Source organism: Herbiconiux ginsengi (assembly GCF_900107435.1).
GTDB lineage: Bacteria > Actinomycetota > Actinomycetes > Actinomycetales > Microbacteriaceae > Herbiconiux > Herbiconiux ginsengi.
This window is the reverse complement of record NZ_FNPZ01000001.1, coordinates 1,273,842-1,329,543: the sequence shown is the minus strand read 5'-3', so window position 1 is coordinate 1,329,543 and position 55,702 is coordinate 1,273,842. Positions and strand designations below refer to the sequence as shown.

General features: G+C 70.1%; 55 protein-coding genes (2 of these 55 only partly in view). 24 read left to right on the top strand and 31 right to left on the bottom strand.

Annotated elements, in window-relative coordinates; translation table 11 throughout:
* The 8 genes from BLW00_RS06390 to BLW00_RS06355 all read right to left on the bottom strand — a co-directional run.
* On the bottom strand, positions 1-67 hold the 5' end (the start) of the coding sequence (locus tag BLW00_RS06390; protein ID WP_092550711.1) for a hypothetical protein. 299 nt of this gene lie to the left of the window's left edge; only the first 67 of its 366 coding nucleotides appear in the window; the start codon lies at positions 65-67; its stop codon lies off the left edge, out of view.
* A gap of 180 nt (positions 68-247) precedes the next feature.
* Complete coding sequence (locus tag BLW00_RS06385) at positions 248-1,390, bottom strand: cysteine desulfurase family protein (RefSeq protein WP_092550708.1); 1,143 nt, start codon at positions 1,388-1,390, stop codon at positions 248-250.
* Between the two features lie 172 nt (positions 1,391-1,562).
* Positions 1,563-2,420 carry a carboxylating nicotinate-nucleotide diphosphorylase gene (nadC, locus tag BLW00_RS06380; protein WP_092550705.1) on the bottom strand — a complete coding sequence of 286 codons (858 nt, stop codon included), beginning with the start codon at positions 2,418-2,420 and terminating at the stop codon, positions 1,563-1,565.
* Positions 2,420-4,225 (bottom strand): L-aspartate oxidase, encoded by a 1,806-nt coding sequence (gene nadB, locus BLW00_RS06375; RefSeq protein ID WP_092552096.1) that lies wholly within the window; start codon positions 4,223-4,225, stop codon positions 2,420-2,422. Before nadB ends, nadC begins: the two co-directional genes overlap by 1 nt.
* Positions 4,226-4,323: 98 nt before the next feature.
* Positions 4,324-5,625 carry a quinolinate synthase NadA gene (gene nadA, locus BLW00_RS06370; RefSeq protein ID WP_407650953.1) on the bottom strand — a complete coding sequence of 434 codons (1,302 nt, stop codon included), beginning with the start codon at positions 5,623-5,625 and terminating at the stop codon, positions 4,324-4,326.
* Positions 5,622-6,389, bottom strand: a complete 768-nt coding sequence (locus BLW00_RS06365) for an NUDIX hydrolase (RefSeq protein ID WP_092550702.1) — start codon at positions 6,387-6,389, stop codon at positions 5,622-5,624. Before BLW00_RS06365 ends, nadA begins: the two co-directional genes overlap by 4 nt.
* A 138-nt stretch (positions 6,390-6,527) precedes the next feature.
* Entirely contained in the window at positions 6,528-7,373 is an 846-nt protein-coding gene (locus BLW00_RS06360; RefSeq protein ID WP_092550699.1) for a hypothetical protein, read from the bottom strand.
* 195 nt (positions 7,374-7,568) lie between these two features.
* Positions 7,569-8,357, bottom strand: coding sequence for a hypothetical protein (locus BLW00_RS06355; protein WP_139256647.1), 789 nt, complete (start codon positions 8,355-8,357; stop codon positions 7,569-7,571).
* Between the two features lie 106 nt (positions 8,358-8,463).
* Here BLW00_RS06355 and BLW00_RS06350 point away from each other — a divergent pair, with 106 nt between their 5' ends.
* Positions 8,464-9,261 (top strand): HAD-IIA family hydrolase, encoded by a 798-nt coding sequence (locus tag BLW00_RS06350; protein ID WP_092550692.1) that lies wholly within the window; start codon positions 8,464-8,466, stop codon positions 9,259-9,261.
* A gap of 100 nt (positions 9,262-9,361) precedes the next feature.
* On the opposite strand, the gene BLW00_RS06345 is transcribed toward BLW00_RS06350, so the two are convergent.
* The 8 genes from BLW00_RS06345 to BLW00_RS23370 form a co-directional block, all read right to left on the bottom strand.
* Positions 9,362-9,886 (bottom strand): GNAT family N-acetyltransferase, encoded by a 525-nt coding sequence (locus BLW00_RS06345; RefSeq protein WP_092550689.1) that lies wholly within the window; start codon positions 9,884-9,886, stop codon positions 9,362-9,364.
* A gap of 96 nt (positions 9,887-9,982) precedes the next feature.
* Complete coding sequence (locus BLW00_RS06340; RefSeq protein WP_092550686.1) at positions 9,983-12,289, bottom strand: hypothetical protein; 2,307 nt, start codon at positions 12,287-12,289, stop codon at positions 9,983-9,985.
* 96 nt (positions 12,290-12,385) lie between these two features.
* Positions 12,386-13,462 (bottom strand): glycoside hydrolase family 130 protein, encoded by a 1,077-nt coding sequence (locus BLW00_RS06335; protein WP_407650952.1) that lies wholly within the window; start codon positions 13,460-13,462, stop codon positions 12,386-12,388.
* Positions 13,462-14,319, bottom strand: a complete 858-nt coding sequence (locus BLW00_RS06330; protein WP_217634336.1) for a carbohydrate ABC transporter permease — start codon at positions 14,317-14,319, stop codon at positions 13,462-13,464. The genes BLW00_RS06335 and BLW00_RS06330 overlap by 1 nt, the downstream gene beginning before the upstream one ends.
* Before the next feature lie 29 nt (positions 14,320-14,348).
* Positions 14,349-15,368, bottom strand: a complete 1,020-nt coding sequence (locus BLW00_RS06325) for a carbohydrate ABC transporter permease (RefSeq protein ID WP_092550680.1) — start codon at positions 15,366-15,368, stop codon at positions 14,349-14,351.
* Positions 15,369-15,376: 8 nt separating this feature from the next.
* Positions 15,377-16,687, bottom strand: a complete 1,311-nt coding sequence (locus BLW00_RS06320; RefSeq protein ID WP_322788332.1) for an extracellular solute-binding protein — start codon at positions 16,685-16,687, stop codon at positions 15,377-15,379.
* A gap of 42 nt (positions 16,688-16,729) precedes the next feature.
* Positions 16,730-17,764: a LacI family DNA-binding transcriptional regulator gene (locus BLW00_RS06315; RefSeq protein WP_092550677.1), complete on the bottom strand. Its 1,035-nt coding sequence runs from the start codon at positions 17,762-17,764 to the stop codon at positions 16,730-16,732.
* A gap of 118 nt (positions 17,765-17,882) precedes the next feature.
* On the bottom strand, positions 17,883-18,029 hold the full coding sequence (locus BLW00_RS23370; RefSeq protein WP_175494158.1) for a hypothetical protein: 147 nt from the start codon (positions 18,027-18,029) through the stop codon (positions 17,883-17,885).
* A gap of 278 nt (positions 18,030-18,307) precedes the next feature.
* Between BLW00_RS23370 and BLW00_RS06310 the strand changes: the two genes are divergently transcribed.
* Positions 18,308-19,588, top strand: a complete 1,281-nt coding sequence (locus BLW00_RS06310) for an LCP family protein (RefSeq protein WP_245741327.1) — start codon at positions 18,308-18,310, stop codon at positions 19,586-19,588.
* Positions 19,589-19,802: 214 nt separating this feature from the next.
* A complete protein-coding gene (locus tag BLW00_RS06305) occupies positions 19,803-20,348 on the top strand; it encodes a DUF4190 domain-containing protein (protein WP_175494157.1) in 546 nt (181 codons plus the stop codon).
* Positions 20,349-20,429: 81 nt separating this feature from the next.
* Here the strand turns inward: BLW00_RS06305 and BLW00_RS06300 are convergent, their stop codons facing one another.
* The 3 genes from BLW00_RS06300 to pyrE are packed head-to-tail and all read right to left on the bottom strand — an operon-like array spanning position 20,430 to position 24,013.
* Positions 20,430-22,418 carry a DUF2207 domain-containing protein gene (locus tag BLW00_RS06300; protein ID WP_092550671.1) on the bottom strand — a complete coding sequence of 663 codons (1,989 nt, stop codon included), beginning with the start codon at positions 22,416-22,418 and terminating at the stop codon, positions 20,430-20,432.
* 43 nt (positions 22,419-22,461) lie between these two features.
* Complete coding sequence (locus BLW00_RS06295) at positions 22,462-23,463, bottom strand: hypothetical protein (protein WP_139256646.1); 1,002 nt, start codon at positions 23,461-23,463, stop codon at positions 22,462-22,464.
* A 1-nt stretch (position 23,464) separates the two neighbouring features.
* Entirely contained in the window at positions 23,465-24,013 is a 549-nt protein-coding gene (gene pyrE / locus BLW00_RS06290; protein ID WP_092550665.1) for an orotate phosphoribosyltransferase, read from the bottom strand.
* 45 nt (positions 24,014-24,058) lie between these two features.
* Between pyrE and BLW00_RS06285 the strand changes: the two genes are divergently transcribed.
* From BLW00_RS06285 to BLW00_RS06280, 4 genes are all read left to right on the top strand, one after another.
* Entirely contained in the window at positions 24,059-25,087 is a 1,029-nt protein-coding gene (locus BLW00_RS06285; RefSeq protein WP_139256645.1) for a LuxR family transcriptional regulator, read from the top strand.
* 262 nt (positions 25,088-25,349) lie between these two features.
* On the top strand, positions 25,350-25,574 hold the full coding sequence (locus BLW00_RS22865) for a hypothetical protein (RefSeq protein ID WP_139256644.1): 225 nt from the start codon (positions 25,350-25,352) through the stop codon (positions 25,572-25,574).
* Positions 25,564-25,860 carry a hypothetical protein gene (locus BLW00_RS22860; RefSeq protein WP_139256643.1) on the top strand — a complete coding sequence of 99 codons (297 nt, stop codon included), beginning with the start codon at positions 25,564-25,566 and terminating at the stop codon, positions 25,858-25,860. Before BLW00_RS22865 ends, BLW00_RS22860 begins: the two co-directional genes overlap by 11 nt.
* A 63-nt stretch (positions 25,861-25,923) precedes the next feature.
* Entirely contained in the window at positions 25,924-26,556 is a 633-nt protein-coding gene (locus BLW00_RS06280) for a hypothetical protein (RefSeq protein ID WP_092550659.1), read from the top strand.
* A gap of 25 nt (positions 26,557-26,581) precedes the next feature.
* Here the strand turns inward: BLW00_RS06280 and BLW00_RS06275 are convergent, their stop codons facing one another.
* Positions 26,582-27,430: a helix-turn-helix transcriptional regulator gene (locus tag BLW00_RS06275; RefSeq protein ID WP_092550656.1), complete on the bottom strand. Its 849-nt coding sequence runs from the start codon at positions 27,428-27,430 to the stop codon at positions 26,582-26,584.
* A gap of 100 nt (positions 27,431-27,530) precedes the next feature.
* On the opposite strand from BLW00_RS06275, the gene BLW00_RS06270 reads away from it, so the two are divergent.
* Positions 27,531-28,295, top strand: a complete 765-nt coding sequence (locus BLW00_RS06270) for an SDR family oxidoreductase (protein WP_092550653.1) — start codon at positions 27,531-27,533, stop codon at positions 28,293-28,295.
* A gap of 174 nt (positions 28,296-28,469) precedes the next feature.
* Here the strand turns inward: BLW00_RS06270 and BLW00_RS06265 are convergent, their stop codons facing one another.
* Entirely contained in the window at positions 28,470-29,684 is a 1,215-nt protein-coding gene (locus BLW00_RS06265) for a YihY/virulence factor BrkB family protein (RefSeq protein WP_092550650.1), read from the bottom strand.
* 64 nt (positions 29,685-29,748) lie between these two features.
* On the opposite strand from BLW00_RS06265, the gene BLW00_RS06260 reads away from it, so the two are divergent.
* A complete protein-coding gene (locus BLW00_RS06260; protein WP_092550647.1) occupies positions 29,749-30,594 on the top strand; it encodes an exodeoxyribonuclease III in 846 nt (281 codons plus the stop codon).
* 22 nt (positions 30,595-30,616) lie between these two features.
* Here the strand turns inward: BLW00_RS06260 and BLW00_RS06255 are convergent, their stop codons facing one another.
* On the bottom strand, positions 30,617-31,498 hold the full coding sequence (locus BLW00_RS06255; RefSeq protein WP_175494156.1) for a cell wall-binding repeat-containing protein: 882 nt from the start codon (positions 31,496-31,498) through the stop codon (positions 30,617-30,619).
* A 318-nt stretch (positions 31,499-31,816) separates the two neighbouring features.
* Between BLW00_RS06255 and BLW00_RS06250 the strand changes: the two genes are divergently transcribed.
* Positions 31,817-33,823 (top strand): APC family permease, encoded by a 2,007-nt coding sequence (locus tag BLW00_RS06250; protein WP_407650951.1) that lies wholly within the window; start codon positions 31,817-31,819, stop codon positions 33,821-33,823.
* Between the two features lie 77 nt (positions 33,824-33,900).
* A complete protein-coding gene (gene trxA, locus BLW00_RS06245) occupies positions 33,901-34,299 on the top strand; it encodes a thioredoxin (RefSeq protein ID WP_092550641.1) in 399 nt (132 codons plus the stop codon).
* Positions 34,300-34,382: 83 nt separating this feature from the next.
* On the opposite strand, the gene BLW00_RS06240 is transcribed toward trxA, so the two are convergent.
* Positions 34,383-34,955 (bottom strand): NAD(P)H-dependent oxidoreductase, encoded by a 573-nt coding sequence (locus BLW00_RS06240; protein WP_092550638.1) that lies wholly within the window; start codon positions 34,953-34,955, stop codon positions 34,383-34,385.
* Between the two features lie 104 nt (positions 34,956-35,059).
* Here BLW00_RS06240 and BLW00_RS06235 point away from each other — a divergent pair, with 104 nt between their 5' ends.
* The gene (locus BLW00_RS06235; RefSeq protein ID WP_092550635.1) at positions 35,060-35,767 is read left to right on the top strand and encodes a TetR/AcrR family transcriptional regulator; all 708 of its coding nucleotides are present in this window, start codon (positions 35,060-35,062) and stop codon (positions 35,765-35,767) included.
* A 119-nt stretch (positions 35,768-35,886) separates the two neighbouring features.
* Here the strand turns inward: BLW00_RS06235 and BLW00_RS06230 are convergent, their stop codons facing one another.
* Positions 35,887-36,687, bottom strand: a complete 801-nt coding sequence (locus BLW00_RS06230) for an SDR family NAD(P)-dependent oxidoreductase (RefSeq protein WP_092550632.1) — start codon at positions 36,685-36,687, stop codon at positions 35,887-35,889.
* Positions 36,688-36,749: 62 nt separating this feature from the next.
* Here BLW00_RS06230 and BLW00_RS06225 point away from each other — a divergent pair, with 62 nt between their 5' ends.
* The gene (locus tag BLW00_RS06225; protein WP_092550629.1) at positions 36,750-37,430 is read left to right on the top strand and encodes a TetR/AcrR family transcriptional regulator; all 681 of its coding nucleotides are present in this window, start codon (positions 36,750-36,752) and stop codon (positions 37,428-37,430) included.
* A gap of 7 nt (positions 37,431-37,437) precedes the next feature.
* Here the strand turns inward: BLW00_RS06225 and BLW00_RS06220 are convergent, their stop codons facing one another.
* Positions 37,438-37,995: a DUF6328 family protein gene (locus BLW00_RS06220; RefSeq protein ID WP_245741325.1), complete on the bottom strand. Its 558-nt coding sequence runs from the start codon at positions 37,993-37,995 to the stop codon at positions 37,438-37,440.
* 185 nt (positions 37,996-38,180) lie between these two features.
* Here BLW00_RS06220 and BLW00_RS06215 point away from each other — a divergent pair, with 185 nt between their 5' ends.
* Entirely contained in the window at positions 38,181-39,185 is a 1,005-nt protein-coding gene (locus BLW00_RS06215; RefSeq protein WP_092550626.1) for a hypothetical protein, read from the top strand.
* Positions 39,186-39,273: 88 nt separating this feature from the next.
* Here the strand turns inward: BLW00_RS06215 and BLW00_RS06210 are convergent, their stop codons facing one another.
* Complete coding sequence (locus tag BLW00_RS06210; RefSeq protein ID WP_092550623.1) at positions 39,274-40,197, bottom strand: AEC family transporter; 924 nt, start codon at positions 40,195-40,197, stop codon at positions 39,274-39,276.
* A 22-nt stretch (positions 40,198-40,219) separates the two neighbouring features.
* Entirely contained in the window at positions 40,220-42,352 is a 2,133-nt protein-coding gene (locus BLW00_RS06205) for an acyltransferase family protein (protein WP_175494155.1), read from the bottom strand.
* Between the two features lie 173 nt (positions 42,353-42,525).
* On the opposite strand from BLW00_RS06205, the gene BLW00_RS06200 reads away from it, so the two are divergent.
* From BLW00_RS06200 to BLW00_RS06185, 4 genes are all read left to right on the top strand, one after another.
* A complete protein-coding gene (locus tag BLW00_RS06200) occupies positions 42,526-43,962 on the top strand; it encodes a DUF6421 family protein (RefSeq protein WP_092550617.1) in 1,437 nt (478 codons plus the stop codon).
* 154 nt (positions 43,963-44,116) lie between these two features.
* Entirely contained in the window at positions 44,117-44,881 is a 765-nt protein-coding gene (locus tag BLW00_RS06195) for an SDR family NAD(P)-dependent oxidoreductase (protein WP_092550615.1), read from the top strand.
* 281 nt (positions 44,882-45,162) lie between these two features.
* Positions 45,163-46,527 (top strand): sensor histidine kinase, encoded by a 1,365-nt coding sequence (locus BLW00_RS06190; protein WP_092550612.1) that lies wholly within the window; start codon positions 45,163-45,165, stop codon positions 46,525-46,527.
* Positions 46,527-47,252, top strand: a complete 726-nt coding sequence (locus BLW00_RS06185; protein ID WP_092550609.1) for a response regulator — start codon at positions 46,527-46,529, stop codon at positions 47,250-47,252. Before BLW00_RS06190 ends, BLW00_RS06185 begins: the two co-directional genes overlap by 1 nt.
* On the opposite strand, the gene BLW00_RS23365 is transcribed toward BLW00_RS06185, so the two are convergent.
* Positions 47,239-47,376, bottom strand: coding sequence for a hypothetical protein (locus tag BLW00_RS23365; RefSeq protein WP_092550605.1), 138 nt, complete (start codon positions 47,374-47,376; stop codon positions 47,239-47,241). The genes BLW00_RS06185 and BLW00_RS23365 overlap by 14 nt on opposite strands.
* A 201-nt stretch (positions 47,377-47,577) precedes the next feature.
* On the opposite strand from BLW00_RS23365, the gene BLW00_RS06175 reads away from it, so the two are divergent.
* From BLW00_RS06175 to BLW00_RS06165, 3 genes are all read left to right on the top strand, one after another.
* Positions 47,578-48,480 carry an ABC transporter ATP-binding protein gene (locus BLW00_RS06175; RefSeq protein ID WP_092550602.1) on the top strand — a complete coding sequence of 301 codons (903 nt, stop codon included), beginning with the start codon at positions 47,578-47,580 and terminating at the stop codon, positions 48,478-48,480.
* The gene (locus BLW00_RS06170; protein ID WP_092550599.1) at positions 48,477-49,718 is read left to right on the top strand and encodes an ABC transporter permease; all 1,242 of its coding nucleotides are present in this window, start codon (positions 48,477-48,479) and stop codon (positions 49,716-49,718) included. The genes BLW00_RS06175 and BLW00_RS06170 overlap by 4 nt, the downstream gene beginning before the upstream one ends.
* Before the next feature lie 111 nt (positions 49,719-49,829).
* Positions 49,830-50,906 (top strand): threonine aldolase family protein, encoded by a 1,077-nt coding sequence (locus BLW00_RS06165; RefSeq protein ID WP_092550596.1) that lies wholly within the window; start codon positions 49,830-49,832, stop codon positions 50,904-50,906.
* 72 nt (positions 50,907-50,978) lie between these two features.
* Here the strand turns inward: BLW00_RS06165 and BLW00_RS06160 are convergent, their stop codons facing one another.
* Together BLW00_RS06160 and BLW00_RS06155 are read right to left on the bottom strand one after the other, a co-directional pair.
* The gene (locus BLW00_RS06160; protein ID WP_139256642.1) at positions 50,979-51,233 is read right to left on the bottom strand and encodes a hypothetical protein; all 255 of its coding nucleotides are present in this window, start codon (positions 51,231-51,233) and stop codon (positions 50,979-50,981) included.
* Positions 51,234-51,267: 34 nt separating this feature from the next.
* The gene (locus BLW00_RS06155; protein ID WP_245741317.1) at positions 51,268-51,894 is read right to left on the bottom strand and encodes a hypothetical protein; all 627 of its coding nucleotides are present in this window, start codon (positions 51,892-51,894) and stop codon (positions 51,268-51,270) included.
* Positions 51,895-52,039: 145 nt separating this feature from the next.
* On the opposite strand from BLW00_RS06155, the gene BLW00_RS06150 reads away from it, so the two are divergent.
* Genes BLW00_RS06150 through BLW00_RS06140 form a run of 3 tightly spaced genes read left to right on the top strand, consistent with a single transcriptional unit; the run spans position 52,040 to position 55,123 of the window.
* Positions 52,040-54,478: a heavy metal translocating P-type ATPase gene (locus BLW00_RS06150; RefSeq protein WP_092550590.1), complete on the top strand. Its 2,439-nt coding sequence runs from the start codon at positions 52,040-52,042 to the stop codon at positions 54,476-54,478.
* Positions 54,479-54,480: 2 nt separating this feature from the next.
* Positions 54,481-54,828: a metal-sensitive transcriptional regulator gene (locus tag BLW00_RS06145; RefSeq protein WP_245741413.1), complete on the top strand. Its 348-nt coding sequence runs from the start codon at positions 54,481-54,483 to the stop codon at positions 54,826-54,828.
* Between the two features lie 58 nt (positions 54,829-54,886).
* Positions 54,887-55,123 (top strand): hypothetical protein, encoded by a 237-nt coding sequence (locus BLW00_RS06140; protein ID WP_092550584.1) that lies wholly within the window; start codon positions 54,887-54,889, stop codon positions 55,121-55,123.
* A gap of 180 nt (positions 55,124-55,303) precedes the next feature.
* Here the strand turns inward: BLW00_RS06140 and BLW00_RS06135 are convergent, their stop codons facing one another.
* Positions 55,304-55,702, bottom strand: partial view of a DNA alkylation repair protein gene (locus BLW00_RS06135; RefSeq protein ID WP_092550581.1) — the 3' portion only. Its footprint extends 342 nt past the window's final position; 399 of the gene's 741 nt are visible here — the last part of the coding sequence; its start codon lies beyond the right edge, outside the window; its stop codon occupies positions 55,304-55,306.

Sequence of the window (55,702 nt, the reverse complement as noted above, 5' to 3'; positions counted from 1 at the left end):
AATGCGTCACCGCGTCGAGCGCTCGCCGGGCCGCGAGCACGTCGATCTGCGTGCTCGGGTCGGACATGGTCCGATGCTAGGCCGCGCGGCCCCATCCGTCGCCCGAGGTCACCGCCCGTTCATCCACCCTTCCCCCGGCGGCAACGATGCAGGCACGCTGATCCGCGCGTTTTGGCGCTATCGCGCGCCCGGATACCGCAAGAACGTGCGGATGAGCGTTGGGAGGCGCGAGGGCGGGCGCGTGCCGTCAGCCGAGGGCGGCGACCTCCGCGACCGAGGCGCGGAGGGCATCCACCGCCGCCCGCAGCTCCTCGGCGGTGGTGTCGGGCGTCAGCGTGAAGCGCACCGCCGTCTGGGCCACCTGCGGTGACAGGCCGATGGCCAGCAGCACGGGCGAGGGGTCGTCGCTGCCGGCGGCGCAGGCCGATCCGCTCGAGACGATCACGCCGCGCTCCTCGAGCTGCAACAGCACCGCCTCACCACTCGTGCCCGGAAAGCAGAACGACGCCACCGACGGCAGCCGCGACGACGGATGCCCCGTCAGCCGTGCACCGGGAACGGTGGCCAGCACCGCGCCGATGAACTCGTCGCGCAACGCCGTGGTGCGCGCCGCAGCCGCCGCCACCTCCAAAGGCGGGGCCAGCCGCACCGCTGCCGCGAGACCCACCGCGAACGCCACGTTCTCGGTGCCGGAGCGGTGGCCGCGTTCCTGGCCCCCGCCGTGCACCACGGGTTCGAGCGGCAGTCGCTGCCGCACCGCCAGCACGCCGATGCCCTTGGGCGCACCGAGTTTGTGCCCCGAGAGGCTGAGAGCGTCGACGCCGAGCGTGTCGAGCCGGGTGTCGAGCCAACCCGCCGCCTGCACGGCGTCGGTGTGGAACGGCACTCCGGAGGCGTGCGCCAGCTCGGCGAGCCGCGCGACCGGCTGCACGGTGCCGATTTCGTTGTTCGCGTACATCACGGTGGCCAGCGTGGTGTCGGGTCGCAGGGCCCCGGCGAACGCATCCGGGTCGACGCGTCCGTCGATGTCGACCGGCACGACGCTCACCTCGAAACCGTGCACGCGTCGCAGGTAGTCGACCGATTCGACGACCGCCGGATGCTCGATGGCACTGAGTACGACATGCCGCCCGCGGGGGTTTCCGAGGGCGATGCCCTTGACGGCGAGGTTGTCGGCTTCGGTTCCACCCGAGGTGAACACGACCTCGGCGGGGCGGCAGCCCAGCCACTCGGCAAGGACGCGGCGGGCCGCGGCGAGCGCCCGCGACGCGGATTCGCCCACGCCGTGGTGGCTCGACGGGTTGCCGAAATCGCCCGTGAGGAATGGCCACATCGCCTCGAGCACCTCGCGCTTGACGGGTGTGGTGGCCGCGGCGTCGAGGTAGATCATGGTCGCGCACCACGGATGCGCCGCGCGGCCGCCACTGATCCGCGCGCTTTCGCACCACCCGCCGCCCCCATTCCCGCCAAACCGTGCGGACGAGTGGAGGCCGCGCGGGCGCGAGCGGCCGCCACCGGCACGGGCGTGAGAGTGACGGGCGCGAGGGGCGCCAGCGCGGGGATCACGGCACGAAACCCACGTCGAGGCCGAGGTCGAGGGCGCGCACACTGTGCGTGAGGGCGCCCACCGAGATGATGTCGACGCCGGTCTCGGCGATCGCCGCCACCGTGCCGAGGTTCACCCCGCCGCTCGCCTCCACGAGCGCGCGGCCGGCGACCTGGGCGACACCCGCGCGGAGGTCGGCGAGGCCGAAGTTGTCGAGCATGATCGTGTCGACGCCTGCCGCGAGCACGGCGTCGATCTGCTCGAGCCGGTCGACCTCCACTTCGAGGTGCATGGTGTGCGACATCCGTTCGCGCACCGAGAGCAGGGCCGCCGTGACGTCGCCGCCGTGCTGGGCCGCGAGCACGGCGAGGTGGTTGTCCTTCGCCATCACGGCATCGGAGAGCGAGTAGCGGTGGTTGTGCCCGCCGCCGTCGCGCACGGCTTCGCGCTCGAGGGCGCGGAGTCCGGGCGTGGTCTTGCGGGTGTCGACGATGCGCGCCTTCGTGTGCGCGACCAGCCCCACGTACTCGGCGGTGAGGGTGGCGATGCCGCTCATCCGCTGCACCAGATTGAGGGCCACCCGCTCGCCGCGGAGCACGCCGCGAGCCGGTCCGGAGACGGTGGCGAGCACCGCCCCGGCCTCGAACGGCGACCCGTCGGCGAGGTGGAAGGTGGTGACGATGCGCGGATCGACCGCCGTCATCGTCGCTGCGAAGACGGCGGCACCACTGAACACGCCGGGCTCGCGGGCGTCGAGCGTGGCCTCGACCACGGCATCGCCGGGAATCAGCAGCTCGGAGGTGATGTCACCCCACGGCGCGTCCTCGGCGAGCGCGCGCGTGACGACGTCGTCGATGATCTGAGCGGTGAGCACTAGACGGTGACCTTCTCTGTGGGGTTCGCGGCGGGCGCGACGGATGCGCGTGCCCGAGCGGGTGCGGGAGCGACGGATGCGGGCGCCGGGGTGACGGACGCACTCGATGGAGCGGGCGCGGGCGCGGCATCGCGCCCCGCGGATGTGGCGTGGAGGGGCGCCTGCACCGTGATGTGGTGGGCGAACGGCGGCTCCGCGTCGGGGTGATCGGCACGGAAATGCGCCCCCCGCGACTCTTCGCGCGCGAGGGCGGCGGCGACGATCGCCCGCGCCAGCTGCAGCAGGTTCGCCGTCTCGCGCCGCTGGATCGAGGCATCCGCCGCGACGGGCAGATCCCAGCCGGCGAGGGTGTCGCGCGCCTCGCGGAGACCGGCGGCGTCGCGATGCACGCCGGCGTCTCGCCACATCAGCGTGTGCAGTTCCGCACGGCTCGGCTCGCGGGTCACGCGAGCGGATGCGTCGCCTGCCTCGGTCGCCACCGTGGTCACCGAATCGCCAAGAAACGCCGTAACGGTGGCCGGCATTCCGTCGGATTCTGGCGATTCGGCACCGGCCGGCACGCCGGCACGCGCGAGACGCTCGAGCGGGACCGTGTTCGGCAGGCCCGACCACAGGCGCGGGGCGCCGGACGGCGCGGCCGCATCGGAACGGATCGCCGCCGCCGCGCGGTGCGCGAACACGAGCGACTCGAGCAGCGAGTTCGACGCCAGCCGGTTCGCGCCGTGCACCCCGGTGCACGACACCTCTCCCACCGCGAAGAGCCCGGGGATCGAGGTGCGGCCGTCGAGATCGGTCGCCACGCCGCCCATCCAGTAGTGCGCGGCGGGCGCCACCGGAACCGGTTCGTGCGCCCAGTCGAAACCGTGCTCCCGGGCCGCGGCCGAGATGGTGGGAAACCGCCGCTCGAGCTCCGCAGCCCCGATGGCCGTGGCGTCGAGCACCACGGGCTTCCCGGTGCGGGCCATCTCCGAGGCGATCGCCCGGGCCACGACGTCGCGCGGCGCCAGTTCGGCCAGCGGATGCTCGCCCACCATGAACCGCTCCCCCGACGCGTTCCGCAGCACGGCGCCGTCGCCGCGCACGGCCTCCGACACGAGGAACGATCCGCTCACGGCGAGCGCGGTCGGGTGGAACTGCACGAACTCCACGTCGGCCAGCACTGCTCCGGCGCGCAGGGCCGCCGCCGCTCCGTCACCCGTCGTCACCGACGGGTTCGTCGTGTGCGGGTAGAGCTGCCCGATACCGCCGCTCGCCAGCACCACCGCGTCGGCGGTCAGCGTCTCGGCGATGCCGTCGCGCAGCACGGTGAGCCCGGTGGCGCATCCGTCGGTCACCACCAGATCGGCCACGAAGGTCTGCTCGAGCACCCGGGTGGCGGAGGCGCGCACAGCCCGCACGAGCGCCCATTCGACCTCGTAGCCCGTGGCATCGCCGCCGGCGTGCAGGATGCGGTGGAACGAATGCGCGCCCTCGAGCCCGGCATCGAAGTCGGCCGCGGGGTCGTCGTGCTGTCGGTCGAAGTCGACGCCCCAGCGGATGAGATCGCGGATGCGCGCGGGCCCCTCCGCGCAGAGCACCTGCACGGCCGCCGGGTCGCTGAGCCCGGCGCCTGCCACGAGGGTGTCGGCGACGTGCGAGTCGACGGTGTCGCCCGGCATGACCGCCGCCGCGATGCCGCCCTGGGCGTAACGGGTGTTGCTCTCGTCGATGGTCGACTTCGTCACGATCGTCACGTCGTGCCGGTCGCCGAGCGCGAGCGCGGTCACGAGCCCGGCGACCCCGCTGCCCACGATCACGACGCGCATCCGCCGCTCCGCCGCATCCGATGTCACCGAATCGCCAGATTCCGACGGAATGCCGGCCTTCGTTGCGGCGTGTTGTGGCGACTCGGCGAAACGCTCGCTCATGGCCGGGCCGCGAGCATCCGCTCGAGGGCGACGCGGGCGGGAACCGCCACGTCGTCGCCCACCGTGATCTGGTTCACGACCCGGCCCGCCACGAACTCCTCGAGCACCCAGGCCAGGTAGCCGGGGTGGATGCGGTACATCGTCGAGCAGGGGCAGATCACGTCGTCGAGGCAGAAGATGGTGTGCTGCGGGTACTCGTTGGCGAGCCGCTGCACGAGGTTGATCTCGGTGCCGATGGCGAAGGTCGAGCCGGCCGGAGCCGCCTGGATGGCCTTCACGATGAAGTCGGTGGAGCCGGCCGCGTCGGCCGCGTCGACCACGGGCATCGGGCACTCGGGGTGCACGATCACGCGCACATCGGGGTGCTCTGCCCGGGCCTTCTCGACCTGGGCCACCGTGAAACGCTTGTGCACCGAGCAGAAGCCGTGCCACAGGATGACCTGCGCGTCGAGCAGGCCGGCCTCGTCATTTCCGCCGAGCGGCTTGCGCGGGTTCCACATCGGCATCCGCTCGAGGGGAACGCCCATGGCCTTCGCCGTGTTGCGGCCGAGGTGCTGGTCGGGGAAGAAGAGCACCCGCTGCCCGCGCTCGAAAGCCCACTCGAGCACCGTGGCGGCGTTCGAGGAGGTGCACACGATGCCGCCGTTGCGGCCGCAGAAGCCCTTGAGGTCGGCCGAGGAGTTCATGTAGGTGACCGGGATGATCGGAACCCGGCCCGACGCATCCGGCTCCGTTCCGTAGATCTCGCCGAGCTGCGCCCAGGCCTCCTCGACCGAGTCGATGTCGGCCATGTCGGCCATCGAACAGCCGGCCGCGAGGTTCGGCAGGATGACCGACTGCCCCGGGCGGGCGAGGATGTCGGCCGTCTCGGCCATGAAGTGCACGCCGCAGAACACGATCGCCTCGGCCTGCGGCACCGTGAGGGCAGCGTTGGCGAGCTGGAACGAGTCGCCCACGAAGTCGGCGTACTGCACCACCTCGTCACGCTGGTAGAAGTGGCCGAGCACCACCACGCGGTCGCCGAGCGTCTGTTTGGCGGCCCGGATGCGCGCATCCAGTTCGGCCTTCGACGCCGTCTTGTACTCCTCGGGCAGCTGGCCCTGGCGCGGAGCCTCGGCGGGGATCGGGTCGGCCATCGAGGCGCCGGGCCCGTAGGACGGAGCCGGCTGCAGGTCGAAGACCCACGGCCCCTCCGCGAGCTCAGGCGTACAGGTCGACGCGGTGACAGCGGGGTCGCCGGCCACGATCAGCTGGATCTCGGTGTCGACCGACATCGTCGCGGGAGCGGGTGCGTTCATGAGTTCGGCTTTCTGGAGGGGGCGTTCCCAGGCGAGAGCGGCCCGCGGTCGAGCGGGTCGATCGCCTGGTTGTAGCGATAGAGCTTCGGGGGGCGGTAGCTCGTGCCCGTCACGCGCTTGCCGGTGGGCACGATGGTGTTCGACGACTCGAGCTGGCGCCGGAAGTTCGCCGGGTCGAGCGAGCGCCCGAGCACCGCTTCGTGCACCTCGCGCAGTTCGGCCAGGGTGAAGGTGTCGCCGAGGAACGCGTGCGCGATGCGGCTGTATTCGACCTTGTTGCGCAGCCGCCAGAGCGCGTACTCGATGATGACGTCGTGGTCGAAGGCGAGATCGGGCAGGTCGTCGACCGAGAACCAGGCCACGTTCTCGCTCGCGCTGCTGCCGGCCGACTGGGTGACCTCATCCGAGTTCACCAGCGCCCAGTAGACGATCGAGACGACCCGCTCGTTCTGGCCGCGTTCGGCGGCGAGGCGCGCCTCCCCCGGCGAGCGGTCGAGGGTGCCGAACGCATAGAGCTGTTCGAGGTAGCTCGGTGCGAGCGCCGTGGTGGCCGCGAGGGTGCGGGCGGCGGCCGACTCGAGGTCTTCGTCGGCCCGGAGCGGCCCGCCCGGGAGCGCCCACTGCCCTTCACAGGGCGGGCGGATGCGCCGCACCAGCGGCAGCCAGAGCGACGGCAACTCGGTGGGCCGGTCGGGGCGGAGGGCGAAGATGACCGTCGAGACGGCGAGCGAGATCATCGCGTCGCGGTTCGTGAGATCGGTCATGGGTGGTCTTCCTGGTCGTGCCGCCCTAAAGGTTGTTTCGACTATAACCCTTAAAGTCGCAATGACACAAACCAGGAGGCGAGATCCCGCGATTCCCGGAGCGCGGGACCTCGCTGAACGGCCGGGGTCACGTGCTCCTCAGCCCACGGGAGCGAGGGGGCCGACCGGGAGGCAGTAGTCCGGATGGCTGGCATCGGGGCAGTAGGTCTCCGACGGACCTCCGCCGTCCGGAGGCGGGAAGGTGTGCATGGCCGGCGCGTCAGCGGGGCCGCCTCCGTCAGGCCGCTGCTCGGGCTCCGCGGCCTGCTGCTCCGCGGCGAAGGCGGCCTCGGAGTCCTGCACCGCGAGCAGCTTCGCCACGAGGTCGAGCACCTGGCGCGGGGTGTCGTCGGTGGCCGAGATCTGGGCCTGCTGGTCGACGATGGCGAGGTAGAGGGCGTCTCGGAGCGCCGGGTCAGCGTTCGGCGCTTCGTCGTTGACCACGCGGATGGCGCTCTCCACCACACCTTGGCGAACGGAGTGCGTCGACGCCAGGAACCCGTCGATGTCGGCGGCGATCCGTGCCGCGTCGACATGTGCTCCGGATGCGCTCATCGCCCCGACGTCGGCCTCGAGCGTCGCGGTCGCCTGGTCGAGGGCCGCGCGAGCCTCGACGGGGGTGAGGCCCGCCGTGCCCTCGGAGAGGGTGTGCCCCGCGGTCACGAGGGCTCCGGCCAATGGGTCGACCGCGGCGGGCGCAGGGCTCGGCGCCGGCGTGGGTGTCGGCGACGGTGTCGGCGTCGGGGTCGTGTCCGAGCCGGAACTCGGCACACGGGTCGACGTGGACGCACCGGCGGCGGCCGTGGAATCCGACGCACCCGCTTCGGCGGAACCCGGGCCCACGCATCCGGCGACCGCGGTCACCATCCCGATCGCCACGGCGGCGATCAGCAGGATGCGCAGACCTCGATACCGCCCGGCTTGCGTGATGCGGGCTGCTGGCATCGGTTCTCCTCGAGTCGGAGCGTCCCCACGCACGGGTACTCTACCGCCCGGCTGTGCCGCTCCGGAAGGCAACGGCCGTCGCATGCGATCGACTCGGCGGGAACCCGCAAATCCGCAGACGAGCGAGGTTCAGCGGGTGCTGCACGGCCAAGCGGACCGTGCGGCCACCACCCCGTCGACCTCCCGCTCGTCAGTTCAGCAACCCGGCCCCGACGGCGGCGGGGTGACGTCCTGGGGCTCACCCGTGAGGGGGTCGGTGATGTGCAGCGGCGGCCAGTGGTAGCAGAAGGGAATCTCCGTGTAGGTCGGGCCCGATCCGCCGCCGGAGGCGGATTCGCCGTCCGCCGCACTCTGCTCGGCCGCTTCCCGGGCCGCAGCGCCGGCCGCCTGCGCGTCCTGCGCGGCCCGCGTCTTCGCCACGAGCTCGAGGAGCTGGCGCGGGGTGTCGTCGGTCGCCGGGCCCGCGGCCTGCTGCGCCACGACGGCGAGGTACAGGTCGTCGCGCACGGCCTGGTCGGCATCGGGCGTCTCCTCGTTCAGCACACGCGAAGCGGTGTCGACCACCCCCTGCCGCACGAGCTGCGCCGCCGCATAGAGCGCCGCGATGTCGGCGGCGATGCGCGCCTCGTCGACCGGGGGCGTCGCCTGGCTCGCGGCCGGACCGCCGGCCGCCGAGAGCTGCGCGACCTGCACATCGGCATCGAGCTGCTGCACGGCGACGTCGAGCGTCGTTCGCGCCTCGACCGGCGCGAAACCCTCCGTGCCGGCGACGAGCGCCTTCCCGGCGGCCACGAGCGGCTCGGCCAGCGGATCGAGATCGACGACCTCCTCAATCGGCATGGGCGTCGGGGCGGACGCGGCAGCCTGGGTGGTGGCGACCGTCTCCGGTGCCGCGGAACCCGGCCCGGCACATCCGGTGACCGTGGCCGCCAGCACCAGAGCAGTGCACGCGCCGAGAAGCACGCGCGCGATGGACTTCGACATCATCTCCCCCTCGGGATTCATGCAGCCCCCCGGCCACGACGTGTGAACTCTACCCGTTCAGGCGGCCCCTGTAGCCTGGGGGCACGAACGGGAGAAGGAGGTCCGGATGACCGCGCGCGACGAGATCGAATGCTGGCTCACCGACATGGACGGCGTTCTCGTGCACGAGAACGCGCCGATCCAGGGCGCCGCCGAGCTGCTGCAGCAGTGGCGCGACCAGGGCAAGCCCTACCTCGTGCTCACCAACAACTCCATCTTCACGCCGCGCGACCTCTCGGCGCGGTTGCGCGCATCCGGTCTCGAAGTGCCGGAGGAGTTCATCTGGACGTCGGCCCTCGCCACCGCCGCGTTCCTCAAAGACCAGATGCCAGGCGGCAGCGCCTTCGTGATCGGCGAGGCCGGCATCACCACCGCGCTGCACGAGGCCGGGTTCATCATGACGGAGACGGCGCCCGACTACGTGGTGATCGGCGAGACGCGCAACTACTCCTTCGAGGCCATCACGAAGGCGATCCGGCTGATCGGCAACGGGTCGCGGTTCATCGTGACGAACCCGGATGCCACGGGGCCGAGCGCAGAAGGCCCGCTGCCCGCGACGGGTGCGATCGCGGCGCTCATCACCAAGGCCACCGGCAAGGAGCCCTACGTGGTGGGCAAGCCGAACCCGATGATGTTCCGCTCGGCGATGAACCGCATCGGCGCGCACTCCGAGAACACGGGCATGATCGGCGACCGGATGGACACGGATGTCGTGGCGGGCATCGAGGCCGGGCTGCACACGATCCTCGTGATGACGGGCATCAGCGACCAGGCCGAGATCGACAAGTACCCCTTCCGCCCCGACGAGATCCTCGCCTCCGTCGCCGACCTCGTCGACCCGGAGCCCGTCGAGACCGAGCTCTGAGGCGCCATCCCGCTGGCCTGACGCGATTTCGGGAGGAGCTGGGTGATACCGAGGTCCTATTCGGCCCCGGTCGCGTTCTCCTCCTCCCGAAACGGTGACGTCAGCGGAGCTCATGGGCCAGGAGGTCCATGAGCAGGGCGTCGTGCCAGGCGCGGCCGTCGGGGTCGCGCTCGTATTGGCGCATGATGCCGACGGGGCGGAAGCCGACCGCCACGTAGGCGCGGATGGCGGCTTCGTTGTCGGCGGCGGGATCGATCGTGATGCGATGGTGGCCGCGATCCCGGATGAGATGCGTGGCCAGCGTGCGCACGGCGTCGCGACCGAGCCCTCGGCGGTGCACCGCGGGGTCGAGGAAGATGTCGATCGACGCGTGCCGGTAGGTCGGCTCCGTCTCCTCGCTGTACTGGATCATGCCCACGATCGCGCCCTCGTGCCACACCGTGAACACCATGGCGTCGGGGTCGTCCCACGGCCACGGCGGTGCGGTGTCGTCGGCGCCCCACCGCGCCGCCACCTCGGGCGTCAGCCGGATGCGCCGCAACTCTGCGACGTCGTCGGCCCGCACGGGCGCGAGCACCACCCGCTCGCCCGCCAGAACGAGCCCCTCACCATCACCCGATTCCATGCGCAGACCGTACTCCCGCGGGGCGGAGCTTGAACTTCTTGCCCCTTCCGGCCCTAAAACTCGCGAAATAGGGCCGGAAGGGGCAAGAAGTCGGGGTCAAGGCTGGGTGAGCGCCAGGGCGTAGCCGCCCGGCGGGAGCCAGACCGTGGTGGGAGCGGTGATCGTGCGCTCGGAGACGAGCGCGCCGCCCCCGTCGTAGGAGCGCAGGGTCTGCAGGCCCGAAGCGCCGAGCGTCACGCGCTGCGGCACACCCAGGTTGTTCTGTGCGAGCTGCGCCGACGCGACCGCACCCGCTCCCGATGCCGATCCCGATCCCGATCCCGAGAACGTGCCGACCGCGGGGCGCACGAGCAGCGCATCCACGTCGACCTCCCCGGCGAGCGCCCGCACCTCGACCGAGTCGCGCGACGCGGGCACCGGAACCGTCAGGCGCTGCGGCAGCAGGGCTCCGGATGCCGCGGTGATGCCCTGCTCACCCACCGACGACGACAGCGCCCCGAGTGGCAGCCAACCGGTTCTCCAGAGCGACTTCGGCGTGGCCGCCGTGCCCTTCTCGACCTGCCAGACGACGGGTTCGACGACACGCAGCATCCCGTTCTCCGCCGTGCCGAGCGAGAACGTGGCCTTCTGTCCTTTCTGGAGCGCGAGGTACGAACCGCTCCACGACGACTCCTCCGTCCACGTCGACTCCGGGGTGACGACCGTACCCGTGGTCGACGTCGCGTCCTCCGCCTCGATGACCCGCAGGCCGTCGCGCGCATCGAGGGTCGTCAGCGACTGCGCCATCGCCGAAACCGACGGATGCGCATCCAGCGCCAGCATCGACAACAGCCCGTGGATCGTGCTCTCGGCTCCCGAGTTGCGGTTGATCGACCCGTCGGGCTGGATGCCGTCGTAGGTGACGCCCGTCGCGGGGTCGTACATCAGCGTGGCTGCGGGGTTCAGCCCGAAGAACCAGGCCGCCTGCAGCCCCGCGAGGTCGGCGAGACCGGGCAGGTCGGCCGCCTCTGCCGTGGCGAGCAGGTTCTGCAGCCGGGAGTCGGCGCCGTAGGCCAGCTGCACGCGCTCGGTGGGCGAGGGATACCGGGCGTTGTCGGGCCCGCCCGCCGTGAGCAACGTGGGAGCGAAACGCGCCGACTCCGTGATCGCCGGCTGCAGCAGCGAGTCGTCGTCGAGAGCGACGGATGCGCGTGCCAGTGCCCCCGCCATCTGCGACGACCACGCGTGCCACATCGAGCGCGACTCGGCCCACGGCAGGATCGCGCCGTACGGCCACGAACCCGCGCCGGACTGCGCGCCGTTCCGGGTGCCCGCTGCGGCGAGAGCGTCTGCGGCTCCCGTATCGTGCGACGACCCGCCGGAGCCGGCATCCGCCGCACTCGCGCCGGCATCCGCATCCGCATCCGCATCCGCAGAGCCTGCTCCCGCGCCATCCGCCGCCGCATCCTTCGCAGCGGCGTCCGTGGCCGCGGCATCCGCCGGATCCGCGAGCGCCGCTCCCGCACCCGGACCGGCCGGATCGGTCGTCGCGCTGCCCAGCGCCGCGATCCCCTCGGCGAGTTTCGCGAGGGCGTCGCGGGCCGCGACATCGGAGGGGGCCGCCGCCGTGTAGGCCGAGAGGCCGAGCACGGCCTCGGCCGTCGCATCCGCTCCGTCGACGATGAGCCAGGCCGGCACCGACACCCCGTCGGCCACGGCATACTGCCCGTAGCTGTCCAGCACCTCGCGGTCGACGGCGGCGACACCGAGCTGCACCCGTTCCTGGAGGAAGGCGGCGAACGACGGATCGACGTCGCGGAACGCCGCGAACCCCTCCCCGAGCGCCCAGAGCGAGCGGGCGAGCCAGTAGCTCTCGGCCGAGTCGCTCGGGTCGGGCAGCTCCACCGGCTCGGCGCTGGGGTTCAGCGAACCGTCGGGCTGCATCCAGAGCACGACGTTGCCGGCATCCGGCCCCTCCGTGGTCTGGAAGTAGGCCAGCGCCCGCAGCACTTCGTAGGCCTTCTGCCGACTCGCGTCGTCGCCCGTCTGCTGCCAGTGCCGCAGGTAGACCACGGCCGCGCGGGCCACGTCGTCGCTGTTGAAGGCGCCCTGCCCGTAGTCTCCGGTGGCCGCGTCGAGCGGCCCCCCGCCCACGCGCTCGAACGTGCCGCCGTCGCGGGCATCCGCATAGGTCCAGGGCAGGGTGATCGCGGGTTCGGTGTCGAGCCGGTAGCTCGAGTGCCCCGGCACCTCAGGGGGTGACACCTCGTCGAGCAAGAAGTCGAGGTGCGCCGTATTGGTGAGCGCCGCGCTCCCCGCCGATGGCGCAGCCGAGGCAGGCGAACTCGCCAGCGCGAGCCCTCCGATCAGAAGAGTCACGGATGCCGCACCAGCGGTCATCCGTCGAGCGAGCGAGTTCGTCATCGAACGTGCCTTTCGTCGTGTCGTTGCGCTGATCCGCGCGTTTTCGCGCTTCCGAACCGTCGGATGACGCCAAAACGTGCGGATCAGCGAGAGGGATCAGGTGTGGAGGAGGCGCGCCACGCCGATCTTCGAATCGGCCATGCCGTAGAAGACGTAGTGCTGTCCCGCGATCTCCTCGATAGCGGTGGGGAAGACGACGTTCGGCACGATGCCGCTGCGTTCGTCTTCGGTCTCCGGCTCGAGCAACGGTGTCGGGGTGCGCGCGATGACCCGGGACGGGTCGTCGGCATCGAGCAGCATGGCTCCGGCGGCATAGTTCACCTTCTGCTGCTGCGAGAACGCGCTGTCGATGGTGCCGGTGACGCCGTGGTGGATGAGCAGCCACCCTTCCGGCACCCGTAGCGGCGCGGGGCCGCCGCCGATCTTGAGCTCCTCGAAGGGGAACTCGGGCCCGGCGAGGAAGCGGTGCCGCGTCCAGCGCGTGAGCTCCGAGAGGTCGCGGGCGACGGCGGCGACGGGGACGTAGCTGATCCAGATGCTCTGTCGCGCATCCGTCACCCCCGCCGGCAGTCGCACGCCCTCGCCGGGCTTGGTCTCGCCGAGGTCCCACATCGGCCGGTGCAGCACCGCGAACGAGAGTTCGCCGTCGGGGGCCGCGACCGGAGTCGGGAAGAACACCGTGTCCTTGTTGTGGAAGAGACCGAGATCGATGTCGAGCGCATCGTCGTAGGCGAAGGTGACCGGGCCGAGCCGCTGCCAGGTGCGCAGATCGGATGACACGGCGATGGCCGTGCGTGGCCCGAGCGGCCCGTAAGCCACATAGGTCATGACGTGCAGCCCGAGGTCGGGCACGAAGGTCACCCGCGGGTCTTCGACGCCGGCGTTGTGCGCCCCGCGTTCGAACCCGCGATCGGGCGCGAGCACCACGCCTTCGCGTGCCACCCCCACCGGCACCCCGTCGTCCGAGAGCAGCACCCGGGCGAGGCCCACGCGCGACACGTTGCCGGTGGCGACGAGCCTCGGCAGCAGGTACAGCTCGCCGTCGGGCCCTCGTCCGGATGCCGGGTTCAGCACCCCCTCGGCCTCGAGCTCGTCGCCGGACAGGGGTTCCATCACGATCCCGATCCGCTCCAGGCGGTAAGGGACTGTTGTGGTGGTTGCGGGGGTCATCATTATCCTTTCACTCCCGATCCGAGGTCGTTCGAGACGAAGTAGCGCTGGAACACGATGAACAGCACCACGACCGGAGCCGCGAGCACCACCGCGCCGGCGAGGATCGCCCCGAACGGGTTGTCGGTCGACGCGGCGACCGTTGAGATGTAGTTGGCGAGCGACACCGCGAGCGGCTGCAGCGCCGCATCCTTGGTGATGAGGAAGGGCCAGAGGAACTCGTTCCAGGGCCCGATGAAGGTCAGCAGCACCGCGGTCACCAGCGCCGGCCGCACGAGCGGCAGGGCGATGCTCCAGAGCAGGCGGATCTCGCCCGCTCCGTCGATCCGCGCCGCTTCGAACAGCTCCTTGGGCAATTGCAGGAAGTACTGCCGGAAGATGATCACAGCGGTCGAGTTGATGGCAAAGGGCAGGATCATGCCCACGTGCGTGTCGGCGAGACCGTAGTCGCGGGCGATCAGCACGTAGAGCGGGATCTGCAGCAGCTGGAACGGGATGACCTGCACCAGCAGCGCCAGCGCGAACGTCGCGCGGGCTCCTCGCCACTTCAGCATCGCCAGCGCGTAGCCCACGAGAACACCGAAGATCACGGTGCACAGCAGCACTCCGCCGGTGAAGATGCCGGAGTTGATGAGACCCGTGCCGAGATTGATGCGCTCGTTCACGTTCACGAAGTTGTCGAACGTGAGGTTCGAGGGGTTCGGGAAGGCGCCGGCGAGGGTGGGATCGGGGTCTTTCTGCAGGGCCCCCACCACCATGTAGTAGAAGGGGAACAGGAAGACCAGTGCCCCGAGTCCGAGCACGACGCCGCGCAGCACGAGTTGCGCGCGCGACCAGCCGTGCGGCCTCTGGTGATGCATCCGCGCTGCACGTTCCTGGGTGATCTCGGTCATGAGTCCCTCTCCCCCACGAGTCGGTTCTGGATGAAGGCGATGATCAGCACGCCGATCACGAGCACGACGCCGATGGCGGAGGCGACATCCGGTTGACCCTGCTGGATTCCGAGCTGGTACATCAGCAGCACCGGGCTGGCCGAGGCGCCGTTCGGCCCGCCACCTCCGGTGAGCAGATAGGGCTCGGTGAACAGGTTGGCTCCCGTGACGGTCGACACCAGCAGCACCAGCAGCGTCGCCGGCCGCACGCCCGGCACGGTGACCGAGAAGAACTGACGGATGCGCCCGGCCCCGTCGGTCGCGGCCGACTCGTAGAGCTCTTTGGGCACGTTCTGCAGCGCCGCCAGGTAGAGCAGGATGTAGAACCCCAGCTGCTTCCAGGTGACGTAGATGGCGATCACCGGCATCGCCAGGTTCTCGTTGATCAGCCACGACGGGCTCGGCGCCAGCGGCCCGAGGATCGAGTTGACGAGACCGTTGCCGTTGAACAGGAACAGCCACACCGCGACCACGGCGACACTCGCCGTGACGTAGGGCACGTAGAAGCTCACCCTCAGGAAGGTGCGGGCGTGCACCACCTTGTTGAGCGCACTCGCGAGCAGCAGCGAGAGCACCACCGTGAGCGGCACGTTGATGAGCAGGAAGATGCCCACGTTGCCGAACGACCGGATGACGGCCGGGTTGCTGAACGCGGCGACGTAGTTGTCGAGGCCCACGAAGGGGCGATCCGGATTCGCGCCCGGGGCGGCGAAGAAGAAGTCGTGGAACGAGATCCAGACCGAGTAGACGATCGGGAACGCGAAGACCGCGAGCACGAAGAGGAGGTAGGGCGAGCTGAACAGCAGGCCCAGGGGCTGGCGCCCGAAGATGCGGTGCGCGACAGACCGCTTGGCGCGGGGTGAGCCGGAGCCCGAGCCCTTGCCCTTGCCCTTGCCCTTGCCCTTGCCCGACGCCGGGCCCGTCGCCCCGGTGCGCGAGGGCACCGGGGCGCGGGGATCACTGACGGTGGAGGTCATCGCACGGCCTAGGGCTGCGTCGCCAGCTGATCGATCTTCGTGGCGACATCGGTGAGCGACTGGCCCACGTCACCCTCGCCGAAGATCACGGACTTGCTCCAGGCATCCCGGAACGCCTGCATGATCTGCACGGTGTTCGGGCCACCCGGAACCTCGACGGTGCGGCTAGCCTGGTCGCCGAAGGCCTGATAGGCCGGGTTCGCCGCGAAGTAGTCGGCGTAAACGGTCGGCAGATCCTGGCGGAGCGGCATCTGGCCGGTGGTCTCGAGGAACTTGCCGTCCTGATCCTCGCTGGTGGCGAACTTCAGCACGTTCCAGGCGGTGCCCTTGTTCTCGCAGGCGCTGAACAGGCCGACGTTCTTGGCGTCGCTGAAGGTCCAGACGTCCTTCGGATCGGTGGCCTCGGGGGTCGGGACCGGCACGGAACCGAAGTTCACGCCGTCGTAGACCGAGATGGCCCACGGACCGACGATGGCCATGGCGGCCTGCCCGTCGGCGAAGGCATCACCCTGGTACTGCTCCTGGCCGGCCAGTTTCTGGTCGTAGAGGTCGCGCCAGAATTGCGCGACCTCGGTGCCCTTGTCGTCGGCGAAGGTCGCCTTGCCGTCTTCGATCAGCGGCGTTCCGCCGGTGGCTGCGGCGTAGAGCGGCATGAAGTCGAACTGCATCTGGAAGAACTCGCTCGTCGGAGCGGGCTGGATGGCGAAGGGCGCGACGCCCGCATCCACCAGCGTCTTCGAGGTGGCGATGAAGTCGTCGTAGGTCGACAGCTTCGGGTTCTCGGGGTCGAGGCCGGCCGCGGCGAAGAGATCCTTGTTGTAGAAGATGACGACGGGGTTGGACTTCCACGGCAACTGGAAGTAGTCGCCGTCGGCGTTCTGGTATTGCTTCGCGATGTCGCCCGAGCGTTCCTCGATGTAGGAGGCGCCGTCGTCGAAGTCGCTGAGGTTCACCAGCCCGCCCTGCTTCTCGAACTGGCCCACCGCGCTGGGAGCGGTGTTGAAGACAAGACAGGGAGCGTTGCCGGCGGTGATGGCGGCGCCGATCACCTCTTCGCTCGACTTGCCGGCCGGAATCTCCTGCCCGGTGATCTTCTGGTCGGGGTTCTCGGCGTTCCAGGCTTCCACCATCTGCTTGCCCCACTCGAGTTCGGTGGCGTTGTTCGAATACCAGATGGTGATGGGTCCGGTGGCGGTGAGATCGCCGGCGGCGCCGCCGCCTCCGCTCCCGCCGGAACATGCTGCGAGGCCGATTCCCGCGACGGCCGCCAAGGCGACGGCCAGCACGCGCTTCGACCTCTTCACTGAGGATGTCTGCACGATGGTGCTCCTTTCGGTGGCGGCCACGGAGGCCGCGATTCTTCAGGCCCGGACGGGCCCGGTCGAGGCGCGCGTGATGACACGTGCGGGTTCGAGATCGATGTCGGCGGCGACGCCGGTGGTGGTCAGACGCAAGAGGGCGTGGGCCGCGGCCTCGCCCCAGGCGAGCGGATCGGTGCGCACCGAGGTGAGGGCGGGGTAGACATAGCGGGCGAGCTCGGAGTCGTCGAAACCCGTGATCGAGAGGTCGTCGGGCAGGCGGAGCCCTCGCTCGTGGGCGACGCCGATGCCCGCGATGGCCATCGGGTCGTTGCCGTAGACGACGGCGGTGGGCGGCTCGGCCAGGTCGAGCAGGGTCTCGGTGGCGGATGCGCCCTGCGCCGCCGTGAAGTCGGTCTCGATCACGAGGTCGGCCGGCAGACCCGCCGCCTCGAGCGTCGCGGCGAAGGCGGCGTTGCGGCGGGTGGCGTGCAGCATCCGGCGCGGCCCGATGACGTGCGCGATGCGGCGGTGGCCCAGATCGATGAGGTGCTGGGCGGCGGCCACGATGCCGGGTGTGTCGTCGAGGCTGACCGCGGGGAACGCATCCGGGTCGCCCGCGTGAGAGCCTTCGGGGCGACCGAGGGTGACCGCCGGCATCCCGAGTTCACGGAGCAGTGGGATGCGCGAGTCGTCGTGCCGCAGGTCGGTGATGAAGACGCCGTCGACCCGGGCGTCGGCGGTGAGTGTGCGGTAGACGGTGGCTTCGTGCTGCTCGTCGGCGACGACGCTGAGCACGAGCGCGCGGCCCTCCTGCAGCAGCACGCGCTCGACGCCCGCGATGAAAGACGGGAAGAAGGGATCGGCACCGAGGATCTCGGGGTCGCGGGCGATGACGAGGCCGAAGGCGTAGGAGGTGCGGGTGGAGAGCGAACGGGCCGAGAGGCTCGGCCGGTAGTCGAGCTCGCGAGCGACGGTGAGGATGCGATCGCGGGTGTCGGGTGAGACGCCGGGCCGGTCGTTGAACGCGAACGAGACGAGGCCCTTGCTGACGCCGGCGGCCTTGGCGACATCGTTGATCGTCGCTTTGCGCTTCATCGCCGACCTCCCGGTGCTGCTGGGACGGCGAGGGAGCTCGCCGTCGAGTCCACCGGTCTGAACCGGTTTAGGCCAAAGCTATACCGGTTTAGATCCCCCCGCAAGGGGGGTGTGCGGATCAGTGTGCGGTGAACCGCTCCTCGGGGTCGCGGTCGGCGGCCGTGCGGCGCGGCATCCGACGGTATCCGTCGCGGGCGACCGCCCGTACGGCGGCGGCGACCCCGACGAGAGCGAGGATGCCGAGGAACACGAGTACGATAGTCATGGCAGTAACGCTATGGCCGTCTCGAAATGGCCACCAGTAGGCACTATGCCGTTCTGCGTCGAATTCCTGCCATCCATCGGATGTCGCCTGCCCCCTCCACCTCCGCTGGTGCCGCTGTGCGGTTGCCCGAATGGGCTCCCGCGCGCCCGCTGTCGACCCGTTCGCGCTCCCTCGCGGGCGGCGCGCACCCCTCGCCACCTGGGAAAACCCCCGATGGCCTGCCGAATGCGTGGGTTAGGCTCGACGGTCGAAGACCTCCCGACCCGAAGGACAGCCATTTGAACACCAGCGACCGACGCCCGAGACGGCACCGCTCCGGGCCGATCCGGCACGGTCGCCAGCGCACCCCTTCGCCCGTCGGGGCGATCCTCAAAGGGCTCGCCGTGGTGCTGGCCGTCGCCCTCGTGAGCATCGGTTCGGTCGCGGCCTACGCGATCAACAGCCTCGCCCAGCAGGTCACCGCCAACGCCGTCGACCTCGGCGGCGGAACCGACGCGGCACCCCCGCCCCCGCCGGTGCTCGGCGCTTTCGAGGGCGGCTTCAACCTCCTGGTGGTGGGCACCGACAACGATCCCAACCAGGGCGACAGCTTCGGTGAGCGGGATGCCACGCTCAACGACGTCAACATCCTGCTGCACGTCTCCGCCGACCACAAGAACGCCGTGGTGGTGAGCTTTCCGCGCGACCTCGTGATCTCCCATCCGGAGTGCACCGACCCCGACACGGGCGAGGTCTTCGACGCGATGAGCGCGCAGCCGCTCAACGACGCCTGGGAGCGCGGCGGGCTGGCGTGCGTCAACTCCACCATCGAGAACCTCACCGGGCTCGACATCAACTACGCCGCCGCCACCTCCTTCGACGGCGTGATCGAGATGACCAATGCGGTCGGCGGCGTGCCGGTGTGCCTCAACGAGCCGATCTTCGACGCAGACTCCGGTCTCGACCTGCCCGCCGGCACCAGTGTGATCGAGGGCCAGATGGCGCTCTCGTTCCTGCGCAACCGGCACGGCGTCGGCGACGGAAGCGACCTCGCCCGCATCGCCTCGCAGCAGCAGTATCTCTCGTCGATGGCCCGCACGCTGAAGAGCGCGAACACGCTGACCGACATCACGAAGCTCTACGGGCTGGCCCAGGCGGCCGCGTCGAACATCAAGCTCTCGACCTCGCTGTCGAGCCTCGACTCGATGGTGTCGCTCGCGCTCACGATGAAAGACGTCGACCTCAACAACATCGTCTTCGTGCAGTACCCGTCCGGCAGTTCCTCCGCCGACCCGAACAAGGTCGTGCCGGTGCAGGATCTGGCCGACGAACTCTTCGCGAAGGTGCAGGCCGACCAGCCGTTCACGCTGGCTGACGACTCCACCGGCACGGGCTCCACGGTCGTGCCCACCGATCCGGCCACCCCGGCCGATCCGGGCACGGAGACCCCCGCCACGGATGCGCCGGCCACCGACGCACCGGCCACCAATGCACCGGTCGAGGCGGCTCCCGAGGTCATCGACGGGCTCAAGGGTCAGACGGCGGCCGAGCAGACCTGCGCGAGCGCGTTCAGCGACTGATCAGTCGTCGCGCGGCATCCTCCGTGCGGGTCACGCGATTTCGGGAGGAGCTGAGCGACACCGAGCCCGAATACGGGGTCGCTTCTGCTCTCCTCCTCCCGAAACGACGGCGGCCGGGGTCCAACCGCGGAATCGTGCGCGCTCATCCTGCGGTACCACGAGGATGAGCCTGCGGTCGGATGCCCGGATGCGGCGCCCTTCGTAGCGTTGAACCATGACGAACGACACCCCCACCCCCGAGTCCTCCCCCACCTCCGCCTCCACGGAGGGCGGCGCCACCGAGACCACCGAGATCTTCGGCGGCACTGCGCCGACCGCCGCCGGAACGTTTCCTGCCGCCGACACCGGAACTCTCCCCGCCGCCGGGACGCTCCCGGCCAGCGCCACAGCCACAGCCACGCTGCCGCCGCCCGCCCCCGCCTCCGTTCCTCTCTACCCCGGCTACCAGGCGCCGGCCGCACCCCAGCCGCCCGCGGCGCCGGCACCCCAGCCGGCCCAGCTCTACCCGCCGCAGCCGAAGACCAACATCCTCGGCATCATCACGCTCGTGCTCGGAATCCTGGGCTTCGGCGTGGTTCCCGTGATCACGGGCCACATCGCGCTGAGCCAGATCAAGAAGACCGGCGAAGACGGCCGAGGCCTCACCCTCGCGGGCCTCATCCTCGGCTACGTCACCGTGGCCGGCTGGCTGCTGGTGGCCTTCTTCTGGGTGGCCGTCGCCGGGTTCGCCCTGATCGGAGCCGCGGCGAGCTCCTACTGACCGGCCTCCGTCGACGGCGCGCTGAGCGCGCATCCGGGGGCGAGGGCGTCTTCCGCCCCGGGGCGGGGGAGTCTGGTCAGGTCAGACACCCCCGCCTCCGCCACCTCCGCCGCCCCCGCCGGAGAAGCCGCCCCCACCCGAGAAGCCGCTCGAACTGCTCGATGAACTCCCCGAATAAGCGGTGGAGGCGGTCGACGAGAGCGAGCCGATCGCGGATGCGAAGAGGTAGGCGTTGAAGGCTCCCGAGCCTCCGCCGTACCAGTCGGGCTGGCTGCCGAGACTCTCGTAGTAGGTGCCGAGCACCTTCGCCCACTCCGATTCGAGGCCGAGCAGCACCGCGTAAGGCAGCAGCTTCTCGTAGAGCTTCACCACCTGGCCCCAGTCGGGCGCGTTCACGCCGGTCTTCAGGGCCCCTTCGGGAGACTGCAGCATCTTGTAGCGATCTTCTTCCGCCCAGTCGATGTACATCTCGATGCCCCGGATGTAGTCGCGCAACTCCGAGCCCTTGGCCGTGAGGGGGTTGCGGAAGGCCGCGCCCACCACCACGAAGATCGCGAAGAACCCGAACACGAAGAACAGCATCGGCAGCCCGCCGCCGAAATCGTCGTTGAGCGAGAGCGCGCCGCTCACGAAACCGATGGCCGCGAGCACGATGGTGGCCACGAGCAGCAGGCTGCCGGCGAGCCGCACTCCCGACTTCATGTAGCCCTCGGCGAAGGCCCGCTTCTTCGTGGCCTGCATCACGGCATAGATCGACTTCGACAAGGCCGTGTCGTTCTTCTTCAGCTCCCGCCAGGTGCCGGGTGCGAGTTCGGAGCCGAACAGCGTTCGCACCAGGTGGATCTCGCTCGGGTTGAGGCCTTGCGCGGTGAGCAGTCGCAGCCAGTAGACGGTCTTCGTGCCGAACACCGCGTCTTGCTCCTGCTCGACGATCTGGATGTTGTGTCGCACCGCATAGTCGACGAACGAGGCCGCAGCAGCCCGCGGCGTCTTCTTCATCACGACGGAGGCGATGAGGATGTCGGCGCCCGGCGGCGGTGTGTATTCGGGGATGACGACCGGCCGGCCCGGCGCATCCCGCAACCCGATGATGCGGTAGAACACCGCGAACACAGCAGCGCCGACCGCCAGGATCGTGCTGATCAGCTGCACCCAGCTGGAACCGCCCGCGAGGTAGGAGGTGTCGCGCTCGGTGAAGGTGTGCGGCTGGAAGGCGATGCCGATGGTCACGTTGTCGCCCGGCGCCAGGCTCTCGTTGCGGGTGGTGAACACCGCGGTGTCGCCCTGATCGGTGCGCTCGATCGCGCACGCGCTGCCGGAGCCCTCGGGCCCGACGAAGCACCCCGTGTCGCCGGTGAGCGCGCCGGTGAGGTTCGCCGGCACCGTGGTCGTGGTGGTGTGCACCGCGAAGGGCTGCCGCCAGAGGGTGCCGTTGGTGTCCCAGTAGAACTCGTCGTCGTCGGTGTTCGAGAAGTAGGCCGTGACGTCTTTCTGCGTGTAGCTCAGCACGTAGGTCTGCTCGCCGTGCACGAAGTCGTCGCCCGCGATGGTGACGATGAGGTTCTCGTCGTCGGTCTCGGTCTCGTATTCGCGGGGCGCGCCCGTCGCATCCGTCACCGAGGTCAGGGTGAGCTGGGTCGGATGCCCCTGGTAGTCGAGCGGGATGGCGCGCTGGATGCCGTGGTTCTGATCGAAATCGGGGAACTCCGCCACGAAGGTCTCGGTGGTGGCGAGGGTGGAGTGGCCTTCGGCGTCGATGCCCAGATCGTAGCGGGCGTCGAAGGAGGCGAAGGTGAAGTCGTTGACGTCGCCGGGTGCGGCGGCGAGCGGCGCGACAGGAGCCGCGGCCCCCGGGGCCGACGCCAGAGACGGGGCCGACGCCAGAGACGGGGCCGACGCCAGAGCCGGAGACGGGGCCGAGGCCGGAGACGGCGACGGCGCCGGCGCCGCAGAGAGAGCGGCGGCGGAGGCAGCCGGCGCTGCGGCGAAGGCGGCCGCTCCGAGGGCGAGCGCGAGCGCGGCGAGCGCCCCGAGCGCGGGGACTCTGAGCTTCTGGGCGACGTTCTTCATCGACCTCACTCTAGCCGGGGCCGCCGACATTCCGGAGGAAAACTCACCCGGCCGGCGGTGCGGCCAGCGACGCCCCGAGCGGTTCGCCGGAGGTGCGCGAGAAGAAGCAGAAGTAGGCGCGGTCGCCGGCGGCCCACTGGGCGTCGGCGGCGGGATAGGCGCCCTGCCATTGCAGATCGGGCACGGACTCCGCCACCGCATAGTCGAGCACCGCGGGCGCCGTGCAGAGCAGGTTGAGGCGCGACACGAGTTCGGCCTCGCCGGGGAAGGGCGCGGCGGCCTCTTCGGCGAAGGCGCCCTTCGACACGAGCTGAGCGTTGTGCTCGCCGGCGCAGTCGACCACCGTGAACTGCGGCTCCCAGGGCGAGGCGTAGCCGCTCAGGCACTCGCCCCCGTGCAGCGCATTCCAGTCGTGCACGCCCGGAGCGAGCGGACCGGCAGGCGCGGCGTCGGCGGCGGGCGCAGGCGTCGGAGAGGCCCGGGCCTCGCTGGGCGTCGGCGTCACGGATGCGCCGGCGCCGGCGGTCGCGGATGTCGCGACCGCGACCGGCGCGGCCTCCCCACCGCTGCCCACGCGCAGGCCGGCGAAGAACAGGCCCACGATCACAGCGAGCAGCACCACGCCGCCCGCGACGACCAGCCACACGGTGCGGCCGGGTCCGCGTCGCTCCGCACCGGATGGCGGCGCCCGGTGCGCACCGACGTGCGCCCCCGCGGTCGTGGACGCCCCGTGATCGACCGACACCCCGGCGGCCGCGTGCCCAGCGTGCGCCGCGTGCCCAGCGCTGTCGATCGGCGCCGCATCGGACCCGTGTGCACGGCGGTCAGCCGGCACCCCGTTGGCCGCGTGCACCGCATGGCCGCCACCGTCAGGCGGCACTCCCGGCACTCCCGGCACTCCCGGCACTCCCGGCACTCGCGGCGCCCCTAGCGCCCCCTCAGCAGAATGGTGCGCGTGCGTGCCCCCACCCGCTGCCGACCCGACCGCACCCGCAGGCGGGACGGCGTCGTCGCGGCGCTGCGGGTCGTTCGGGGGCAGGCTCATGTCACTCCAGACCGAGGTCCGCCAATCCGATCGCGTAGTGGTAGGGGTAGCCGGCCTCTTCGATCCGCTCCCCGGCGCCGGTGTTGCGGTCGACCACGACGGCGACGCCCGCGATGATGGCGCCCGCCCTCTCGAGGGCGGCGATGGCGGCCAACGGCGAACCACCGGTGGTCGAGGTGTCTTCGAGCACGATCACACGCTTGCCCGCGACATCCGGACCCTCCACCTGGCGACCGCGCCCGTGGTCTTTCGGCTCCTTGCGCACCACGAAGGCGTCGTAGGCGAGGCCACGAGCGGCGCCCTGGTGCAGCACGGCGGCGGCGATCGGGTCGGCCCCCATCGTCATCCCGCCCACCGCGTCGACGTCGCGGATGCCGGCGATCAGGTCGAGCATGACCTGCCCGATCAGCGGGGCCACCCGGTGGTCGAGCGAGACCCGGCGCAGGTCGACGTAGTACGACGCCTTCTTGCCGCTCGTGAGGGTGAAGTCGCCGTGGAACACGGCGTCGGTCTTGATGTAGTCGATGAGTTGGCTTCGCGCGTCGGTCACGCGGCCCAGTTTATCCGCGGGCGCAGAACACGCTTAGCTGGTGGGGTGACTACGACACCCTCCGTGCTCGCCCTCGCCGGCCTCTCCGACGCCGCCGAGCAGATCTACCTCTTCGTCATCCACCGCGGAAAGACGCTCCTCTCCGACGTGACGGCGCGCTTCGACCTCGACGACGACGCCGCGACCGAACAACTCGAATCGCTCCGGCACATCGGCCTGATCTCGCGCGAACGCAGCGATGCGGGGTTCTACGTGCCGGTCGATCCGCGCTACTCGCTCACCTCGATGGTCGAGCAGCTGAGTGAGGGCGTGGGGCGCATCCGGCAGCTCATCCCCACCCTCGCCGACCAGTTCGACCGGGGTGCCACGAGTGCGGAGGAGAACGCGGAGACGCGCATCCTGAGCGACCGCGACGCCGTGGCGAGCTGGTACGTGCGGCTGCAGCACCAGGCCACCCGGGAGCTGCTCGTGTTCGACCGGCCACCCTACGTCTCGTCGTCGCTGGAGCCTCTCGAAGCCGTGGTGCTCGGGCGCGGCGTCTCGTGGCGCGCGATCTACACCGGCGACAGCTTCAGCCGCGAAGACAGCTGGGAGGAGGCGGAACGGCTGGCCGGGCACGGCGAGCAGGCCCGGATCGTCTCCGAGCTGCCGGTGAAGCTCGCGATCGCCGACCGCACCACGGCGCTCGTCTCGTTGAGCGTCGAAGAGGGGCGGAGCGACGCGATCGTCACCGAGTCGGCGCCGATGGTGGCGGCGCTCTGCGACCTGTTCGAGTTCTACTGGGCCCGTGCGCTGCCGCTCCCGGAGGCGCGCGAGCGGATGCGCGACCCGGCCGCCGCTGACCCCGCGCCCCCTCCTGCCCCCACCGCGACCGTGCCCTCCCGCCGCATCAGCCGCGAGGAGCAGGCCATCCTGGCCCTGATCGGCGCGGGACTGAAAGACGAGGTGATCGCCCGGCGTCTCGGCATGTCGACGCGCTCGTTGCGGCGACGCAGTCATCAGCTGATGGTGGAGTTGGGCGCCGACAATCGCTTCCAGGCGGGGGTGGAGGCGGCCCGGCGGGGCTGGGTGTGACGCCGCGCCCGCCCACCGCCGAAACGGCTGCGGCCAGGAACCGGGGCTGGGGTGTGACGCCGCGCCCGCCCACCGCTGAAACGGCTGCGGTCTAGGAACCGGGGCTAGGTGTGACCGCCGTGTGACGCCTCCGTTACGGCCCTGTTTCCGGATGTGGCAGCCTGCGGCCACCGTCCGCAGACGGCCACGAACGGCATACTCGTGACCTCCAAACTGGGAGACGCCGCGCGCTGCGGCCCCATTCCCTCCGGAGGTTCCCACCGTGACCGGCTCTCTCACCCGCATCCGCCGCCCCCGTCGATCCCGCCGCCTGACCGGAGCGCTCGCCGCGCTCTCCTCCGCCGAGTCTCCTGCTGGGTCGCCTGGGTCGCCTGGGTCACCCGTGTCGCCGGGTGCCGGGTCATCCGCGGCGCCGGGTACCGGCTCAGCCGGGTCGCCGGATGCGCCCGACTCCTCCTCGACGGGCGGCGCGGGCCATGCCGAGTAACGCCCAGCCGGCGCGCTCCGTCCCGGCATCCGCGCCGCAGCGGGTGGAGGCGCCGCCCCGGCATCCCCCGCTGCGCGCGGTTCCCCCGCTCGGTGTGGCTGTGCCGGCCGGTCGCCCGGTGTCCCCCCGAGAGGCGGAGCCGCGCACCGCGCCGCCCGAGCGCGCGCCGTCCCGCCCTGCGGCGGCACGCGCGGCGGTACGCCCGGCGCCGGAAGAGGAGCGCGGCTCCCGCGGCTGGGAGCTCACCCTCTTCCGCCACCTCAACTACCCCGGCACCCGCCGCTGACCAGGCGTCGGGCACCATCCACTCGCTGATGATCTCTGACGATCACTCAGCTATGCTCCTTGCATGCTCGCCGTAATCGTCAGGACGACGCTGGTCACCTCGGCCGTTGCACTCGCCCTGAGTCTGGTCGTCGGCTGCTCGATGACAAGCTCGTCGCCGACGCCAGGTGCCGACGTCGTGATGAGCGACGCCGCCACGCCTCTTCCCGCACTGCCGTCGGGAGTCGGGGCACCGGGTGTCCTGTCGGCCGAGGTCGCGAACGGAATCGTCGCCGTGCGCGATTATGCTCCGGCCGCCTACCCCGACAACTACGCCGGTATCGCGAGCGGCACCCCGGCATCCGTCGATCGCCTCGTGATCTACCTCGTCGGCACGACCCCGCAGATCCAGGCCGACCTCGTCACGGTGAGCGGCATCCACGACCCTGACAAGGTCGTGTTCGAGCAGGGCCGACTCTCGACGTCGGACTCCGCCGCGTTGCACGCTCGCGTCGAGGCGACCGTGCCGAGGCTCATGTCGGAGGGATTCCTCATCCAGGATTACGGCGTCGGAGTCGACGGCGCGGAGGAGTTCGGCATCCATGACCTGACCGACGACCAGACCGCGCAACTCGTCGACCTGTTCGGGCCGTATGTGCGCGTGCACGAAGCACCGGAGAACTCCTTCGGCGAGCACGTCACTCCTTCCGCGGGCTGACGCGGCCGCGGCGCGAGGCTCCGAGTCAGCGCTCCGTGGCGAACTGCTGGCTTCCGAGCACCGCGAGGAGCTCGAGCTTGCCGGCGGCCTCCGTGCGGGGCGGGGCGGTGAGCACGAGCAGTGCTTGCGACTCGTCCTCGGTGAAGAGCACCTGGCAGTCGACCTCGATCTCGCCGAGCTCAGGATGCACGAGGGTCTTGTGGTCGGTGAACCGGCGATGCACCTCTTGCCGCTCCCACAGGCTCACGAACTCGGGGCTGCTCCGGCTGAGCTCGCGCACGAGCTCAGATGCCCGGGAGTTCGATCCCATCGCGCCGAGCGCCGCACGGAGGGAGGCGACGTGGGCGCGGCTCTGCCGGTCGCGATCATGCTCGGGATACCGCCGGCGCTCGGTCTCGGGGTGAACGAACCAGCGGTAGACCTCGCTCCGCTCCAGCCCGGTGTACTGGCTGGCGTCTCCGAAGAGCGCGACAGCCGGTTCGTTCTGCACGAGCGTCTCGCCGAGAACGGAGATGATCAGAGCCGGGGTGTCGGTCAGGCGGTCCAGAACGCGCAGAAGCGCGGGCGCCACGTAGTCGCCGCCGCCGTGGCGGTCGGGTGCGTCGAGCCCTGCGACGCGGAAGAGGTAGTCGCGTTCATCGGGCGTGAGCCGCAGGGCGCGGGCCACGGAGCCGAGGATCTGCGAACTGGGTTGGGTGCTGCGACCCTGCTCGAGCCGGGTGTAATAGTCCGTCGACATCCCCGCGAGCTGCGCGACCTCCTCCCGCCGCAGCCCGACCGCGCGCCGGCGTGGGCCGGCCGCGACACCGACGTCGGCCGGTTGCAGGCTGTTGCGGTGGCGGGTCAAGAAGCTGCCGAGGGCGTCGCGATCCATGATGACAGTCTGCATCGCTCGCCGGAGCCGAAACAGAGACCGGTTGTCCCCCGATAAGCGCTCTCTGGCACGAGCCGTGCGGGAGTCGAAGAATCGAGGCATGCACATCAGCGGAAACACCATCTTCATTCCCGGCGCGACCAGCGGCATCGGTCTCGAACTCGCCCTCGCACTCCACGCGAAGGGCAACGAGGTCATCGTCGGCGGTCGCCGCGCCGAGCTGCTCGCGCAGATCACCGCCGAGCACCCCGGCATCCACACCATCCGCATCGACACCACCGATGCCGACAGCATCCGTGACGCGTCATCGCGCGTCATCGCGGAGCATCCGGAACTGAACGTCCTCATCGCCATGGCCGGAATCATGCACCCCGAGGACTGGACCCGTCCCGAGGGCTTCCTGGCCAGCGCGGAGGCCACGGTCACGACCAATCTGCTCGGCCCGATCCGTCTCATCGCCGCGTTCGTCGAGCACCTCCGGTCGCGGCCGGATGCGACGATCATGACCGTCTCCTCCGGGCTGGCCTTCACCCCCTTGCGCATCACGCCCAGCTACAACGCCACCAAGGCCGCGATCCACATGCTCAGCGAAAGCCTGCGTCTGCAGCTGGCCGGCACATCGGTGACGGTGTCCGAACTCGAGCCACCGTCGGTCGCGACCGACCTGATGCCCGGGCAGCGGGAGAGCGCCTTCGCCATGCCTCTCGACGAGTTCATCACCGAGGTCGTCGGACTCATCGAGAGCGATCCCGACGCGCGGGAGATCCAGGTCGAGCGGGTGAAGTTCCTCCGCTATGGCGAGGCCCGCGGCGACTACGCCGAGACAGTGGCCGCGCTGAACCACCTCGACCCGCACGGAAACTGACCGGACTCGCCCCGTCGCCGCCTCGCGCGAGGCCGACGATCTGCGGATGATCATCACCACCGACCCCGCGCGGCCCGGAGTCCCCACTCACCCGCACGTTTTCGCGCCACGGCACCGCGCGGTTTCGCGAAAACGTGCGGGTCAGTGAGCGGCGCGGCGGCGCCATCCGGAGCTCTAGAGGGGCGCGTCGCCCGGGGGGCGGGGGTGCTCGAGTGCGGCGAGCTCCTCTTGGGCGGCATCGCGGCGCCAGCGTGCGGCGGGGCGGCGCCACCACGGGGCGGCCTCGAGGTGTGAGGTCGCGTCGCGCAACCGCACCTGTGCCGCCAGCAGCAGGGCGTCGCGTTCTAGCGCGGCGCGCTCCTCGGCGGTCGGCTCGTACAGCGACTGCCCTCGGTCCTCGACGGCGACCGCGATCCACGCCGCCGCCACCAGGGTGACCACGCTCGTCAACCGGAACCACAGCAGCATCGCGATGAACACCACGAAGGTCGACAGCAGCGGATTGCGCGTCGCCCCGCCCAGCAGCTGCCCGCCGAGGAGCTGAAGCACGAGCAGTCCCACCCCGCCGAGAAGTGCTCCCCCGCGCATCCGCGCGATCGTCAGATGCGCGTCGGCGAGGAACCGGTAGAGCACCATCAGGGCGATCACGTCGATCACGTACACGACCGCCAGGCCCGCGGCGCCGACGAGCATCGTCGACCAGTCCTTCAGCGGTTCGCCGAGCAGCGAGACGAGCCAGTCGATCGCGGCGGTGCTCGCCACGGTCAGCACGGCCGCGGCGAAGAGCGCGGCGCCCAGCACCAGGGACACGAGGAAGTCGCGGGCTTTGAGCAGCACGTAGGAGCGCTTGTCCTTGGGCAGGCCGAAGATGGCGCGCACCGCGATGCGGGAGTAGGTGATCCAGCCGATGGCGGTCCACACCAGCACCACGAACGCCGTGAGGCCTGTGATGGTGAGCACCGAGGTGCTCGACCGGGCGATGGTGTCGAGGTCGTCGACCGAGATCACACCGGGGTCGCCGGTCGTGCCGATGAGGCCCGGCACGTAGGTGTTGATCAGCTGGATGAGCGCATCCATCGTCTCGGGCGACCCGGTGAGCCAGATGCCGGCGACGGCGAACACGATGTAGACGGCGGCGAACACGGCGAACAGCGCCTGGTAGCTCATGCCCGACGAGAGCAGGAACCCGTTGCCGGCCAGGAAGCGGCGCCACACCCGCGTCGGGAACAGGGCGAGGGTGTTCTGGGTGAGGGTCGTGACGCGGGCGATCGGCTCTTCGAAGTGCTGCTCGAGGCGGTCGCGGAACGTCGGGTCGTCGCTCGGAGCTCCGGATGCCTGCCCCGCGTTCGTACCACCTCCGCGCGGTCGATCCGCGCCCGCTCTCGCCATGCGGTCAGCCTAGCGACGGGGCGGGCGGCATCGCGATGACGGAGGGTGCCGGTAGCGTGGAGGCATGCGTGTTGCGACCTGGAATGTGAACTCGATCCGTGCGCGAGTGGGCCGGGTGGTCGACTGGCTGGTGCGCGAAGACGTCGACGTGCTCGCCATGCAGGAGATCAAGTGCAAGGAGTCGCAGTTCCCGTTCGAGGCCTTCCACGACACCGGATACGAGGTGGTGCTGCACGGGCTGAACCAGTGGAACGGCGTGGCCTTCGCGAGCCGCCTGCCGATGACCGAGGCGGCGAACACCTTCACCGGCATGCCCGGGTTCGGCAAGCCGCTCGATGACGGTTCGCTGCCGCTGGAGGCACGGGCGCTCGGCGTGACGGTCGATGGCGTGCGCCTCTGGAGCCTCTACGTTCCGAACGGGCGCATGCTCGACGATCCGCACTACGTCTACAAGCTCGCCTGGCTGAAAGAGCTGGCGACGCAGACGCAGGCCTGGCTCGCCGCCCACCCGACGCAACCGCTCGCCCTGATGGGCGACTGGAACATCGCGCCCCTCGACACGGATGTCTGGGATCTGTCGTTCTTCGACGGCGCCACACACGTCTCCCCGCCGGAGCGGGCCGCCTTCGAGGTCTTCGAGCAGATCGGGCTGACGGATGTCGTGCGCCCGCTGGTGCCGACGGGCTACACCTACTGGGATTACAAGCAGCTCCGCTTCCCCCGCAACGAGGGCATGCGCATCGACTTCATCCTGGGCTCGCAGCCCTTCGCCGAATTGGTGAGCGCCGCGCGCATCGACCGCAACGAGCGCAAGGGCGACGCCCCGTCGGATCACGTGCCGGTGGTGGTCGACCTCGACCTCCCCGCATCGGCCGAAGACGACGACGACCGCCCGATGATCTTCGGCTAGCACTGTCCGTGAACGGGCAGACCTACTCGGTGACGTAGTCCGCGAGCTTGGTGAGAACGGCGTCGGACACCGAGTTCACGCCTCCGAGCACGATGATCCGTGTCGGTTTGAGCCGTTGGAGTTCGGTGACGATCGGGGCCGGGATCTCGTCTCTCGTCGTGAGCAGCACCGTGCCCTTATCGGCGATCGCGGCCGCCGACCCTGAGAGTGCGTCGGGGAACTGCGCTCCGGATGCCACGTACACCGTGCTCGCCCCTGCCGGAAACCCTTCGGCCGAGATGGTGGCCGAGACGACGAATCGATCTGCGCCCGCGGTGCGGGTCACGGGGGCGATGGCGGCCAGTGCACGCACCACGTCGTCGGACACGGCGCTGCTACCACCGAGGACGACGATCTTCCCAGGGTGCAGACGCGACAACTCGGTCATGACGGCATCCGGAACCGAATCCTTCGTGGTGAGCAGCATCGGCCCGCCAGCCCGCCCAGCCGCAGCCGATCCTGAGAGCGCGTCAGGGAAGGCCGTCCCGGAGGCGACGTACGCGACGGGCACGTCTCGGGTGAAGACGGCTGCCGAGACACCCGCTGACACAACGAACCGGTCCGGCCCGGCGATTCGCGTCAGGTTCTTCGTGTATTTACGGAGAGCTTCATAGATCCTGTCGCTAATGGTCGCGGTACCGCCCAGGACCACGATGCTCTCCGGCGCCAGACGTGCCAGTTCATACACGGCGGGGTCGGGGATGGCTTCCTTCATGACCAGGAGAACCGGCCCGCCTTGCTTGCCGGCCGCCGCCGACGCCGATAGCGCATCTGGGAACACCTCGCCCGACGCGACGTAGAGCACCGGAACGCCCGGTTTGAAGATCTTGGCAGAGATCGCCGTGGACACCGCGAACCGATCCACACCCCCGATCCTTTCGACGGGCGTTGCGATGTCGCTCGCCATCACAGGCGACGTTGTCGCCGGGAAGCCAGCGCCCGCTGCCGCTTGTCCAGGCGCGAGCATCGCCGCCAAGAGAGCGAGTGACGCGAGCACCGAACGCGATGTCAGCGCACGCGCCAGGCGGCTCGGATGCCCGTCCTGGCGTGATTCTGCACCGGAATCGGGCGACGACAGAGTTGTGGACATAGGCTCCTCGGATCACTTCGAAGGAAGATTACTGAGTAATTATCATACTCTTGACGTGCGCGATCGGCCACCCGAAGCGGGTATACATGGAGCATGTCAACTCCCACGGTCGGCGCCGGCTCGAACATCACGCCGGGCGTGCCCCATGAACTTCCTGGTGCTGCTGACCGGCGCACCAGCGCGCGCCTGCGCCGCTGGCTCACCGTCGGCCTCACCGACAACACCGGCCGCCACCCGGGGCCTGGCGCCGCCAAACCCGAGAAGACGCACTCCTGGTGGCGGGTCATGTGCCTCACCGGCGTCGACTACTTCTCGACCCTCGGCTACCAGCCCGCCATCGCCGCTCTGGCCGCCGGGCTCCTGAGCCCTTTCGCCACCATCATCCTGATCGTCATCACGCTCGCCGGCGCCCTCCCGGTCTACCGCCGGGTGGCGCGCGAGAGCTTCCGCGGAGAAGGCTCGATCGCCATGCTCGAGCGGCTCCTCCCCTGGTGGGGCGGCAAGTTGGTGGTGCTCGTGCTGCTCGGCTTCGCCGCCACCGACTTCATGATCACCATCACCCTGAGTGCGGCGGATGCCACGGCGCACGCCATCGAGAACCCGTTCGCCCCGAGCTGGTTCGAGGGGCAGCAGGTGATCATCACCCTCGTGCTGATCGCCGCGCTCGCCGTGGTGTTCCTCCGCGGGTTCAAGGAGGCCATCAACATCGCCGTCGTGCTGGTCGCGGTCTTCCTGCTGCTGAACGCGGTGGTGATCGTCGTGAGCCTCACCCACGTCGCCGAGAATCCGCTCGTCATCGACGACTGGTGGGCCGCCCTCACCGCCGAGCACGGCAATCCGTGGGTCATGGTGGGCATCGCGCTGATCGCGTTCCCGAAGCTCGCGCTCGGCCTCTCCGGCTTCGAGACCGGTGTCGCGGTAATGCCTCAGATCACGGGCAGCCCCAGCGACGAGCAGAGCAACCCGAAGAAGCGCATCCAGGGCGCCAAGCGCCTGCTCACCACAGCCGCCCTGATCATGAGCGCCTTCCTCATCACGTCGAGTGTCGTCACCACGCTGCTCATCCCGCAGGAGGCGTTCCAGGCCGGTGGTCCCGCCAACGGCCGCGCTCTCGCCTACCTCGCCCACCAATATCTGGGCGAGGGCTTCGGCACGGTCTATGACGTCAGCACCATCGCCATCCTCTGGTTCGCCGGCGCCTCCGCGATGGCCGGTCTCCTCAACCTGGTGCCGCGCTATCTCCCCCGCTACGGCATGGCCCCGCACTGGGCCGGGCTCGTGCGCCCGCTCGTGCTCGTCTTCACGGCCATCGCCGTCATCATCACGCTCTGGTTCGGCGCCGACGTCGACGCGCAGGCCGGCGCCTACGCCACCGGCGTTCTCGTGCTGATCACCTCCGCATCCGTCGCCGTCACCCTCTCGGCGATGCGCAAGAAGCAACGCGCCGCCATGATCGGCTTCGCCGTGGTGTCGGTGCTCTTCCTCTACACCACCATCGCGAACATCATCGAGCGACCCGACGGCGTGCGCATCGCGGCCCTGTTCATCATCGGCATCATCGCGGTCTCGATCATCTCTCGGGTGCAGCGCTCGTTCCAGCTGCGCGCGACCTCCGTCACCCTCGATCCGACGGCGGTCGATTTCGTGCTGACGGATGCCGACGAATACGACTCCGTCCGCATCATCGCCAACGAACCCGACGACGGATCGGCGCGCGAATACAGCCAGAAGGTCGCTGAGGAGCGGCGTGACAGCGGCATCCCGCAGCGCTCGCCGGTCATCTTCCTCGAGGTCTACCCCTCCGACTCCTCCGACTTCGAAGAAGACCTCGTGGTGCGTGGCGAGACGGCACACGGCTACCGCGTGCTGCGGGTGACGAGCGGGAACATCCCGAACACCATCGCCACCGTGCTGCTCGAGATCCGCGACATCACGGGCGTCGTGCCGAACATCTACTTCGAGTGGACCGAGGGCAGCCCCATCTCGAACATGTTCAAGTACCTCGTGACGGGCACCGGCGAGGTCGCTCCCGTCACCCGCGAGGTGCTGCGGCGGGCCGAGCGCGACCGGCGGCACCGGCCCGAGGTTCACGTCAGTTGACGCGGCCGTGCGGATGCGCCGCCTGAACGCCGCCTGAACGCTCGGAATTTCGGCATGGTTGTGTCGTTAATGAAGGTATGTCCACGAAGACTCTGACCATTGAGAATCACGACGAGACGGTTGCCGACGGCATCGTCCTGATCGATTTCTGGGCCGACTGGTGCGGCCCCTGTAAGCAGTTCGCCCCGGTGTTCGAGAAGGCCTCGGAGCAGCACGGCGACATCACCTTCGCGAAGGTCGACACCGAGGATCAGCGGCAGCTCGCCGCCTCCTACGGCATCACCTCCATTCCGACCCTGGTCGGCTACCGCGACGGCATCCCGATCTTCGCCCAGCCCGGCGCCCTCCCCGGCCAGGTGCTCGAAGACGTCATCTCGCAGGTGCGCGCCCTCGACATGGAGGCCGTGAAGAAGGACTACGCCGAGGCCGTGGCCAAGCAGGCCGCCGGCACCGACGAGGCCGTCTCCGCCGAGTAGGCGGTCCCGCACGACGAGGGCGCCCGCACGATCTGTGCGGGCGCCCTTTTCGCTGTCCGGATGCGCCGGGTGGAGCGGCTGCCCTACGCGGCCTGCTCCTCGTTCTTGAGCGCGGCGAGGTCGCTCACGAACTGGGCGAGGAAGGCGCGCAGCTGCTCCACGATCTCCGCGTCCTCCTTCGGGTGGGTCTCGGCGAAGCGCACCATCGAGTTCGGCACGGCGAGAACGGTGCTCTCGATGACGCGGGCGCCGGCGATCCCGTAGGCCTTGCGGGCCTCGTTCTGAGCCCAGACCCCGCCGAACTGCGCGAACGAGGTGCCGATGATGGCGACCGGCTTGCCCGAGATGGAGCTGCCGCCGAAGGGGCGCGACGACCAGTCGATGGCGTTCTTGAGGTTCGCCGGGATCGTGCCGTTGTGCTCGGGGGTCACGACGAGGACGGCGTCAGCGGCGGCGACCGCCGCACGGTACTCGACGACGGCCTCGGGCAGCTGGCCCTCGACGTCGATGTCTTCGTTGTACAGGGGCAGGGCGCCGTGGCCCTCGTAGAGGTGCAGGTTCGCACCTTCGGGGGCGAGGTCGACAGCCGCCTGGGCGAGCTGGCGGTTGGTCGAGGCGGCGCGCAGGCTGCCGACGAGAACGAGGATGTCAGTCATGCTTCTCCTAAGTAAGAGGTGGCCGCCAGATGCCGGCGAGCTCGGTGTACCAAGGGTTCAACCGGACCGTGGTCCGCTTATTCCCACCATGCTACAGTCCGTGCATGGACTCGCCCGGCGCCCGATCCGAAACCTCGACCGGCCGCCCACCCGCGCCAGCCCCCGACCTCCCGCTCGGGGCCTTGGCCGGGGTGCCGCTGGGACTGCCGACGAGCATCCGGCCCGGCGCAGCAGGAGGTACCGGCGCACCACCGGCAGAACGCTCGGATGCGGCGCGCAACCGCGAACGCATCCTCACCGCCGCCCGCCGCGTCATCGAGCGCGACGGCGTCGACGCCCTCACCATGGATGTGCTCGCCACCGAGGCGGGCGTGGGCAAGGGCACGATCTTCCGGCGGTTCGGGTCGAGCACGGGAGTCTTCCGTGCCCTGCTCGACGAGACCGAGCGGGAGTTCCAGGGCCGGATGATCAGCGGCCCGCCGCCACTCGGACCGGGCGCCGATCCGCTCGACCGACTCGTCGCCTTCGGGCGCGCGCGCATCCTGGTGATCAGCGCGCAAGGCGACCTGCTGCGCAAGTCCGAGGCGCCGCCGGAGTCGCGCTATTCCGTGCCGGCGCGCCAGGTGACGGAGGTGCACGTGGTGAGCCTCCTGCGGCAGGCGGGCGTCGAGGGCGACCTGCCGGTGCTCGCGTTCAACCTCATCTCCATGCTCGAGGCCATCCTGGTGCTTCCGCCGGGCGCAGTGCGGGGAGTCACCTCGGCGCGCCTCGCCGACGGCTGGGAGGAGATCGTGCGCCGCCTCGCGCCCTGACCCGCCCCGGGCGCCTCACCGGTCTGCGAGGTAGCGCGACGTGGGCGCAGCGCCCCGCGAGGTCGCCCATCCGGGCTACTCGGCGTGACCCAAGGGGGAGCCCACGGGTGAGACACGGGTCAGTCGGACATGACCCGCCCCGAGACCGCGAGCAGGGCGCCGCGCGGAAGCAGGCTCGTCGCGGCCGCCGTGGCGGCGTTCGCGCGGCCCGAGACGATGCTCGCGGGCGTCGTGCGCTTGTCGAGCGCCCGAAGCGCCGCCGAGACGACCTGCTCGGGGGTCTGGAACCGCCCGACCGCCGCGGCCTCGCTGCCCACCACCTCGAAGAACTCGGTGCGGGTGGCGCCGGGGCTCAGCGCCAGCACCTTGAGCCCCGAGGCGCGCGTCTCGAACGCGACCGCCTCGGTGAAATGCAGCACGAACGCCTTCGTGGCGCCGTAGACCGCCATGAACGGAGTGGGCTGATAGGCCGCCGTGCTCGCGATGTTCACGAGGGCTCCGGATGCGGGCCCGCCCGCCGCCGCCAGAAGGTCGGGCAGGAAGGCGCGCGAGACATCCACCAGGGCGGCCACGTTCAGCTGGATCTCTGACGCCAGCACCGCCCCTTCCTCCTCGGCGAACGGCCCGTGGGTGCCGAATCCGGCGTTGTTGATCACCGTCTGAACCGTGATCCCGCGCGCGGCGAGCTCGGCGCGCAACCGGCCCCCGGCGTCCGGAACGGCGAGATCGAACTCGAGGGCGGTGGCGGTGATGCCGAAGCGCTCGTCGAGCTCGGCGGCCAGCCGCTCCAGGCGCTCGACCCGGCGGGCCACGAGCACGACGTCGGCTCCCCGAGCGGCGAACCGGGTGGCGAATTCGACGCCGAGGCCTGAGCTCGCGCCGGTGATGAGGGCGGTGGTTCCGCGATATGTCATTGTCATGGCTTCAATGTAGACACTGACAGCATTGTTGTCAACGCCAACATCTCGCTAGACTGGACGGCATGAGCAGCAGGGGCGATGCGACACACGCGAACGCCGGTACCGGCGACGGCGCGAGCAGCAGCTACCACCACGGCAATCTGCGCTCAGCCCTGCTCGAACGCGCGGAGCAGACGATCGAGGCCGAGGGAGTCGAGAGCCTGTCGCTGCGCCAGCTCGCGCGCGACCTCGGCGTGAGCCACGGCGCACCGGGTCGGCACTTCCGCGACAAACAGGCGCTGCTCGACGTGCTCGCCTACGACGGCTTCGTGGCCATGAACGCTCAGCTCGACGCGGCGGTCGCGACTCCCGGGCCGCCGGCCGAACGACTCGGCGCCGTCGCGCGCGCCTACGTCACCTTCGCGGTGGAGCACCGAGCGCTGCTGCAGGTGATGTACACCACGAAGCACGCTCCGGATGCGAGCCCACGGCTGCTGCAGATCGGTCACGCCAGTCTCGCGACGACCACCGATCTCATCCGCGCCGCCCAGGCCGCCGGAGAGGTGGCGCCCGGAGACCCCGACCGTCTCGCGCTCGTGGCATTCGCCGCCGTGCACGGCGTCGCGACGCTCGCCACGAACCAGCTGCTCGACGGCGTTCCGGTGGCCGAGGCCACCCGGGCCACGGTCGACCTCCTCTGGGCGGGTCTCACGGCCACGCCCGCCTCGCCCACCGTTCCGCCAACTCCGGCACCCGCGCCCTGATCCGCGCTCAGCCCCGCAGCTCGATGTGCGATGTGCGGCGCACGACGCGGGGCACCACGACCCAGAGTCCCGCCACCACGAGCAGGATGACCACGCCGATCACGATTCCGCCGACGCGCCCGAACACGAAGTCGAAGATGAGCATCCCCGTGCCGGCCAGCGTCAGCGCCACCCCCAGCATCGTGAACATCAGGATGCGGTCGGTCGCCCGCACCACCTGCGCCTTCTTGCGCTGGCGGAACAGCGCGCGGTGCAGGCTCACCGGGGTGAGCCCGAAGACGGTGGTGAGGATCGAGGTCACCACCAGACAGAGGTAGACGGTGCGCTGGTAGTCGTCGAGTTCCTCGAACCGCGATTGGAACACGGCCGCGAGCAGAAAGCCGGTGAGGATCTGCGTTCCGGTCTGGATGACGCGCAACTCCTGCAGCATCTCGTTCCAGTTGCGGTCGAGGCGCTCGTTCTCGGTCTCGTCGCGCCCGTCACCCGGAACGGCGTCCACACGGTGATCGGCCGGGGTGGCGTCACCCACCGGATCGGTGGGACTCACGTGCTTCGGGTCGCTCATGACTCATCTGTAGCACGACCCCGCCTCGCGGCCAACGGATGCGCGGGGTTCAGCACGCGCATCGGCCGACGATCAGAGCCCCGCGCCACGCGAGGGTTCCGTGCGACACGAGCGCACCGATGCCGCCGTATGCTCGGGGCCAGACGCGGCGCAGCCGCGGGAGTGCGGCAGCAGGGAGGGCGCGGATGGAATCACTCGGCGCGATCGCACGCGAGCTCTACGCACTCGACCCCGCCGAGTTCACGGGGGCACGCAACAACCGGGCGAAGCTGGCCGCCGACGACGGCGACCGCCCGCTCGCGAAGCGCATCCGCTCGCTCGCGAAACCCTCGGTCGCGGCCTGGGCCGTGAACGCCCTGGTGCGGCACCGGTTCGACGAGGTCGAGACGCTGCTCGACCTGGGCGAGCGGTTGCGGGCGGCTCAGGACGACCTCGATCGCGACGCGATCCGCGAGCTCGGCCGTGAGCGACAGCGGATGCTCGCCGCGATCGGGCGGTCGGCCCGCGACCTCGGCGACGACCTCGGCACCACTGTCTCGGAATCGGCGGCCGTCGAGGTGCAACAGACCCTGCAGGCGGCGATGGGCGACGAGGCCGCGGCAGCGGCGGTGCGCGACGGAACCCTGGTGCGCACCTTCAGTGGATCCGGGCTCGATCCCGTCGACCTCGCCGGGGCGGTCGCGGTGCCCGAGGCCCTGGGCGAAGCCGCCCCGCCGCGCGTCCGCGACGCCTCCGCCGGCCGCGCGAACACGTCCATCACCTCCACTGCAGACGATTCGGCACAAGCGGGGGCAGGCGAGGCTTCCACCGCCGCGGGAGCGTCCGGTCGCGCGGGTGATGGGCGCGCAAGCACGCGTGGCGACGAGCTCGAGGCCCGTCGGGAGGCGCGGCGCGAGGCGAAACGGCAGGCCAAGCGCGAGGCCGAGGAGGCGCGGCAGGACGCCGAGAACGCCGAGGCCGAGCTGGCGACGCTCGATCTGCGCATCCGGGAGACCACCGAGGAGCGCCGCGAGCGCGCATCCGAACTCCGTGAGCTGAAACAGCAGGTCGAGGAGCTGCAGGATGCGGTCAGCGCCGCCGACGTGCTCGCAGCGACGCTCCGCAAGGAGCGGGCCGCCGCCCAGCGCGCCTCCGACGCCGCCGCCCGGGCGGCGACGCGCGCCCGGCAGCGCTACGAGAAGCTCCCCTGAAACCCCTCGTCATTTCGGGCGAACGTGCGTCACCACGAGGCCTCCTCAGCGCTCGTGTCGCTTGTGGTTCGCCCGAAGCGATGCCTCGCTACGGCGCGAGGAGCGCCGCCACCACCACGAGCACCGGCACGGCGCCGATCGTCGTGATCAACACGGTGTCGCGCGCCACGACGACGCCGCGCTCGTATCGCGCCGCGTAGTTGTAGATGTTCTGCGCCGTCGGCAGCGCCGCGAGCGCGACCACGCCGAAGAGGTGCTCCGGATCGAGCTGGAACACGAAGCGCCCGAAGACGTATGCCACGAGAGGCATGATCGCGATCTTGATGGCGCTGCCCACGACGATCGCACGCCGTCCGCTGCCGGGCTGCAGCGGCCGCTGCCCCACCAGGGAGATGCCGAACGCCAGCAGCACCATCGGCACGGCGGCCCCGCCGATCAATTCGAACGGCGCCATCACCGCATCCGGAATCCGGAGCCCGAACAGCGCGACGAGAATGCCCGCGATCGACGCGATGATGATCGGGTTGCGCAGCGGTTGCGTCACGATCGACCGCACCGACGCCGATCCCCGCGAGCTGATGTCGAGGACCGCGAGCAGGGCCGGCGCCATCAGGATCAGTTGCAGCAGCAGAACCGGCACCACGAGCTGCGGGTTGCCGAGCACGTAGGTCGCCACCGGCAGCCCGATGTTGTTCGCGTTCACGTACGACGCGCCCGCGGCGCCCACCGTGGTCTCGGCGAACGACTGCCGGAACCAGACGCGCGAGGCCACGACGTACAGCACCGCCGCCACCACGATCGCCGAGAGCGAGGCCAGCGTCGGCAGCGAGAAGATGGCGGCCGGATGCGAGCGCGCCAGCACGGTGAAGAGCAACGCGGGCATCGCCACGAAGAAGGCCACGCGGTTGAGCACGAGTCCGGTGGTGGGCGGCAGGATGTGCCAGCGCTGTGTCACGTAGCCCACGAGGATCACGAAGCCGATGATCCCGAAACCGGTCAGCACCCCCAGCATGATGCGCCCCCGGCCAGAGGGCTCAGCGCCCGAGCGCGGCGGTCATCGCCCGCTCGAGGAAGGGCTCGAGCGTGAAGGCGAAGGTGCGGGTGAGGTGGTCGACGTCGCGGTAGACGTTCGCTCCGCCGATCACGGCCGGGCACTCCTCGGCGGTGCAATAGGTGTCGCTGAAGTCGAGCAGCGTCACATCCTGCCCCTGCGTGATGGCACCGGATGCGGCGAGCGCGATCGGATCGAACTCCGCCAGCCCGTCGCCCCGCGGCTCGGTGCAGTCGGCTTCCGCCTGCGTGCGGAGACACTTGTTCGGGTCGTCCTCCCAAGCCGGGTTGTCGACCACGGTCACGATCGGCGTGCCCTGGTCGAGCACCTGCTTCCAGGCCTCGCCATAGCCGATCGCCGCTGTCTGCTCGTCGTCGGCGGTGCCCGGCACGTTGCGGTCGGTGAGCGCCGCCGTGAAGATCGCATCGAACGGCGGATGCGTCGCGAGCTGGTCGGTGAGCGACGCGCGCCAGCTGTCGCACGACGCCGCGAATGCGTCCTTGGCGAGCAACGGCGTCGTCGTCCAGGGGCAGCCGCCCTTGAGGTAGGTGGTGAGGTGCCAACCGTTGCGCTCGGCCATCTCGACGAACGGGTCCATCAGGGCGTAGGCGTGGCTGTCGCCGATCAGCGCGATCTGGGGCGCGTCCGTGGCGTCGCTGCCGAACTGGCAGTCGCGCACGGTGGCGTCGTTGAGGGTGGAGAGGCAGTCCGGGTGGCGCGGGCGGTCGGCGTTGCCGAAGCCGGGGCTCGGGATGATCTGGCCCGCGAGCTCGGGGTTCACGCAGAGCGGATCGATCGGGTTCACGCCATCCGTCGGCCCGGAGGCCGCACCGAAGCACTCCGGCGGGTTCGCCAGCGTGTCGGCGAGCTGGCTGGCCTCGGCGTCGTACTTCGGCTGCTGCACGGCCCACGCGGTGCCCGCGAAGAGGCTCGATACGGCCATCACGGCCACGACGCCGATCATCGTGACGCGGGGGCGGCGGCCGGTGAAGAACTTCCACTGCCGGGTCGGGTCTTCGATGAAACGCTTGGTGGCCCAGGCGATCACGAAGCAGAACACGAACAGCGCGATGCGGTTCCAGATGCTCAAGCCCCAGCCCGGGATGTAGGGGGCGATGATGATGAGCGGCCAGTGCCAGAGGTAGAGCGAGTAGGAGATGTCGCCGATGAAGGCGATGGGGCGGAAGCTGAGCACTCGACCCGCGTCCCACGGCTTCTCGCGGTGGTGGGCGACGATGATGGCGGCGGTGCCGAGCACCGGGATGGCGGCCATGTAGCCCGGGAACGGCGTCGCCTGGTTGAAGAGGTAGCCGCACGCGAGCACCACGATGATGCCGCCCCAGCCGAGGATGTTCGACTGCCAGGCGCGCACCGGCCGCCACCGCGGCAGCAGCGCGAGGGCGCCGCCCACGGCGAACTCCCACACCCGGGTGTAGGTGACGAAGTAGGCGCTGGCCGGATCGGCCGCCGTGGTCACGACCGAGAGCACGAACGAGACCACGCCTACGATGCCGAGCACCGAGATGAGGGCGAGCCAGCGCTTGCCCTTCAAGAATTTCATGGCGACGACGGATGCCCCGAGCAGCAGCACGGGCCAGAACAGGTAGAACTGCTCCTCGAGCGAGAGCGACCAGTAGTGCTGCACGAGGCTCGCCTCGTTGGCGGCGGCCAGGTAGTCCACCGAGTTGAGGGCCAGTACCCAGTTCTCCACATAGAAGGTGGAGGCCAGGATCTCGCGCACGTTCTCGGTCAGACTCGACAACGGCATGATGAACAGCGTCGCGAGGCTCGCGAAGATGAGCACCGTGATGGCGGCCGGCAACAGCCGGCGCGCGCGTTTGGCGTAGAAGCTCGGCAGGGCGATGCGGTCGGTGCGCTCGAGCTGACGGGTGAGCTGCTGGGTGATCAGGAAGCCGGAGATCACGAAGAAGACGTCGACGCCGATGTACCCGCCCGTGAGGCGTCCGGGCCAGAAGTGGTAGACCACGACGAGGAGAACGGCGATGGCACGCAGACCCTGGATGTGCGGAAGGAAGTGGTCGGGCTTCGTGGCGCGGCTGCCCGCGCCCGTCGCGGCCGGCGCCGTCGTGGTGGCCGCGGCCGTCTGCTTCTCCATCGCCGTCCATGCTACCCGGGCCCTTTCGGCGCGGCTGGGAGCACGCTCGGTGCGGTGCATGCACGAAATCAGCGTGCGATCGGGCGTTCTGCGCAACAAAGCGGATGCTCGAACAAGGAAGCGCGGATGCGTTGCGCCTAGGCTCGAAGAGACGACCGATTGGAGGTTCGACCATGTCCGCTCGCGCACGCACCACGCTCGCTTCCCAGGCCATCATCGGAGAACCCGAGGTCGTCGAAGACGCGGCACTCACCCACTCGGCAGCGTGGATCTCGTTGAAGGCCGCTGTGACCGCCATCCAGCCGCTGCAGGCGAAAGACGGGTCGATCCCCGATCCGGTCGACCACCCGGCGGCGCGGGCCCTGGTGGCTACCATCGTGGGCGACGTTGCACGGCTCGCGCACCATTTCCCCCACGATCACGAGTACCTCGTCGCCCTGCAGGCCGACTTCGAGCGATGGGCGGCCGAGGGTTTCGGTGTTCCCGATTTCCTCGCCTCGCTCGTGGCGTTCCGCCCCGAGCTCCACCGGGTCGACGGCGCGCGCCACCTCGTGGTGTTCCCGATGTACACCCAGAACGGCAGCACCGACCGGCACGTCGAGGCCGTGCTGGTGGAGGTGCTGTGGCCTCAGTTCGTCGCCGCGCTCGAGGCCGGTGACTACTCCAACGCGCTGTTCGTGCCCATCCGGTTCCTCGACTTCACGGCGGGCTACGACACCAACTCGGCCGTGCTCTTCCCCGAGTCGGTGGCCACCTCGAGCATCCCGACGTACACCTGGGGTGCGATCTTCGCCGACCGCGAGGCCGCGCGGTTCCGTCGCGTGGTGCGGGAGGCGGCATCCGTCACCCGGCTCTCCCTGCCCGACGACGCAGCACGCCTGCTCGACGACCAGGAGCTCACCGAGCGCACTTTCGTGATGTGGGATCTCATCCACGACCGCACGCACATGCGCGGCGACCTGCCGTTCGACCCGTTCATGATCAAGCAGCGGATGCCCTACTTCCTCTACTCGCTGGAGGAGCTGCGCTGCGATCTCACGGCGTTCCGGGAAGCCGTGAAGATCGAGCGGCGGCTGACGGCTTCGGCGGCGGAGTCCGGTGAGCCATTCGGTGCCGGCGACGCCGAACTGCTCGACCACGCGAAGCTCGTGCAGTACGCGGTGCTCTTCGACCGCATCTTCCGCTTCGCGATCACGGGCTCGCGGGTGCGCAACTACGACGGGCTCGGCGGGCAGCTGCTCTTCGCCTGGCTGCACCAGCGTGGGGTGCTGCACTGGACCGACACGAAGCTCACCATCGACTGGCCCGAGGTGGCCGATGCGGTGACGGCGCTCGGCGATGCGATCGACGAGCTCTACTGGCGGTCGATCGACCGCCCGAAGACCGCGCATTGGCTCGCGGCCTACGACCTGATCACGTCGACGTTGACGCCGAATCCGGCTTCGGTGTGGGCGCAGGGCCCGTCGGCGCTGCCTCTCGACGGCCCGCCGCGCGGGTTGACCGATGCGGTGCTCGACGACGAGTTCCCGCTCTCGATGTTCTACGAGGCGCTCGACAAGAAGATGCACGACGTGATCGCGTCGACGGCGGGCATCACGGGCCGCGACTGATCCGATCCGGCCACCCGCCGATCCCGCCTCCCCGAGAGGTCGCTCGCCGCGCCCGAACTGCACCGGCGCGCGGCGAGCGGCGTCTCGGGGAGGCGGGGTCGAATCCCACCAAGACGGGCTCGACGCCGCGCGCGCGTGGGGCCAGGATGAAGGCATGACCGAGATGCAGCACAGCCCTGACGCGACGGCCGACTCCTCCCCGGATGCCGGCGGCCTCGGAGTGGGCGGCCGGCGGGTCGTCGTGGCCGGCGCCTCCAGCGCGTCGGGCACCGCCGCCTGCGCCGCGCTCGCCGCGGCGGGCGCCCAGGTCGTGGCGCTCGGATCGCACGCGGGCCGGCTCGATGAGCTCGCGCTCCGCGTTCCGGGCATCGCCACGGAGGTCTGCGACCTCGCCGACAGCTCCGCCGTCGACACGCTCGCGCTGCGCCTGACCGCGTCGGGCCCGATCGACGGGCTCGTGCACCTGGTGGGCGGCTGGGTCGGCGGGCGCGGCATCCCGGGGCAGACGGATGCGGGCTGGGCCACGGTGGAGCGCTCGTTCCGCACCCTGCGCAACACCACCCGCGCCTTCTATCCGGCCCTCGTCGCGTCGGAGGCCGGCCGGGTGGCCTTCGTCTCCTCCACCGCGGTCGACGCACCCACCGCATCCGGAGCTGACTACGCAGCGGCCAAGGCGGCCTCGGAGTCGTGGATGCGGTCGCTGGCGCACGGATTCCGGAGCGACCAGGGCGAGAGCGAGCTGCGTGCGGCCGCGGTCGTCTTCGTGGTGAAGGCGCTGGTCGACGACCGGATGCGCGCCGAGTCCCCCGAGAAGGCCTTCCCCGGCTACACCGACGTCGAGACGCTGGCGTCGGCGGTCGTCGGCCTCTGGGACGCGCCGGCCGGCGAGCTCGACGGGGCGCGCATCCGTCTGCCCTGACCGGGCCGAGCTTGCGATGCCGGAGGGACGGCGCGATCAACCATCCCACCCGTAGAGAGCCGCCGGGTTGAGGAATTGCCGCCCTCAGAGCGTCTTCTTTCCGACGGCGGTCACCTGCGCGGCGCCGGTGTCGTCGGCGGTTCCGCCCGAGAGTCGATTGATGATGACCCTCCGCGCCCACCTGTCGGGTGAAGCGTCACGCCGACATCCGTGGTCGCCAGAGCAGAACGATCATCCGCGTGGGGGATGGGCCGGCGCGGGCGCGTCTGTAGCGTGGAGTCATGAGTTCGAGCGCCGACGACTGGGTGCGACCGCGACCCGGGCGTGCCGGGTACCGACGCGACGCCGTCGTGGCCGCAGCGCTCGTCGTCGCGGCGCTGGCAAGCGCCGAGCTTTACGTACACGCGGTCGACCGAGCGGCGGCGCCGTGGTGGGGCACCCTCATCTGGGCCGTGGCGATCGCGGGCCCGCTGGCCCTCCGGCGTCGGTGGCCCGAACCGGTGGCGCTCGTCGTGGCCGCCACCTTCGTGATCGGGCAGTACGCCTCGGTCTGGGAGGTGCTGTTCAGCAATATCTGCCTGTTCCTCGCCCTCTATTCCGTGGGCGCCTGGGGGCGCAATCGGATGCTCGCCAAGGTCGTGCGCATCGTCATCGTCGTCGGGATGCTGTTCTGGCTGGTCGGCGCCTTCGTCTTCCAGGCGATCTACCCGGAACTCGTGCCCGATGTCTCGCACGACGGGTTCCCCTCGCAATTCCTCGCGATCGGCCTCATCTCGATCATCACGAACCTGCTCTACTTCGGCGCGGCCTACTTCTTCGGCAACTCGGCGTGGACCGCGGCGCGCCAGCGCGAAGTGCTCGAACAGCGCACGCTCGAACTGGAACGGGAACGCGAGGTGTCGAGCCGGCAGGCCGTGGCGCTCGAGCGAGTGCGCATCGCCCGCGAGCTGCACGACGTGGTGGCCCATCACGTGTCGGTGATGGGCGTTCAGGCGGGCGCGGCGCGGCGCGTGCTCGCGAAGAACGAGGGGGCGGCCGGCACCGACCCGCGGGTGGTCGAGTCGCTCTCGGTCATCGAGTCGAACGCGCGCGAAGCAGTGGACGAACTGCACCGGATGCTCGGGGCACTCCGGCAGGGCGACGACGCGCTCACTCCGGCCGACGACGCCAGCCGCTCGGCCAGCACGCGGGGAATCGCCCAGCTCGACGAACTCGTCGACGAGGTCCGCGCATCCGGACTGCCCGTGAGCTTCTCGGCGATCGGCGAACCCCAAGCGGTTCCCGCAGTGGTGGGTCTGAACGTCTACCGCATCGCGCAGGAGGCGCTCACCAACGTGCGCAAGCACGGCGGACCCCGCGCCACCGCAGACGTGCGACTGCGCTATCTCGACGGGGTGGTGGAGATCGAGGTGTCCGACTCGGGTGTGGGAGGCGCATCCGCCGGCGCGGTGAGGTCGGCTGAATCAGCCGGGTCCACGACCGGGCTCGGGCACATCGGCATGCGCGAGCGTGTCGCGGCCGTCGGTGGCGAGATCGAGATCGGGTCGAAGCCGCGCGGCGGCTTCCTCGTGCGCGCCCGGCTGCCGGTGACGCCGTCGCCGGTCGCACCGCCGGCGGTCACGCCAGCTGCTGGCGGGGCCGGCTGATGGCGGCTGCGCCGAACGACGGCATCCGCGTCGTGCTCGCCGACGACCAAGACCTCGTGCGCGTCGGGCTCCGCATCATCCTCGAGTCCGAAGACGGCATCGAAGTGGTGGGCGAGGCTCGCGACGGCCGCGAAGCCGTCGAGCTCGTCACCGCTCTCGCACCCGACGTCGTGTGCATGGACGTGCAGATGCCCGGCCTCGACGGCCTCGCTGCCACCCGCGAACTCGTGGCGGCCGGCACGCCCTCGGGCATCCTCGTGCTGACCACCTTCGACCGCGACGACTACCTCTTCGACGCCCTCGAGGCGGGCGCGAGCGGATTCGTGCTCAAGAACTCGTCTCCCGAGGCGCTCGTGGCCGCGGTGCAAATCGTGGCGCGCGGAGACGCCCTGCTCTCCCCCGACGTCACCCGCCGGGTGATCGAGCGGTTCAGCGCGCGGCGAAGCGACGGCAACGGCAGCAACGGCGCTGCACCGGATGCCTCACCCGAGATCACCCCGGCCCCGCAGCTCGCCGGCCTCACCGACCGTGAACGGCAAGTGCTCGAGCTCCTCGCCGCCGGGCGTTCCAACTCCGAGATCGCCACGGCGCTCTTCCTCGGCGAGGCCACCGTGAAGACGCACGTCTCCAAGATCCTGCAGAAGCTCGGCCTCCGCGACCGCATCCAAGCGGTCGTGTTCGCCTATGAGAACGGCGTGGCGGTTCCGGGTACTAGCGCTTCTTGACGTTGGTGACCGCGTCGGCCGAGTGATCGAACTTGTCGCTCTTCGCCTTCTTGTCGGCGCGCTTCTCCTTGAGGGAGCGAGCAGCGGGTTTGGCAACGGCCTTCTTTGCGGACTTCTCGCCCATGGTGATTCCTCCATCGGAGCCACGACGGCTCGGTATCCGAAGGGTATGCCCTGGTGGGGCAGAAATCCGTCGTATCGGCGGATTGCCAGCGGAACGCGACTCGCTTTCCGTCGCGCGACGGAGGCGCGCCATCCGCTCGGCCGATGTCGCGCATCCACTGCCCGCCTAGCGTGAAGACATGACTCGACGAAAGACAGACAGATGCTCGAAGTAGAAGGCGTCTCCCGCTCCTTCGGCAGCCGGAAGGTGCTGCACGACGTGAGCTTCGCGGTGGGCGACGGCCGCATGACGGGCTTCGTCGGCGGCAACGGCGCCGGCAAGACCACCACGATGCGCATCATCCTCGGGGTGCTCTCGAGCGACTCCGGCTCCGTGACCCTCGACGGCACCCGCCTCACTCCGGCCGACCGCGCCCTCTTCGGCTACATGCCCGAAGAACGCGGCCTCTACCCCAAGATGAAGGTCGCCGAACAGATCGTCTACCTCGGGCGATTGCACGGGATGTCGGATGCCGCGGCCACGAAGAGCACGACCGACCTGCTCGACCGCCTCGGACTCGGGGAGCGCGCGAACGCCACGGTCGAGAGCCTCTCGCTCGGCAACCAGCAACGCGCGCAGATCGCCGCGGCTCTGGTGCACGATCCGAGCGTGCTCGTGCTCGACGAGCCGTTCTCGGGGCTCGATCCCCTGGCGGTGCAGACCGTGCAGGCGGTGCTCGCCGAGCACGCCGCGGGCGGCGCCCCCGTGCTCTTCTCCTCGCACCAGCTCGACATCGTCGAGCGCCTCTGCGACGACCTGGTGGTGATCGCCGACGGCGTCATCCGGGCCAGCGGATCGCGCGAAGAGCTGCGATCGACGCATTCCGAGCCGCGCTACGAGATCGACGTGAGCGGCTCCGGCGACGCCGGCTGGGTGCGCGACGTGCCCGGCGTCTCGGTGGTCGACCTCGACGGCGGTTACGCCCTGTTCGGTGTGGCACGCGGCGACGCGGGTCGGGATGCGGCGCAGTCGGTGCTGCGGCGCGCCCTCGACACCGGGCCTGTCGCGCGCTTCGCTCCTGTCCACCCCACCCTCTCCCAGATCTTCACGGAGGTCGTGAAATGAGCACGCAGACCACGCCGAGCCACGCCGCCGGTGCCGGCCCCGGCTCCACGCGCATCCGTCCCTCCGGCGCCCTCCCCCGGAGCGCCGCCCGCAGCACCTGGCTGGTGGCCCGACGCGAGATCACCATGCGCCTGCGCAGCAAGGCGTTCCTCATCTCCACGGGCATCCTGATGCTCGCCATCCTCGCGTCGATCATCGTCGGCGGCCTGCTCAGCGCCACCAGCTCGGCGCCGAAGGTGGCGGTGGTCTCGGGCACCTCCGCCGTGGTCGACGGCGTGCAGGGACTCGACGTCACGCAGGTCGAGTCGGTCGAGGCGGCCGAGCAACTGGTGCGCGACGAGACGGTCGACGCGGCGATCGTGCCGCGCGGATCCATGACCGACACGACCGGCTCGACGGATGCGACGGATGCGACGGATGCGACGGATGCGACGACCCAGTCGCCCCCGCCCGGCCAGCCCGCGCTCGACTACGAGGTGGCGGCCTTGAGCGAGGCGCCGACATCCGTCGTGTCGCTGCTGAGCGTCGCACCCCAGGTGCACCTGCTCGAACCGGGCGACGACGGCGACGGATTGCTCTCCTACATCATCGGCATCGCCTTCGGAATCGTGTTCTTCATGTCAGCCATCACCTTCGGCAGCACGATCGCGCAGAGCGTCGTCGAAGAGAAGCAGACACGTGTGGTGGAGATCCTGCTCTCCACCATCACGGCGCGGGAGCTGATGGCGGGCAAAGTGCTGGGCAACAGCATCCTCGCGTTCGGGCAGATCGCGGTGATCGCCGTGATCTCGGCGCTCGGCCTCACCATCACCGGCCAATCCGCCTTGCTGGGCGCCCTGGGTGCCGCCATCGCCTGGTTCGTCGTGTTCTTCGTGTTCGGTTTCGTCCTGCTGGCAGCGCTCTACGCGGCGACGGCCGCTCTCGTCTCGCGGCAAGAAGACGTGGGCTCGGTCACCTCGCCGGTGACGATGCTCGTGATGATCCCGTATTTCCTGGTGATCTTCTTCAACTCCAACGAGACCGTGATGGCCGTGATGTCGTACGTGCCCTTCTCGGCGCCGGTCGGGATGCCGCTGCGGTTGTTCCTGGGCGACGCCGAGTGGTGGGAGCCCCTGCTCTCCCTCGCGATCCTCGCCCTCACCACGGCGGTCGTGATCGCCGTCGGCTCGCGCATCTACGCGAACTCGCTGCTCCGCACGGGCGCGCGGGTGAAGCTGCGCGACGCCCTCCGCGGCTGAGCGACTCGGGCCTCAGCCCGCGAGGTAGCGCGAAGTCACCCTTCCGCGCGCTCGGAAGGTGACTTTGCGCTACCTCGCGTGGGGTCGGGCCGGGTTTGAGAGACTGGAGCGGTGACCGATATCGCTCCTGCCCTGACCCTGCACGACCGCGAGCTGCGCGGCTTCGCCTCCGACAACTACGCCGGGGTGCACCCCGAGGTGTTGGAGGCGATCGCGGCGGCGAACGGCGGGCACCAGATCGCCTACGGCGAAGACGTCTACACCGCCGAGCTGCAGAAGGTGGCGCGGCATCACTTCGGCGGGCAGGCGGAGGCGTTCCCAGTGTTCAACGGCACCGGAGCGAACGTCATCAGCCTGCAGTCGATGCTGCCGCGGTGGGGGGCGGTGGTGTGCGCGACGACGGCGCACATCCACACCGACGAGAACGCCGCTCCTGAACGAGTGGCCGGGCTCAAACTGCTCACGGTGCCGACGCCCGACGGCAAGCTCACCCCTGAGCTCATCGATCTCGAGGCCTGGGGCTGGGGCGACGAGCACCGCGCCCAACCACTCGCCGTCTCGATCACGCAGACCACCGAACTCGGCACGGCCTACACCGCCGACGAGATCGCGGCCATCGCCGACCACGTGCACGCGCGCGGCATGACGCTGCACCTCGACGGCTCACGCATCTCGAACGCCGCCGCCTCGCTCGGGTTGCCGCTGCGGGCGTTCACGACGGATGCGGGGGTCGACGTGGTCTCGCTCGGCGGCACCAAGAACGGGCTGCTCTACGGCGAGGCCGTGGTGGTGCTCAACCCGTCCGCCGCGACCGGCATCACCTTCCTGCGCAAGCTCGACATGCAGCTGGCGTCGAAGATGCGCTTCGTGTCGGCGCAACTGATCGCGCTGTATGGCGGCGACCTGTGGCTGCGGTCGGCGTCGCACGCGAACGCCATGGCTCAGCGACTGCGTGCCGCGGTGGTCGATCTGCCGGGGGTCACGCTCACGCAGCAGACCCAGTCGAACGCGGTGTTCGCGATCCTTCCGCCCGGGGTCGCCGATCGGCTGCGCGAATCGTTCCGGTTCTACGACTGGAACCCGGCGACGGGCGAGGTGCGGTGGATGTGCGCCTTCGACACGACCGAGGCCGACATCGACGCGTTCGCGGCAGCGCTGCGGGCGGAGCTGGCGGCGGTCGTCGCCTAGGAACTCGTCGCTGCGCGGTCGTCTGCTGCCGCGCTGCCGCGCTGCCCGTGCCGTCCGTGCCGCCCGCGCTGCTCAGCGGCGGAGGCGGTTCGCCCGATCGGCGCGGTTCAGGGCCGCGATCCGCCGCGAGGTCAGGATGGCGAAGATGCCCGCGGCGACGAACACGGCGAGACTGACGGCCAAGGTGACGTCGAGCACGATCCCGGTCGCCTCGGAATGCTCGGGATACAGGAACACCAGCGACGCGAGCGCCCCCAGCGCTCCGAAGACGACGACGATCAGGGTGCCGAGGAACCGGCGGGAGAGTCGGACGTGCTCGGGGTTCACCTGCACGATTGTAGTTCCCGCAGATCAACGACCCTTACGGGGTATCGACCGGATCGGGAGTGCAGCCGTGCGGTTCGGAGTTGCCACTGATGGTGAAATCGCCGCAGGTGAGGAACTTCGACTGGTTCACACCGAGCAGGAACGACGCGACCGCAATGAGAAGCACCGCGCCGATCACGGCGAAGCGCCGCGGCCAGGAGATGTCCTCGGCGAATTCGGGCCAGATCATGCGGGCCAGCACCCAGATGGTGGCGGGCACCGCGAGGATGCCGATCACGATCCCGAGGAGGGAGACCACCCCCACGACCCAGTCGTCCGGATCGGCGTCGGCCGTGAGGAACCACAGGCCCAGCCAGAGACTCGGTATGAGGAGGGCGATCGCGCGCCCCACCCGTGGCTGACCACGGGGTTGGATGAGCACCGCGATGAAGGCGCCGCTGGCGGCGGCCCAGATCGTGAGCATCTGGTCGAAGAAGAAGTCGCCCCAGGCGCCGAGCGTGAACGACGGCCACCAGACGGCGACACTCATGCCGACGACGATGACGCCCGTCACCCGGGAGCCCGCGTCGGTGCGGCGCACTTCGCGCTTCGCGACCGCCGCCGTGGCGGGTGTCACGACCTCGGGGTGCTCGTCGGGGGCCGCTGGCTCGGAAGCTGACACGCGCTCACGGTACCACCGTGCCCGTGCCGCTCGATCTCCATCCACACCGTGCGCGTCCGTCTTTCGCCACCGACGTCGTACGGGCTGGTGCTCGCGTGGAGCGAACGCGGTTGATTAATACCCCTAGGGGGTATAGCTTAGCGCCATGAGCACCGAGCCTGAGCATCTGAACGCCGCCACGACGCGCCCCGACCCCGCGAGCGCCGATCATCCGGGCCACGATCACAGCGGCCACGACGCCCACGCCGTCGGCGACACGCACGCCGGGCACGACGCCCGTGCCGGGCACGACCAGTCTGGCGACGACACCCACGACCCCCACGTCGGCCACAACACCCACTCCGTGCACGACGAGCACGACCACGGCGGGCACTCCCACCACGAAACCCGGGCCACACAGGCCGGGCACGACCACTCCGGGCACGACGGCCACGACCACTCCGGCCACGCAGGGCACGACCACGCCGGCCACGACCACTCAGGGCACTCAGGGCACGACCACTCCGCCCACGCGGGCCATGACCACATGGGGCACGGCGGGCATGGCGACCACGTGGGTCAGTTCCGCCGTCTCTTCTGGGTGATGCTCGTGGTCGCCGTGCCGACGGTCTTCTTCAGCACCACCTTCTCGATGATCCTCGGCTACTCCATCCCCGAAGAGGGCTGGACCACCTGGATCTCCCCCGTGCTCGGCACCGTTCTCTTCGTGCTCGGCGGTCGCCCCTTCCTCTCCGGCGGCGTCTCCGAGCTCCGTGCCCGCAAGCCCGGCATGATGCTGCTCATCGCCCTCGCCATCTCGGTCGGCTTCCTCGCCTCCTGGGGCGCGACGATCGGCATCCTCGACGAACAGCTCGAGTTCTGGTGGGAGCTCGCGCTCCTCATCGTGATCATGCTGCTCGGCCACTGGATCGAGATGCGTTCCCTCGCCCAGACAACCTCGGCACTCGACTCGCTCGCGGCCCTCCTCCCCGACGAGGCCGAACGCCTCGACGCCGACGGCGCCGCCACGACCGTGTCGCCCACAGACCTCCGCGTCGGCGACCTCGTCGTCGTGCGCCCCGGCGGTCGGGTTCCGGCCGACGGCGAGGTCGTCGAGGGCACCGCGGATGTCGACGAGTCGATGATCACGGGCGAGTCGCGCCCGGTGTCCCGCGGCCCCGGTGACCACGTCGTGGCCGGAACCGTCGCCACCGACACCGCTCTGCGCATCCGCATCTCCGCCGTCGGCGACGACACCGCGCTCGCCGGCATCCAGCGTCTGGTCGCCGAGGCGCAGAACTCGAGCTCGCGCGCCCAGCGCATCGCCGACACCGCGGCCGGGTGGCTGTTCTGGTTCGCGCTCGGTGCCGCCGTCATCACGGCCATCGTCTGGACCCTCGTCGGCAGCCCCGACGATGCGGTCATCCGCACCATCACCGTGCTCGTCATCGCCTGCCCGCACGCGCTCGGCCTCGCCATCCCGCTCGTCGTCTCCATCGCCACGGAGCGAGCCGCGAAAGCCGGCATCCTCGTCAAAGACCGCCTCGCCCTCGAGACCATGCGCACCGTCGACACCGTGCTCTTCGACAAGACCGGCACCCTCACCAAGGGCGAACCGGCCGTCACCGCGGTCGTCGCGGCTCCGGGTCACGACGAGGCCGAGGTGCTGGCACTCGCCGCGGCAGCCGAGGCCGACAGCGAGCATCCGCTGGCCCGGGCGATCGTGCAGGCGGCACGGATGCGCGAACTCGCCGTTCCCGCGGCCACCGGGTTCCAGGCCTCCACCGCGGTCGGTGTCTCCGCTCTCGTCGACGGGGCAATGATCCACGTCGGCGGTCCGGCCCTCCTCGAGCAGCACGCTGCGGCCGCGATCACGTTCGAAACCGCAAACCTGAGCGCATCCGGCGCACAGAGCAGCTCGGATGGCGGCACGGTTGCGATTTCGAACACCATGCACGACGACCCCCACGCCGGCCAGACCGTGCTGCACGTTCTGCGCGATCACGAGGTGATCGGCCTCATCGCGCTGGCCGACGAGATCCGTCCCGAGTCGCGCGAGGCCGTCGTCGGCCTGCGGGCGCGCGGCATCGAGGTCGTCATGATCACGGGCGACGCCGAACCCGTAGCCCGCGCTGTCGCCGCCGAACTCGGCATCACGCGGATGTTCGCGGGCGTCAAGCCCGGCGACAAGTCGGCGAAGGTCGCCGAGCTCCAGGCCGAGGGCCGCAAGGTCGCGATGGTGGGCGACGGCGTGAATGACGCCCCCGCACTGGCTCGAGCCGACGTCGGCATCGCCATCGGCGCCGGAACGGATGTGGCCATCGCTTCGGCCGGGGTCATCCTCGCCAGCGACGACCCCCGATCCGTGCTCTCGGTCATCACCCTCTCGAAGGCCAGCTACCGCAAGATGACGCAGAACCTCTGGTGGGCCGCCGGCTACAACCTCCTCTCGGTGCCGCTCGCCGCCGGCGTGCTCGCGCCGATCGGGTTCGTGCTGCCGATGGCGGTGGGAGCGATCCTCATGTCGCTCTCCACGATCATCGTGGCGGCGAACGCGCAACTGCTGCGCCGGATCGACCTGCGACCGGCGAGAATCGGAGCATGACCATGAACACGGATGCGTCCCTCGGCGATGCGACTGCCCCCGAGCAGCCGACGGCCGCCGAACACAGCCACCACGGCTACATCTCGAACAAGGACGACTACCTCAAGCGCCTGCGCCGCATCGAGGGCCAGGCGCGAGGCCTGCAGAACATGGTGGCCGACGAGAAGTACTGCATCGACATCCTCACCCAGGTCTCGGCGATGACGAGCGCCCTCGAGTCGGTGGCGCTCGGGCTGCTCAACGACCACCTCAACCACTGCGTCGTCGAGGCCGTGGCCGAGGGTGGCGACGTCGCGCAGGCGAAACTCAAAGAGGCGTCGGATGCGATCGCCCGGCTCGTGCGGTCGTAGGGCTGTCGTCGGCCTCGGCTCGCCGTAGACTTCGTGACACCTGAACGAAGGAGATGCAATGGAGCATCGAATCGAACTCCGCCATTGGCTCTTCGGTCTCGGCATCGCGGCCATCGTGCTCGGCGCCGTGGCATCCGTGCTCGCCGCCGACCCGGCGCACGAAGGATTCGCGACCGCGGGCGTGCTGTCGGTGGCGGGCGGTCTCTGCGCCGGGTTCGGGGCGCTGTGCCTGCTCGCCGGAACGGTGGCCTGGGCCGTGGCGATCGAGGTCGACGACCCGCCTCCCGCGGGCTGACGCCGGCACGCGTCGTCGCCCGCTGTGTTCCCCTCGGAACGCCTTCGGGAGGAGACCGCTCGTTCGGGAGGACGCGACGTCCTCCCGAACCTCGACTGGGGCCCTGTGTCCTCCCGAACGGCCCGGTCGGTGAGGGCGCCGCGCTGAGGACGCGGCACAGAGGGCAAGCGTCCGGCAGGGTCAGCGCCGGGCGCGGTAGTGCGCCCGCTCCTCCGGGGTGAGGTGCTCGGTGGCGTAGCTCAGCATGGTGCGCGGCATCCGTGCGGCGTACTCGTCGAGAAAGCCGGTGAGCAGCGAGCGGTCGACGCGCTTGCCGACCTCGCGGAGCATCCAGCCCACCGCCTTGTGCATCAGATCGTGCCGGTCGTCGAGCAGCAATGGTGCGAGCTCGAGCGTCGTCGAGGCGTCGCCGGCCTGGATGAAGGCCAAGGTGGCGAGCACGCCTACGCGCCGCTCCCAGAGCACCTCGCTGCGCGCGAGTTCGAACAGGAGGTCGCGTGGCTTGTCCAGCAGCCATCGGCCGAGGATCGGGCCGGCCGAGGAGTCGACGAGGTCCCAGTTGTTCACACGCCCGCGCCG

Coding starts and splice junctions, on each gene's coding strand:
- BLW00_RS06385 (WP_092550708.1), bottom strand. CDS start 1,390: ATGATCTACCTCGACGCCGCGGCCACCACACCCGTCAAGCGCGAGGTG.
- nadB (WP_092552096.1), bottom strand. CDS start 4,225: ATGCGCGTCGTGATCGTGGGCAGCGGGGTCGCCGGGCTCGTGACCGCG.
- nadA (WP_407650953.1), bottom strand. CDS start 5,625: ATGAACGCACCCGCTCCCGCGACGATGTCGGTCGACACCGAGATCCAG.
- BLW00_RS06365 (WP_092550702.1), bottom strand. CDS start 6,389: ATGACCGATCTCACGAACCGCGACGCGATGATCTCGCTCGCCGTCTCG.
- BLW00_RS06360 (WP_092550699.1), bottom strand. CDS start 7,373: ATGCCAGCAGCCCGCATCACGCAAGCCGGGCGGTATCGAGGTCTGCGC.
- BLW00_RS06355 (WP_139256647.1), bottom strand. CDS start 8,357: ATGTCGAAGTCCATCGCGCGCGTGCTTCTCGGCGCGTGCACTGCTCTG.
- BLW00_RS06350 (WP_092550692.1), top strand. CDS start 8,464: ATGACCGCGCGCGACGAGATCGAATGCTGGCTCACCGACATGGACGGC.
- BLW00_RS06345 (WP_092550689.1), bottom strand. CDS start 9,886: ATGGAATCGGGTGATGGTGAGGGGCTCGTTCTGGCGGGCGAGCGGGTG.
- BLW00_RS06340 (WP_092550686.1), bottom strand. CDS start 12,289: ATGACGAACTCGCTCGCTCGACGGATGACCGCTGGTGCGGCATCCGTG.
- BLW00_RS06335 (WP_407650952.1), bottom strand. CDS start 13,462: ATGATGACCCCCGCAACCACCACAACAGTCCCTTACCGCCTGGAGCGG.
- BLW00_RS06330 (WP_217634336.1), bottom strand. CDS start 14,319: ATGCATCACCAGAGGCCGCACGGCTGGTCGCGCGCGCAACTCGTGCTG.
- BLW00_RS06325 (WP_092550680.1), bottom strand. CDS start 15,368: ATGACCTCCACCGTCAGTGATCCCCGCGCCCCGGTGCCCTCGCGCACC.
- BLW00_RS06315 (WP_092550677.1), bottom strand. CDS start 17,764: ATGAAGCGCAAAGCGACGATCAACGATGTCGCCAAGGCCGCCGGCGTC.
- BLW00_RS23370 (WP_175494158.1), bottom strand. CDS start 18,029: ATGACTATCGTACTCGTGTTCCTCGGCATCCTCGCTCTCGTCGGGGTC.
- BLW00_RS06305 (WP_175494157.1), top strand. CDS start 19,803: ATGACGAACGACACCCCCACCCCCGAGTCCTCCCCCACCTCCGCCTCC.
- BLW00_RS06300 (WP_092550671.1), bottom strand. CDS start 22,418: ATGAAGAACGTCGCCCAGAAGCTCAGAGTCCCCGCGCTCGGGGCGCTC.
- BLW00_RS06295 (WP_139256646.1), bottom strand. CDS start 23,463: ATGAGCCTGCCCCCGAACGACCCGCAGCGCCGCGACGACGCCGTCCCG.
- BLW00_RS22860 (WP_139256643.1), top strand. CDS start 25,564: ATGCCGAGTAACGCCCAGCCGGCGCGCTCCGTCCCGGCATCCGCGCCG.
- BLW00_RS06280 (WP_092550659.1), top strand. CDS start 25,924: ATGCTCGCCGTAATCGTCAGGACGACGCTGGTCACCTCGGCCGTTGCA.
- BLW00_RS06275 (WP_092550656.1), bottom strand. CDS start 27,430: ATGGATCGCGACGCCCTCGGCAGCTTCTTGACCCGCCACCGCAACAGC.
- BLW00_RS06270 (WP_092550653.1), top strand. CDS start 27,531: ATGCACATCAGCGGAAACACCATCTTCATTCCCGGCGCGACCAGCGGC.
- BLW00_RS06265 (WP_092550650.1), bottom strand. CDS start 29,684: ATGGCGAGAGCGGGCGCGGATCGACCGCGCGGAGGTGGTACGAACGCG.
- BLW00_RS06260 (WP_092550647.1), top strand. CDS start 29,749: ATGCGTGTTGCGACCTGGAATGTGAACTCGATCCGTGCGCGAGTGGGC.
- BLW00_RS06250 (WP_407650951.1), top strand. CDS start 31,817: ATGTCAACTCCCACGGTCGGCGCCGGCTCGAACATCACGCCGGGCGTG.
- trxA (WP_092550641.1), top strand. CDS start 33,901: ATGTCCACGAAGACTCTGACCATTGAGAATCACGACGAGACGGTTGCC.
- BLW00_RS06240 (WP_092550638.1), bottom strand. CDS start 34,955: ATGACTGACATCCTCGTTCTCGTCGGCAGCCTGCGCGCCGCCTCGACC.
- BLW00_RS06235 (WP_092550635.1), top strand. CDS start 35,060: ATGGACTCGCCCGGCGCCCGATCCGAAACCTCGACCGGCCGCCCACCC.
- BLW00_RS06230 (WP_092550632.1), bottom strand. CDS start 36,687: ATGACAATGACATATCGCGGAACCACCGCCCTCATCACCGGCGCGAGC.
- BLW00_RS06225 (WP_092550629.1), top strand. CDS start 36,750: ATGAGCAGCAGGGGCGATGCGACACACGCGAACGCCGGTACCGGCGAC.
- BLW00_RS06220 (WP_245741325.1), bottom strand. CDS start 37,995: ATGAGCGACCCGAAGCACGTGAGTCCCACCGATCCGGTGGGTGACGCC.
- BLW00_RS06215 (WP_092550626.1), top strand. CDS start 38,181: ATGGAATCACTCGGCGCGATCGCACGCGAGCTCTACGCACTCGACCCC.
- BLW00_RS06210 (WP_092550623.1), bottom strand. CDS start 40,197: ATGCTGGGGGTGCTGACCGGTTTCGGGATCATCGGCTTCGTGATCCTC.
- BLW00_RS06205 (WP_175494155.1), bottom strand. CDS start 42,352: ATGGAGAAGCAGACGGCCGCGGCCACCACGACGGCGCCGGCCGCGACG.
- BLW00_RS06200 (WP_092550617.1), top strand. CDS start 42,526: ATGTCCGCTCGCGCACGCACCACGCTCGCTTCCCAGGCCATCATCGGA.
- BLW00_RS06195 (WP_092550615.1), top strand. CDS start 44,117: ATGACCGAGATGCAGCACAGCCCTGACGCGACGGCCGACTCCTCCCCG.
- BLW00_RS06190 (WP_092550612.1), top strand. CDS start 45,163: ATGAGTTCGAGCGCCGACGACTGGGTGCGACCGCGACCCGGGCGTGCC.
- BLW00_RS06185 (WP_092550609.1), top strand. CDS start 46,527: ATGGCGGCTGCGCCGAACGACGGCATCCGCGTCGTGCTCGCCGACGAC.
- BLW00_RS23365 (WP_092550605.1), bottom strand. CDS start 47,376: ATGGGCGAGAAGTCCGCAAAGAAGGCCGTTGCCAAACCCGCTGCTCGC.
- BLW00_RS06175 (WP_092550602.1), top strand. CDS start 47,578: ATGCTCGAAGTAGAAGGCGTCTCCCGCTCCTTCGGCAGCCGGAAGGTG.
- BLW00_RS06170 (WP_092550599.1), top strand. CDS start 48,477: ATGAGCACGCAGACCACGCCGAGCCACGCCGCCGGTGCCGGCCCCGGC.
- BLW00_RS06150 (WP_092550590.1), top strand. CDS start 52,040: ATGAGCACCGAGCCTGAGCATCTGAACGCCGCCACGACGCGCCCCGAC.
- BLW00_RS06145 (WP_245741413.1), top strand. CDS start 54,481: ATGAACACGGATGCGTCCCTCGGCGATGCGACTGCCCCCGAGCAGCCG.
- BLW00_RS06140 (WP_092550584.1), top strand. CDS start 54,887: ATGGAGCATCGAATCGAACTCCGCCATTGGCTCTTCGGTCTCGGCATC.